General features: G+C 51.3%; 60 protein-coding genes and 1 tRNA gene (2 of these 61 only partly in view). 30 read left to right on the plus strand and 31 right to left on the minus strand.

The window, feature by feature from the left end; translation table 11 throughout:
• From E3E32_RS03980 to E3E32_RS04015, 8 genes are all read left to right on the plus strand, one after another.
• Window positions 1-23, plus strand: partial view of a thiamine-phosphate kinase gene (locus E3E32_RS03980; RefSeq protein WP_167730972.1) — the 3' portion only. The gene continues 913 nt to the left of window position 1, outside the view; the window shows 23 of its 936 coding nt (coding positions 914-936); the start codon falls outside the window, past its left edge; the stop codon is at window positions 21-23.
• A gap of 90 nt (window positions 24-113) precedes the next feature.
• Window positions 114-992, plus strand: coding sequence for a lysylphosphatidylglycerol synthase transmembrane domain-containing protein (locus E3E32_RS03985; RefSeq protein ID WP_167730334.1), 879 nt, complete (start codon window positions 114-116; stop codon window positions 990-992).
• Entirely contained in the window at window positions 968-2,191 is a 1,224-nt protein-coding gene (locus E3E32_RS03990) for a glycosyltransferase family 4 protein (protein ID WP_167730336.1), read from the plus strand. Before E3E32_RS03985 ends, E3E32_RS03990 begins: the two co-directional genes overlap by 25 nt.
• Window positions 2,191-2,913 carry a polysaccharide deacetylase family protein gene (locus E3E32_RS03995; protein WP_167730338.1) on the plus strand — a complete coding sequence of 241 codons (723 nt, stop codon included), beginning with the start codon at window positions 2,191-2,193 and terminating at the stop codon, window positions 2,911-2,913. Before E3E32_RS03990 ends, E3E32_RS03995 begins: the two co-directional genes overlap by 1 nt.
• 25 nt (window positions 2,914-2,938) lie before the next feature.
• Complete coding sequence (gene amrS / locus E3E32_RS04000; protein ID WP_167730340.1) at window positions 2,939-3,985, plus strand: AmmeMemoRadiSam system radical SAM enzyme; 1,047 nt, start codon at window positions 2,939-2,941, stop codon at window positions 3,983-3,985.
• Window positions 3,986-3,987: 2 nt separating this feature from the next.
• Window positions 3,988-4,812, plus strand: coding sequence for a hypothetical protein (locus E3E32_RS04005; RefSeq protein ID WP_167730973.1), 825 nt, complete (start codon window positions 3,988-3,990; stop codon window positions 4,810-4,812).
• 199 nt (window positions 4,813-5,011) lie between these two features.
• The gene (locus tag E3E32_RS04010) at window positions 5,012-6,829 is read left to right on the plus strand and encodes an S-layer protein (protein WP_167730342.1); all 1,818 of its coding nucleotides are present in this window, start codon (window positions 5,012-5,014) and stop codon (window positions 6,827-6,829) included.
• 45 nt (window positions 6,830-6,874) lie between these two features.
• Entirely contained in the window at window positions 6,875-7,654 is a 780-nt protein-coding gene (locus E3E32_RS04015) for a hypothetical protein (protein WP_167730343.1), read from the plus strand.
• Here the strand turns inward: E3E32_RS04015 and E3E32_RS04020 are convergent.
• Window positions 7,644-9,389 (minus strand): radical SAM protein, encoded by a 1,746-nt coding sequence (locus tag E3E32_RS04020; RefSeq protein ID WP_167730345.1) that lies wholly within the window; start codon window positions 9,387-9,389, stop codon window positions 7,644-7,646. The two genes, E3E32_RS04015 and E3E32_RS04020, sit on opposite strands and share 11 nt — an antisense overlap.
• Before the next feature lie 93 nt (window positions 9,390-9,482).
• Between E3E32_RS04020 and E3E32_RS04025 the strand changes: the two genes are divergently transcribed.
• Complete coding sequence (locus E3E32_RS04025) at window positions 9,483-10,037, plus strand: ferritin family protein (RefSeq protein ID WP_167730347.1); 555 nt, start codon at window positions 9,483-9,485, stop codon at window positions 10,035-10,037.
• Window positions 10,038-10,068: 31 nt separating this feature from the next.
• On the opposite strand, the gene rsmA is transcribed toward E3E32_RS04025, so the two are convergent.
• From rsmA to E3E32_RS04050, 5 genes are all read right to left on the minus strand, one after another.
• A complete protein-coding gene (gene rsmA, locus E3E32_RS04030; protein ID WP_167730349.1) occupies window positions 10,069-10,890 on the minus strand; it encodes a 16S rRNA (adenine(1518)-N(6)/adenine(1519)-N(6))-dimethyltransferase RsmA in 822 nt (273 codons plus the stop codon).
• Entirely contained in the window at window positions 10,887-11,507 is a 621-nt protein-coding gene (locus tag E3E32_RS04035) for a DUF655 domain-containing protein (RefSeq protein WP_167730351.1), read from the minus strand. The genes rsmA and E3E32_RS04035 overlap by 4 nt, the downstream gene beginning before the upstream one ends.
• 69 nt (window positions 11,508-11,576) lie before the next feature.
• On the minus strand, window positions 11,577-11,939 hold the full coding sequence (locus E3E32_RS04040) for an RNA polymerase Rpb4 family protein (RefSeq protein WP_167730974.1): 363 nt from the start codon (window positions 11,937-11,939) through the stop codon (window positions 11,577-11,579).
• Window positions 11,940-11,941: 2 nt separating this feature from the next.
• Window positions 11,942-12,238 carry a 50S ribosomal protein L21e gene (locus tag E3E32_RS04045; RefSeq protein ID WP_048055028.1) on the minus strand — a complete coding sequence of 99 codons (297 nt, stop codon included), beginning with the start codon at window positions 12,236-12,238 and terminating at the stop codon, window positions 11,942-11,944.
• A gap of 147 nt (window positions 12,239-12,385) precedes the next feature.
• Entirely contained in the window at window positions 12,386-13,546 is a 1,161-nt protein-coding gene (locus E3E32_RS04050; RefSeq protein ID WP_167730352.1) for a tRNA pseudouridine(54/55) synthase Pus10, read from the minus strand.
• 45 nt (window positions 13,547-13,591) lie between these two features.
• Here E3E32_RS04050 and E3E32_RS04055 point away from each other — a divergent pair, with 45 nt between their 5' ends.
• The 3 genes from E3E32_RS04055 to gatE all read left to right on the plus strand — a co-directional run bounded on the left by E3E32_RS04055 (window position 13,592) and on the right by gatE (window position 17,209).
• Complete coding sequence (locus E3E32_RS04055) at window positions 13,592-13,885, plus strand: transcriptional regulator (protein WP_167730355.1); 294 nt, start codon at window positions 13,592-13,594, stop codon at window positions 13,883-13,885.
• A 106-nt stretch (window positions 13,886-13,991) separates the two neighbouring features.
• Entirely contained in the window at window positions 13,992-15,311 is a 1,320-nt protein-coding gene (gene gatD, locus E3E32_RS04060; protein WP_167730357.1) for a Glu-tRNA(Gln) amidotransferase subunit GatD, read from the plus strand.
• Window positions 15,311-17,209: a Glu-tRNA(Gln) amidotransferase subunit GatE gene (gene gatE, locus E3E32_RS04065; protein WP_167730359.1), complete on the plus strand. Its 1,899-nt coding sequence runs from the start codon at window positions 15,311-15,313 to the stop codon at window positions 17,207-17,209. The genes gatD and gatE overlap by 1 nt, the downstream gene beginning before the upstream one ends.
• A 37-nt stretch (window positions 17,210-17,246) precedes the next feature.
• On the opposite strand, the gene E3E32_RS04070 is transcribed toward gatE, so the two are convergent.
• From E3E32_RS04070 to E3E32_RS04080, 3 genes are all read right to left on the minus strand, one after another.
• Window positions 17,247-17,939 (minus strand): hypothetical protein, encoded by a 693-nt coding sequence (locus E3E32_RS04070; protein ID WP_167730361.1) that lies wholly within the window; start codon window positions 17,937-17,939, stop codon window positions 17,247-17,249.
• 240 nt (window positions 17,940-18,179) lie between these two features.
• Complete coding sequence (gene hmgA, locus E3E32_RS04075; protein ID WP_167730363.1) at window positions 18,180-19,406, minus strand: hydroxymethylglutaryl-CoA reductase (NADPH); 1,227 nt, start codon at window positions 19,404-19,406, stop codon at window positions 18,180-18,182.
• 17 nt (window positions 19,407-19,423) lie between these two features.
• The gene (locus tag E3E32_RS04080; protein WP_012571355.1) at window positions 19,424-20,167 is read right to left on the minus strand and encodes a MinD/ParA family protein; all 744 of its coding nucleotides are present in this window, start codon (window positions 20,165-20,167) and stop codon (window positions 19,424-19,426) included.
• 160 nt (window positions 20,168-20,327) lie between these two features.
• Between E3E32_RS04080 and tdh the strand changes: the two genes are divergently transcribed.
• The 3 genes from tdh (at window position 20,328) to pheT (ending at window position 24,686) form a co-directional block, all read left to right on the plus strand.
• On the plus strand, window positions 20,328-21,380 hold the full coding sequence (gene tdh, locus E3E32_RS04085; protein ID WP_167730365.1) for an L-threonine 3-dehydrogenase: 1,053 nt from the start codon (window positions 20,328-20,330) through the stop codon (window positions 21,378-21,380).
• A 71-nt stretch (window positions 21,381-21,451) separates the two neighbouring features.
• Entirely contained in the window at window positions 21,452-22,954 is a 1,503-nt protein-coding gene (locus tag E3E32_RS04090; RefSeq protein WP_167730367.1) for a phenylalanine--tRNA ligase subunit alpha, read from the plus strand.
• Between the two features lie 13 nt (window positions 22,955-22,967).
• Window positions 22,968-24,686: a phenylalanine--tRNA ligase subunit beta gene (gene pheT / locus E3E32_RS04095; RefSeq protein WP_167730975.1), complete on the plus strand. Its 1,719-nt coding sequence runs from the start codon at window positions 22,968-22,970 to the stop codon at window positions 24,684-24,686.
• Here the strand turns inward: pheT and E3E32_RS04100 are convergent.
• A complete protein-coding gene (locus tag E3E32_RS04100; RefSeq protein WP_167730369.1) occupies window positions 24,665-24,859 on the minus strand; it encodes a hypothetical protein in 195 nt (64 codons plus the stop codon). The genes pheT and E3E32_RS04100 overlap by 22 nt on opposite strands.
• A 180-nt stretch (window positions 24,860-25,039) precedes the next feature.
• On the opposite strand from E3E32_RS04100, the gene truA reads away from it, so the two are divergent.
• On the plus strand, window positions 25,040-25,843 hold the full coding sequence (gene truA, locus E3E32_RS04105; RefSeq protein ID WP_167730371.1) for a tRNA pseudouridine(38-40) synthase TruA: 804 nt from the start codon (window positions 25,040-25,042) through the stop codon (window positions 25,841-25,843).
• Here truA and E3E32_RS04110 read toward each other — a convergent pair.
• On the minus strand, window positions 25,814-27,190 hold the full coding sequence (locus E3E32_RS04110; RefSeq protein ID WP_206205238.1) for a DEAD/DEAH box helicase: 1,377 nt from the start codon (window positions 27,188-27,190) through the stop codon (window positions 25,814-25,816). The two genes, truA and E3E32_RS04110, sit on opposite strands and share 30 nt — an antisense overlap.
• 67 nt (window positions 27,191-27,257) lie before the next feature.
• Between E3E32_RS04110 and E3E32_RS04115 the strand changes: the two genes are divergently transcribed.
• Complete coding sequence (locus E3E32_RS04115; RefSeq protein WP_167730373.1) at window positions 27,258-28,523, plus strand: UbiD family decarboxylase; 1,266 nt, start codon at window positions 27,258-27,260, stop codon at window positions 28,521-28,523.
• A 55-nt stretch (window positions 28,524-28,578) separates the two neighbouring features.
• Here E3E32_RS04115 and E3E32_RS04120 read toward each other — a convergent pair whose 3' ends face one another.
• The 4 genes from E3E32_RS04120 to E3E32_RS04135 all read right to left on the minus strand — a co-directional run bounded on the left by E3E32_RS04120 (window position 28,579) and on the right by E3E32_RS04135 (window position 32,258).
• Window positions 28,579-29,496, minus strand: coding sequence for an ABC transporter ATP-binding protein (locus E3E32_RS04120; protein ID WP_167730977.1), 918 nt, complete (start codon window positions 29,494-29,496; stop codon window positions 28,579-28,581).
• Window positions 29,497-29,501: 5 nt separating this feature from the next.
• Complete coding sequence (locus tag E3E32_RS04125) at window positions 29,502-30,368, minus strand: ABC transporter permease subunit (RefSeq protein WP_167730374.1); 867 nt, start codon at window positions 30,366-30,368, stop codon at window positions 29,502-29,504.
• Window positions 30,369-30,492: 124 nt separating this feature from the next.
• Window positions 30,493-31,284, minus strand: a complete 792-nt coding sequence (locus E3E32_RS04130) for an N-glycosylase/DNA lyase (RefSeq protein ID WP_167730376.1) — start codon at window positions 31,282-31,284, stop codon at window positions 30,493-30,495.
• Window positions 31,281-32,258: a beta-ribofuranosylaminobenzene 5'-phosphate synthase family protein gene (locus E3E32_RS04135; protein ID WP_167730978.1), complete on the minus strand. Its 978-nt coding sequence runs from the start codon at window positions 32,256-32,258 to the stop codon at window positions 31,281-31,283. The genes E3E32_RS04130 and E3E32_RS04135 overlap by 4 nt, the downstream gene beginning before the upstream one ends.
• A 90-nt stretch (window positions 32,259-32,348) precedes the next feature.
• Here E3E32_RS04135 and E3E32_RS04140 point away from each other — a divergent pair, with 90 nt between their 5' ends.
• Window positions 32,349-32,663, plus strand: coding sequence for a hypothetical protein (locus E3E32_RS04140; RefSeq protein ID WP_167710778.1), 315 nt, complete (start codon window positions 32,349-32,351; stop codon window positions 32,661-32,663).
• Window positions 32,660-33,478: a dihydropteroate synthase gene (gene folP / locus E3E32_RS04145; RefSeq protein WP_167730378.1), complete on the plus strand. Its 819-nt coding sequence runs from the start codon at window positions 32,660-32,662 to the stop codon at window positions 33,476-33,478. Before E3E32_RS04140 ends, folP begins: the two co-directional genes overlap by 4 nt.
• Here the strand turns inward: folP and E3E32_RS04150 are convergent.
• From E3E32_RS04150 to sppA, 3 genes are read right to left on the minus strand one after another with little or no spacing between them, the layout of a single operon-like run.
• On the minus strand, window positions 33,456-34,457 hold the full coding sequence (locus tag E3E32_RS04150) for an AI-2E family transporter (RefSeq protein ID WP_167730380.1): 1,002 nt from the start codon (window positions 34,455-34,457) through the stop codon (window positions 33,456-33,458). The genes folP and E3E32_RS04150 overlap by 23 nt on opposite strands.
• Window positions 34,447-34,929: a PH1570 family protein gene (locus E3E32_RS04155; protein ID WP_167730381.1), complete on the minus strand. Its 483-nt coding sequence runs from the start codon at window positions 34,927-34,929 to the stop codon at window positions 34,447-34,449. Before E3E32_RS04155 ends, E3E32_RS04150 begins: the two co-directional genes overlap by 11 nt.
• 12 nt (window positions 34,930-34,941) lie before the next feature.
• Window positions 34,942-35,949 (minus strand): signal peptide peptidase SppA, encoded by a 1,008-nt coding sequence (sppA, locus tag E3E32_RS04160; RefSeq protein ID WP_167730383.1) that lies wholly within the window; start codon window positions 35,947-35,949, stop codon window positions 34,942-34,944.
• A gap of 94 nt (window positions 35,950-36,043) precedes the next feature.
• On the opposite strand from sppA, the gene E3E32_RS04165 reads away from it, so the two are divergent.
• Window positions 36,044-36,850 (plus strand): sugar phosphate isomerase/epimerase, encoded by an 807-nt coding sequence (locus E3E32_RS04165; protein ID WP_012571339.1) that lies wholly within the window; start codon window positions 36,044-36,046, stop codon window positions 36,848-36,850.
• On the opposite strand, the gene E3E32_RS04170 is transcribed toward E3E32_RS04165, so the two are convergent.
• The 5 genes from E3E32_RS04170 to E3E32_RS04190 form a co-directional block, all read right to left on the minus strand.
• Entirely contained in the window at window positions 36,845-37,231 is a 387-nt protein-coding gene (locus E3E32_RS04170) for a ribonuclease III family protein (RefSeq protein ID WP_167730385.1), read from the minus strand. The two genes, E3E32_RS04165 and E3E32_RS04170, sit on opposite strands and share 6 nt — an antisense overlap.
• On the minus strand, window positions 37,228-38,547 hold the full coding sequence (locus E3E32_RS04175; protein WP_167730387.1) for a hypothetical protein: 1,320 nt from the start codon (window positions 38,545-38,547) through the stop codon (window positions 37,228-37,230). Before E3E32_RS04175 ends, E3E32_RS04170 begins: the two co-directional genes overlap by 4 nt.
• Before the next feature lie 103 nt (window positions 38,548-38,650).
• Window positions 38,651-38,938: a DNA-directed RNA polymerase subunit L gene (locus E3E32_RS04180; RefSeq protein WP_167730389.1), complete on the minus strand. Its 288-nt coding sequence runs from the start codon at window positions 38,936-38,938 to the stop codon at window positions 38,651-38,653.
• The gene (locus E3E32_RS04185; RefSeq protein ID WP_167730391.1) at window positions 38,928-39,560 is read right to left on the minus strand and encodes a DUF2067 family protein; all 633 of its coding nucleotides are present in this window, start codon (window positions 39,558-39,560) and stop codon (window positions 38,928-38,930) included. The genes E3E32_RS04180 and E3E32_RS04185 overlap by 11 nt, the downstream gene beginning before the upstream one ends.
• Window positions 39,561-39,562: 2 nt before the next feature.
• Complete coding sequence (locus E3E32_RS04190; protein ID WP_167730393.1) at window positions 39,563-40,150, minus strand: exosome complex RNA-binding protein Csl4; 588 nt, start codon at window positions 40,148-40,150, stop codon at window positions 39,563-39,565.
• A gap of 120 nt (window positions 40,151-40,270) precedes the next feature.
• Between E3E32_RS04190 and E3E32_RS04195 the strand changes: the two genes are divergently transcribed.
• Window positions 40,271-42,151, plus strand: coding sequence for a threonine--tRNA ligase (locus E3E32_RS04195; RefSeq protein ID WP_167730394.1), 1,881 nt, complete (start codon window positions 40,271-40,273; stop codon window positions 42,149-42,151).
• On the opposite strand, the gene E3E32_RS04200 is transcribed toward E3E32_RS04195, so the two are convergent.
• The 4 genes from E3E32_RS04200 to E3E32_RS04215 form a co-directional block, all read right to left on the minus strand.
• Entirely contained in the window at window positions 42,141-42,884 is a 744-nt protein-coding gene (locus E3E32_RS04200; RefSeq protein WP_240910561.1) for a hypothetical protein, read from the minus strand. The genes E3E32_RS04195 and E3E32_RS04200 overlap by 11 nt on opposite strands.
• A gap of 65 nt (window positions 42,885-42,949) precedes the next feature.
• Complete coding sequence (locus E3E32_RS04205) at window positions 42,950-43,630, minus strand: TBP-interacting protein (RefSeq protein ID WP_167730396.1); 681 nt, start codon at window positions 43,628-43,630, stop codon at window positions 42,950-42,952.
• A 100-nt stretch (window positions 43,631-43,730) separates the two neighbouring features.
• Entirely contained in the window at window positions 43,731-44,525 is a 795-nt protein-coding gene (uppS, locus tag E3E32_RS04210; protein WP_167730398.1) for a polyprenyl diphosphate synthase, read from the minus strand.
• 6 nt (window positions 44,526-44,531) lie between these two features.
• Window positions 44,532-45,056, minus strand: coding sequence for a gamma carbonic anhydrase family protein (locus E3E32_RS04215; protein ID WP_167730980.1), 525 nt, complete (start codon window positions 45,054-45,056; stop codon window positions 44,532-44,534).
• A gap of 71 nt (window positions 45,057-45,127) precedes the next feature.
• On the opposite strand from E3E32_RS04215, the gene hjc reads away from it, so the two are divergent.
• The 7 genes from hjc to E3E32_RS04250 all read left to right on the plus strand — a co-directional run bounded on the left by hjc (window position 45,128) and on the right by E3E32_RS04250 (window position 50,620).
• Window positions 45,128-45,529, plus strand: coding sequence for a Holliday junction resolvase Hjc (gene hjc / locus E3E32_RS04220; RefSeq protein WP_167730400.1), 402 nt, complete (start codon window positions 45,128-45,130; stop codon window positions 45,527-45,529).
• Window positions 45,519-47,045: a hypothetical protein gene (locus E3E32_RS04225; protein ID WP_167730402.1), complete on the plus strand. Its 1,527-nt coding sequence runs from the start codon at window positions 45,519-45,521 to the stop codon at window positions 47,043-47,045. The genes hjc and E3E32_RS04225 overlap by 11 nt, the downstream gene beginning before the upstream one ends.
• Window positions 47,046-47,120: 75 nt before the next feature.
• Window positions 47,121-48,158 (plus strand): lysyl aminopeptidase, encoded by a 1,038-nt coding sequence (locus tag E3E32_RS04230; RefSeq protein WP_167730404.1) that lies wholly within the window; start codon window positions 47,121-47,123, stop codon window positions 48,156-48,158.
• A gap of 147 nt (window positions 48,159-48,305) precedes the next feature.
• Entirely contained in the window at window positions 48,306-48,704 is a 399-nt protein-coding gene (locus tag E3E32_RS04235; RefSeq protein ID WP_370456353.1) for a DUF86 domain-containing protein, read from the plus strand.
• Complete coding sequence (locus E3E32_RS04240) at window positions 48,701-49,255, plus strand: archaemetzincin family Zn-dependent metalloprotease (RefSeq protein ID WP_167730406.1); 555 nt, start codon at window positions 48,701-48,703, stop codon at window positions 49,253-49,255. Before E3E32_RS04235 ends, E3E32_RS04240 begins: the two co-directional genes overlap by 4 nt.
• A complete protein-coding gene (gene cyaB, locus E3E32_RS04245) occupies window positions 49,252-49,806 on the plus strand; it encodes a class IV adenylate cyclase (RefSeq protein WP_167730408.1) in 555 nt (184 codons plus the stop codon). Before E3E32_RS04240 ends, cyaB begins: the two co-directional genes overlap by 4 nt.
• Window positions 49,790-50,620: a hypothetical protein gene (locus E3E32_RS04250; protein WP_167730409.1), complete on the plus strand. Its 831-nt coding sequence runs from the start codon at window positions 49,790-49,792 to the stop codon at window positions 50,618-50,620. The genes cyaB and E3E32_RS04250 overlap by 17 nt, the downstream gene beginning before the upstream one ends.
• Here the strand turns inward: E3E32_RS04250 and E3E32_RS04255 are convergent.
• Complete coding sequence (locus E3E32_RS04255; RefSeq protein ID WP_167730411.1) at window positions 50,580-51,434, minus strand: ATP-binding cassette domain-containing protein; 855 nt, start codon at window positions 51,432-51,434, stop codon at window positions 50,580-50,582. The genes E3E32_RS04250 and E3E32_RS04255 overlap by 41 nt on opposite strands.
• Window positions 51,431-52,912 carry a TrkH family potassium uptake protein gene (locus E3E32_RS04260; RefSeq protein WP_167730413.1) on the minus strand — a complete coding sequence of 494 codons (1,482 nt, stop codon included), beginning with the start codon at window positions 52,910-52,912 and terminating at the stop codon, window positions 51,431-51,433. The genes E3E32_RS04255 and E3E32_RS04260 overlap by 4 nt, the downstream gene beginning before the upstream one ends.
• A 98-nt stretch (window positions 52,913-53,010) precedes the next feature.
• Between E3E32_RS04260 and map the strand changes: the two genes are divergently transcribed.
• Window positions 53,011-53,898, plus strand: coding sequence for a type II methionyl aminopeptidase (map, locus tag E3E32_RS04265; protein ID WP_167730415.1), 888 nt, complete (start codon window positions 53,011-53,013; stop codon window positions 53,896-53,898).
• 90 nt (window positions 53,899-53,988) lie between these two features.
• On the opposite strand, the gene E3E32_RS04270 is transcribed toward map, so the two are convergent.
• Window positions 53,989-54,075: transfer RNA gene (locus E3E32_RS04270), tRNA-Ser, on the minus strand.
• A 142-nt stretch (window positions 54,076-54,217) separates the two neighbouring features.
• Between E3E32_RS04270 and E3E32_RS04275 the strand changes: the two genes are divergently transcribed.
• Complete coding sequence (locus E3E32_RS04275; RefSeq protein WP_167730982.1) at window positions 54,218-55,393, plus strand: CBS domain-containing protein; 1,176 nt, start codon at window positions 54,218-54,220, stop codon at window positions 55,391-55,393.
• Between the two features lie 7 nt (window positions 55,394-55,400).
• Here E3E32_RS04275 and E3E32_RS04280 read toward each other — a convergent pair whose 3' ends face one another.
• Window positions 55,401-55,690, minus strand: partial view of a DUF835 domain-containing protein gene (locus E3E32_RS04280; RefSeq protein WP_370456354.1) — the 3' end only. It continues 757 nt past the right edge of the window; only the last 290 of its 1,047 coding nucleotides appear in the window; the start codon falls outside the window, past its right edge — the gene reads right to left on this strand; it ends in the stop codon at window positions 55,401-55,403.

Below are 55,690 nucleotides of genomic sequence, written 5' to 3' on the forward strand. Positions count from 1 at the left end.
GGGAACACCTTGATAGCCGTTGAAGTGGGCATCCTCGCTTTGTTCTTCCCCCTTACCCTCAGAACTCGGATAAGATTTATAAACTGTCATCGTGAGTAAAGGTTGGCGAGAGCATGTTCGAGAACATCGCTGCATCAACTGAGCAGTACCTAACCCTCATCGGAGAAATTCCCCTGCATTACCTAGCCCTAGCACTCTTCACATACTATCTAAGCGTCGTGCTCTACGCCATCCGCTGGAAGCTCATTCTTAAGGGTATGGGGAAAGAGGTTCCGCTCCTCGAGCTGGTAAAAGCCATTCTGGCGTCCATATTTATGAACAACATAACACCCATGAGCCGTAGCGGCGGTGAACTGCTGAGAATTACTTGGATAAGCAGAAAAAGCAAGGTCCCTATGGGGATATCCACGGTGAGTATAATATACGAGCGTATCCTTGAGACGGTGCCTGTCTTTGTCCTGTTCCTGATTGGAATGATGTACTTTTCAACCATGCCGGATGTTCTGCTCCTGATAGGAATTGCCGGCGCTGCAGCAATATGGATTAAATGGGGCTCCTTCGTGAGCTTCTCCCTCAAGATTTTCAAGACTCCCGTGAGTGAGGAGGATATGGAGAAAATTCTCTCCCTTAGGGATTGCCACAACATAACTCTAGCGGGAATCCTTCTCAGCTCCGCCGTCTGGATACTCGACGTCGTAAGGCTCAAGCTCATAACACTAGCCTTTGGATTTGACCTGAGCCTTAGCCTTATCGCGGTTATCTCCATAGCCAACCTGCTCCTGGGCCTTGTGGCCTTTACTCCCGGGGGCATTGGCATCATCGAAGGGGGTCTTGTTGGAACGCTAACCCACTTCGGCATTCCGCTAGGCTTCGCAGTTTCTATAACTCTACTGGAGCGCTTCGTCTCCTACGTGCTCAGCAGCCTCGTGGGATTCATTGTACTGCTAACGTCCGGAGGGCGAGAGGTATGGAAAGCCTTAAAATCGCAATAGCCTCCGACTGGTTTTTTCCCAAAATCGGTGGAATCGAGACCCACATGGATGAGCTCGCCCGTAACCTTCTCAAGGCCGGGCATGAGCCCTACGTCATCACCCATGACTACCGCCATCTAAGACCTTACGGAGATGACTTTCCATATCCTGTCAGGAGGTTTCCAGCGTCCATTTACGTGAAAAGTCATCACATTAGCGTGGGTCTCGGCCAGCTGTGGAAGATAAACGAGTTCTATAAAGAGGTTGGCTTCGATATAACTCACGTCCACAGCATCTACTCACCATTTTCGATAGCCGTCGCTAACCTCTCCAGAGGTATCAGAAGGGTTCCGGTCGTTGCCACGAACCACTCCTTCTACGGGAATCCCCGGATCGGCCCGATTCTGGGTCCTATGCTAAGATATCACCTAAGGAGGATCGATTCCTTCATCGCCGTAAGCACCCCTGTGGCCAATGACACAAAGCATCTGCTCGAAAATAAGCTGAACGGCAGGCCAGTGGTTGTCGTTCCAAACGGTATCGATGTCGAAAAATGGAGGCCTCCTGAGCCAGAGGAGAGAGAGAAGGCCAGAAAAGCCCTTGGACTTTCCGATGAGATAGTCCTCTTTTACATAGGCAGGATGACGGAGAGAAAACAGGCTCACAGGCTGCCCTTCGTCATCTCCTCAGCCATCAAGCTTTCGGGGATCGACAAGAGGAGGATACGGCTGATAGCGGTTGGAAACGGTGTTATGAGGCCCAAACTCGAAGAAAATCTCAATGTAACTGGACTGGCCGAACGCACAACGCTCTTTGACTTCATGCCAAGAGAGAAGGTGATGGAGTTCTACTGGGCGGCAGATATAGTGCTTATGCCTGGAATGCTTGAAGCGTTCCCAATGGTGGGTCTCGAGGCCTCGGCCACAGGGAGAACAATAGTTGGCAGGAACGAGAGCGGGTTGTCGGACCTTATAGTGGACGGCGTCACAGGATTCCTTGGAAACAGTGAGGAAGAGCTTAGCCGGAAGCTTGCGCAGGTTCTCACGAACGAGGACCTCATAGAAAGAATGGGGACAGAGGCCAGGAGACGTGCGGAAAAGGAGTTTTCCTGGGATATCATACTTAAAAAGCTCCTGAGGGTTTACAGGCTCACGATGGAAAGTGCCGATGGAACAGACAAAAGATACCTGCTGTACAAACTCATCAGGAGGAGCAGCTGATGCTGGTTTCGATAACCTTTGACGTTGAGCACGACTGTCCGCCGTACCTAACGACAACGAGGGGAATGAGGGAAGGCCTGCCAAAGCTCCTGGACCTCATGGCCGAGAAAAAAATTAGGGCCACATTCTTCTTCACGGCCGAGATGGCGAAGCGCTTTCCAGAGTTGGTCAGGCGAGTGATTGATGAGGGTCATGAGCTGGGCAGCCATAACTACAACCACGAGAGACTGGATAAGCTATCCAAAGACAAAGGAAAGAAGGCCATAGAGAAATCCATTAAGGTTCTCAGGGAGTTTGGCGAAGTAGTCTCCTTTAGGGCCCCCAACCTGCAGTTCCCAAATTGCTATTATGATATACTGGAAAAGAACGGCATCTTAGTTGACTCCTCCAAGGCAAGGTACAAGGGCTACCAAGATGGGGTTAAGTTCTTTGGAAGCGTACTTGAAGTCCCAGCATCGACTACTTCTTCCGTTATAAGGCTCCCCTGGGGCGTCCAGAAGCTCATACATGCAAAACTAAGCGAACCAAAGATTTACTTTGCCCATCCCTGGGAATTCGTGCCGATGCAGAAGGAAAAGATAAGGCTTGATTGTAAATTCAACACGGGCGATAAAGCTATAGAGCTACTCGGAAAGCTGATCGATTACTACAAGAGCCAGGGCGCCGAATTTTTGACAATGCGTGAGTACTACGATAGATACCAAAAGCTTAAACGGAAGTAAGCATACTTCTCCTTGGTGATGATATATGAGAGAAGCGATGTACTGGGAGCCCCTAGAGGGGGGTAAGGTGAGATGCCGCTTGTGCCCGCTTAACTGCATCATCAATGAGGGCCAGAGGGGCTCCTGCAGGATAAGGAAGAACATAGGAGGAAAGCTCTACACGCTTAACTATGGAAAGGTTTCGTCCATGGCAACAGACCCAGTTGAGAAGAAGCCCCTGTTCCATTTCTGGCCCGGTTCCTGCGCATTCTCGATCGGAACCGTCGGCTGCAACATGCACTGCAAGCACTGCCAGAACTGGGAGATAAGCCAGGCAGATGAGAGCCTCCCCTATATCCGGGACGTTTCTCCTCCCGAAGTAGTTGAATTGGCTAAACGCTACGGCTGTGAGAGCATAGCGTACACATACAATGATCCTGTAATCTGGTACGAGTTTGTGCTAGATACTGCAAAGATAGCGCGGAGGGAAGGCCTGAACAACATCCTCGTCACCAACGGCTACATCAGCGAGGAGCCGTTCAGGGGACTGGCACCCTACATAGACGCCATGAACATCGACATCAAGGCTTTCAGTAATGAGTTCTATATGAAGATAGCGGGCGTACCAAGCAGAGAGCCAAGCAAGAGAACCGCGGAGATAGCTAAGAAGGAGCTTGGAATTCACGTTGAGCTGACCTATCTTATCATTCCAACGCTCAATGACCGGGAAGAGGAGATAAGGGCCTTCGCTCGGTGGGTCGTCGAGAGCCTCGGTGACGATACTCCCGTTCACTTCTCGCGCTTCTTCCCGCACTACAAGCTGACTCACTTTCCGCCAACACCGCTCGAAACCATCGAGATGGCGTATCGCGTGGCAAAGAAAGAGGGATTGAAGTTCGTCTATACTGGCAACGTGCCCGGACACGAAGGGGAGAACACATACTGCCCGAGGTGTGGCAAACCTTTAATAGTCCGCTGGGGATTCAAAATCACCGAGTACCACGTGAAGGGCGGGAAGTGTGAGTACTGCGGTGAACCGATTCCGATAGTTGGTACTTACAAGAAAAAGCGATATGATTGGATGTGGTGGTGAAATTGGCAGAGATTGAGGTTATTTTCTACATAGAAGCCCTTGGCAACGACAAGAAAGTTTTAGAAAGGGCCCTGGAGGAGACCGCCAAGAGCCTCAAAAACGAGAAGGGTGTCAAAATCAAATACGTAAACGTCGAAGACGTGCTGGAAAACGAAGATGAGGAGCCCCTTAAGTATTCTGGAGTTATAGAAGCCGGGATTTCCGGAGATCTAGAAAACGTAATCCGACTAGCCCTTAAATATTCTCCAGCCATCGTTGAGGTTCTCAAACCCGGAAAGATTGAGATAGAGTCTAGGAGACTCATGAAAATTCTCGGAGAGGTCTCACTCTTCATGGGCAAGCTCATGAAAGAATTCGGAGGGCTGGCAGTTTATCCAAAGCTCGACGACCTTCCAGAGCCAAGAATCGGCTATTCAAGGGATGAAATTGAGGACTTTATAGTCGAAGACAGGAGCATCCTCTACCGCTTCGTCATAGAAGTCTTCGGGGAGAACGAGGAGGGTATAAAAACCACGATGGCAAAGGCTCTGACAATTGAGGGGTGCAGGATAAACAAGCTCGCCGTTCAGGGGCAGGAGGAAGATGGCCAGTTTAAGGGTCTTCTGGCGGCAGAGCTTCTTTCCCCCTTCGAAACTCTCGTCCAGCTGACTGCAAAGTACGCTCCAGTAGCAATTTCTATCCTTGAGCCCGAGATCATCGACGTCACAGCCAACGAGCTCCAGAACACGCTAACAGACCTGGGCAGCTTCGTCAATGAACTCGTTACAAGGCCCATAAAGAAACTGATCATGGAGAAAAAGAACACCAAGTTCAAACTCAACCCATGATATTATCGGCAAAAGGCGAATACCTTATAGGCATTTAATTAAGCTCCCTTTCATTTTTACGGCAATTAGCGTGCTCTTTTTAAGCAGAGAAAGGGTCTGAAAGCGAAAAGTATATATACCCTTATCCGGTAGAGAGTGATTGACAACACATGTTAGACCATCCTAGGGCGTAAGCCCAAACTCAAGGAGGTGTTGGGAAATGAAAGTGAAGAAGATCGCGGCCCTTGCAGTTGGTGCCGCAATGGTTGGAGCCACCGTCGGCTTTGCCAGTGCCCAGCCGACCGTTCCGGAGATTCCGAAGGACTTCTTCGTTAACGCCGATGGAACCCCGAACGTTAAAATCGTTGTTGGAAGTAACGCTGCTGCCATGGACGTTGCCAGCGCCGCTGACATAGCCGTTGCCCTTGGAAGCCTGCTCTACACCACCGAGCAGGTGGAGGCCCAGAACGCTTACGTGAAGATCAAGGCCGAGTACCCACCCGCCACCCTCGATGAGTGGACCATCTACGCTTACAACTTTGACACTATGACTGTTGACCACGGACTCAACTACACTGCCGGTGAGCTTGCTGGTTGGGCTACCACTTACGAGGAGCTTCCGGGTGACTACTGGTACAACGGAGTCAACTACACCGGCACTTACACTGACTGGGTAGGCAACTTCATGGTCACTACCACCATCGCCGACAAGGACAAGACCGGTGACGAGCAGCTTATCGACTGGCACATCACCCTCAAGAACGTCCAGCTCAGCTCCAAGGACCCCGCTGAGTGGGACGGTACCATGCCACCCAAGGACGCTGACCTCATCGTCACCCCAGGCAACGTCACCGTCTTCGTTGACTACGTCCTCTACAACTACACCGTCTCATACACCACTGAGGTCAGGCCTGCTTACCCAGAGTGGGGCGTCCCGGCCGAGTATGCAACTGTTACTGACTGGTACATCGGCGACGCCGAGAACATGGCTGCTGCCGGTGGAACCGAAGTTGGCGTCTACAGCCCAGGTGTCGCTGCCGGTGGAACCTTCACCGTCTTCGGCGAGACATACTACGTCCTTAGCGTCGGAAACGACACCTTCACCGCCGGTCTCGACAAGGGTACCGCCTGGTACCAGGTCGGCCAGCCGCAGGCCATCGAGGGCACCGACTGGATCGTCACCGTCCTCGACATAAGCATCATTGACCAGAGGGCCCTTGTCGTCATTAAGAACGCTGTCACCGGCCAGGAGAGCGACCAGATGATCCTTGAGAAGGACACCCCAGTTGACGTCTTCGGAGACGGCGCAGTCATCCTCACCCTTAGGGACACCTTCGTTGGTATCGACGGCCACCTCATAGCCTCCATTGAGGCTCAGGTTGACGTCGACACCTACACCAGCGGTCGCACCATCATCTACGATGGCAAGACCTGGGAGATGACTATAAAGACCGACGGCACCTACATCACCAACATAACCCTTACCAACCTCGACACCCTCGAGGGCAACCCGGTTGACATCTTCGGCACCTACGACCTCAAGTACTGGTTCGAGATGTACACCCTCAACGAGGCTGCTGTCGGCTACGACATCGACGGAAACGGTACCATCGACGACGTTGACCGCGTCGTTGCCTACGCATACATAGCCCTCACCGAGAAGGAGGGTACTGTCAGCGAGATTGAACTCAGCGTTGGCGACAATGTCCTTGACACCGAGTACTACGTTGCTGGCATCTACGCCGACCAGGTAATGGTCAAGCCGGTCGCCAGCCCGATAACCGTCATGGACTACGAGGTCAACCTTGAGGACCCAGGAAGCAACCTCATCCTCGTTGGTGGTCCGGTCGCCAACAGCGTCACCCAGTACCTCGTCGAGCAGGGCATCAGCCAGGTTGACTGGTACAACAGCCCAGGCGACATCGAGTACATCCAGGATGCCCTTGGCGGCTACGACGTTGTCATCGTCGCTGGTGCTACCAGGGACGAAACCAAGGCTGCCGCCGAGGCCCTTATGGAGTACCTCGCTGGCCTCTGAAGGCCTTTCCTTCTCTTTTAATTCTCTCTTCTGGGGGTTTTAGCCTTGAATCAAAAGAGGTTTGCAGTTGTTCTTGTAGTTCTCTTCATAGTCATTGCTCCAATCAGCTATGTAATGTACTCGTATCATAACTTCAACAACGTCATCAGCCCAAAGCCACCCAGAGCATCCACCCAATATGTGATAATATACACGCCATCTGCTCAGTTCTACGCCCTCACCGCTGAACAGTACCAGAAGCTTATCGAGCAGGGAACTGCTCCCCCAGCGGGCTCCAAGATATTCAACATTACCGTGGACAGCTACATTACAGGCAGTCCAGAAGTTGACCTGAATATGACCATCAGAGGCTTTTATGAGTACTTCACGATAGTTATCGGCGACCCCTCCGTGGAGAACTGTAAAGATAACCCCCAGCTGTATCTTGGAGACTGCAAATACAGAACACTCACCGTCTCTGAGATATCCGGGGTGGTGTCCAACATCTTCACAACCAACTACTACATTAAGGGCCTCGAAATGGGCTACGACAACGTAACCGCCAAGCAGTACGCTTTCAACCAGACGTGGCTGAGATACAGGAAGACCTACCTGAACTTCTGGACTAAAATCGATATCGGCCGCGGCAAGATAGGGAATCCGGACCACCTTGTTGTGCTCCTGATCGGTCCAGCAGAAGGAGCAACGGAAAACAGAATATTCACTCCCCGCAAGGGAGTGCTGGTAATAGAGGGAGTCACCGACGAAACTTTGAGGGCTGAGGTTGTGTTCATCGAGAACCTCATAGGCTTCTCATGGCCAGAAAAGAGGAACACTACAGAGTGATTAAATCTTTCAGTATTCTTTTTCCCTCATCTCCAACCACATTAAAGAATTCCTTTTCATCTCTGAAAGGCCTCCTAGACAGAATCTTCACAACCCTCTTCTTACCGATACCAGGAATGTACTGAAGAATCTTTGGACTCTCCTGGTTCACATTTATGGGTATCGGAATGCCTGTTATGCTTCTAAAGCCGTGATCGACTATTAAAACATCGTAGAACCTGTTAAGCTCGACTTCTTTGGGAATGCCAACTATCAGTGGATAGCTCCCTATCTGTCTGCCGTACGTAAGGCCGTTGTCGTAAACCTCAGCTCTAACGTCCCTGAGAACCGTTCCAACAGGCACGACCCTCTTAAGCATTGGAAGGTCAATTTCATGTCTTATCTTGTACTTGTAGTGCTGGATGAGCTTCTTGTGCTTCTCGGTCTTTACTCTATTTCTCATATGCCAGAGAGGGGTTCCGGGGAAGACAACCACCTGACGTATGTTTATGCGCCTGACCATCAGGCCATCGTCGAGGAGCTTTTTGAGGAACTGGAAAGTCAGCTCGTAACTCTTCTTTGTCTCTCCAGGAAGACCAAAGAGTATGTTTATCCCTGGGAGGAGCCATGGCATTCCGTTGTAGCCCCTCTTTCCCCCTACCTCATTGAGCAGCTTAACCGCCTCGTAGGTTTCTTCGGCAGTGGCGTTCAGGTTGTTGAGCTTGGCCACCTTTGGGTCAGCACTCTCAAGTCCGAAGGCAACGACGTTTCCGGGTGTACCGTACTCAATGAGTGCCCTTGCTATCTCCCTGCTCTCCTCAGGATAGTTCGCTATCACCGCAGGATTTGCATTGTCCACGTGGAGGGTTTTTATGTCAGGAGCGACTAAGCGGATTCCGCGGAAGAGTCTTTCAATGGCTTCGGGATTGGGTATGGGAACGCGGCCGTTTGATTTTGCCATATAGGAAAAGATGCAACTCTGCCTACCGACGCGGAAGTGTCTCACGCCAAGGTTGTAGAGAACTTCAACTTCCCTCACAATATCCTCAATGGATCTGTCCTCGACCTTTCTATATCTCACGGGCTCCGTGCAGAAGGAGCAGCCGCCTATGCCCATAGCCTTTGGACAGCCACGCTGGGTCTCAATCTCAACTATGACGAAATCTGGGAAGTCAGGAAATTGCGTCACGACCTCTGCACCCAGGAGGGCGTAATCGCGAAGCTCGTCATAGGTTCGAAACCTGAAGGGGTCGGCTTCTCTGGGATTCCGGAAGAAATCATAAAGAAAAGCCTCCAAGTCCCCGTAAACGATGTGGTCAAAGACCGTCTGAGCCAACATCAGCTCCCGAGAGGTTATCTTTGTCCCACCCTGGTGGGCAGAACCCATGAAAGCCGGTCCTCCAAGTATTTTAACTCCTTTAAAGGGCTTTAGGAACAGGGCAACCTCTTCAACCTGAGAGGGGACAGCTGAGAGGTACTTACCCGGAGTGTGGAGACCCCCGATGTAGATTATAACGTCAGCCCTTTCGAGTATCTCTTTCGTTTTTGGGAAATTTGGTGTCTTGTTTTTAGTGGCAACTCCCCTTTCACCCTCAAACGTTGCCCGAAGGTCATCTATGGTCAAATAGAACACGCTAACATCTTTACGTGCCTTTTTAATGGCACCGTAGGCGTAGCGCGGATATATACCAAGGTATGGGGGAACACCCAATCCAGCCGGCTCATCGGTATAACCATCGATGATAGCAACTATCATGATGGATGAATCTATTGTGCCTCTTAAAAACCAATCGATATCAAATCGAAAAGTATAAACGGTTTGCTTCCTAGGATATATGGGAGGATAATTATGACCAGTCCCCTTTACAAAACGAAAGAAAGAGAAAAAGCCAAATTTAAAAGAATTCTCGAAGCACTTTCCCAGCTCAATACCAAGGAGCTCATGGCTCATTGGATAGATCAGGAAGTGAAGGAATCTGAAATGTACTACAAGCTCTACACAATGAGCAAGGAGGTCAACTGGGACGAGCGGGTTCCAAAGCTTTTCTTCAGTATGTATAAAGACTGCTTGGGACACGCCGAAACACTGCTAAAACTGTACCGTACTATGTATCCAGGCGAGGAAGTTATTAAGGTTAATGTCCCCGCCCTAGAGGTGGAGCTGTCCGAAGATCGCCTCAGAGAGATGGTGTTTAAGGGAAACCTCCGGGGCATTCTCGAGTACTTAATGGGCACCGAGAAAATTGCACATGACGTTTACAGCTACCTGGCGAATCACACTTCCGACGAAAAAGCAAGAGCGACTCTCATCTGGCTAGCGGAGATTGAGAATGGGCATTACGAAAAGCTGAGAAGTCTTTATGTGGCACTCTTCGGAGATGATCCCGAAGAGGAAGAAGAATGAGATAATTCTGTACATTTTCCGCGCTTAATTTTTACCGGATGATGTTGTTAACCTTTAGGTATGCCTCTATTTCCTTAACCTCCTCAGGAGAGAGCTGAAATACTCTTTTTTCTGCATAAGGTGCCGAGGCTATCACATCTTTAACATTCTTGAACTCAGCCTTGCTGAGACCGAGCATGTGGTGGGATTTCTTCAATGCGGCAGTAACCGTGCTCCTCCTGTGCTGAAAGAGAGCCCTAACGAGATCCTCATTCAGTTCTATGGCCTCACTTTTCGGCTTGGGTTCAAGGACAACGACTGCAGAGTCAACCTTTGGCCGGGGATAGAACGCACCTCTTCCAATCCTCTCGACGAGTTCAACGTAGGCCTTGGCCTGAACCATCAGTGAGAGGCGAGAGTAGTTCCTGTCGCCCGGCCTTGCCACCATTCTCTGTGCGAACTCAAGCTGGTAGATAAGAACGGCTCTCTCGAATCCGTATCTGATGAACCTGAAGGTTATCGGGGAGGAAATTTGATAGGGCAGGTTTGAGACTATTTTGTTAAACTCTGGAAAATCAACCTTTAGAGCGTCTCCCTCTATTATCTCGACGTTGGACCAGTTGTACTCCTTTCGCAGTATTTCAACAAGACGTGGGTCCTTTTCTATGGCATAAACCTTCCCGGCACACTTGCTGAGCGCATCCGTGAGAACACCAAGTCCGGGGCCGATTTCAAGAACGACATCTCTTCCGCTAAGTTCAGCCCTCTCAACATTTCTCTCGATGATATCGTCTACTATTAGAAAGTTCTGTCCAAGGTCAGAGTTTGCTCTTAATCCGTATTTAGAAATGAGAGAAAAGAGGCGCTCCCTCATACCCTGAATATCCTCCTGGAACCAACGAAGAGCCTGTAGCGATCCTTCCCTTCAAGCTCATCAACAACGCGCTTGGCTATCATCTTTGCTGGATCAGGAAGACCCTTAACTCTGTGCCTCAGATCTTCAAAGCTCTTGAAGGGCTCCCTCTTACGTTCCTCTATGATTTCCCACATGTGCTTCTTGCCTATTCCCGGAAGAAGCTCGAGGCTGTGGAGCCTGTTGGTTATCGGCGGGGCGATGTTGAAGAACTGGACAAAACGCTCTTCATTGTTCTTGACTATCTCTTCCACAACATAGGGGAGTTCGGCCTTAGCGGTAGCAGTGAGATCATCGTAATGGATCTTCTTGTTGATCATGAGAATCTTATCCCTCTGCCCCTTGCCTATGAATACCCTCTCGTACAGCATCAGATCCTCCCTTGGAGCCACCTCGAGAAGAGTGAATGCCTTTTCACCTATTACCTGTGCCACAGGCTTTCCGGTTCTCCTGCCGGTCTTCAAATCAGTGTATCCTTCCGGCAGATAGTCCAGCACATAGGCGTACTCCTCATACTCAACATTCCGCCTCTTCTTTTCGAGACTCTCCCTGTAAGAATGCCTCCGGTACCTATCCATTTTCTCTCCCCCAGAAATTATACCCATCAGGAGTTTTTATACTTTGTCGAGAAAAGGGAAAGAAGGGAGTCACTCCCTGTAGTCGTCGAGGAGCTTTATTATCTCCTCAGCCTCTTCCCGAGTAGGCATGTAGTCTTCCTTGGTAAAGATAACACGGATGTCGAAGTAGTCCTCTGGCATGAGGTCAACAAGCTTAGCTGCCAGCCTCTCGTCGAGCCATTCAAAGAGAGCCAGGAGCCTCTCTTTGAGTTCCTTCGCCTGCTCCGGCTTGAGCTTGGCAAAGCGCTCGGCATGTTCCAGGCTAACCCTGGCCTCGTAGAACATCGGCTCCTCCGGGTTCTCCTCCACACCCTCGGCCTTACGCCTCTCGAGGAGCTCTTTGGTCTCCGCTATGGTAAGATAACGCTCCTCGAGCTTTTTCCTTCCTATCATGCTCATCCCTTCTGAGCCCTGAGGTGGACTGGGTGGATGAAGAAGGTCTTTATTTTGCCGCCGTCCCTAATCTGGACGATGTAGGCATCGCCACGCTTGCCAACAACGGTTCCGGTCCTTCCGTGGAATCTTGGGTCGGGCATGCCCTTGTGGTAGCTAGGCTCGATGACGATGTGAACCTTCTGCCCGACCTCAAACTCCTGGAGGAACCTAGTGAGCGGCGGGAGACCTCTCCTCCTCGGCTTCTTGCTGAGCTTCCCCCTGGTCTTCCTCCTAAAGCTGTGGGCCTTCTGAACCATACCAATCACCTCACAGATTTTTACCCATCCCGCAAAGGGTATATAGACATCCATTAGGGCTTTTTCAGACTTTCAAACCTTTTCGGCGTATGGACTAAGCCTATTATGGCTTCGTTACCCAATCGGCGAAAAGCGTTTATAAAGTTTTCACTCATCGAGGATGTTCAGAACATCCAGCCTTTCGCACCAGGCTGGCTTCCCGAGGAGGTCGCTAACGGAAGGCTTGGTTCTTCCTTTATCACCCGAGATGAGCTCTTTGATGTAGAGGCCGCCATCGGTGATTAGCCTCAACTCAAAGTGCTTCTCGTCTATCCATCTTGCCTCCGCTTCATGAATCCTCTTGACCCTTACTTTGTCGGCTCTCGCCTTCCTCACGCGCCAGGGCGTTCTTTGGTGTATCTCAAGCCCTCTAAGCTCTCTCGCCACTTCCTTGGCTTCCTCTGGAGTTGCACCGTCTTCAACGAGAACCAGGGCGAGGTATTCCTTCCGGTGGTTCTTTGTGAGAACTTCCTCAGCCTCCTTAGTGGTCACAAAACGAAGGTCAAGAACCTCCACCTTTCCGCTCGCATTTATCTCCTTTGCTATAGCTCCGAGATCGAGCTTCCTTTTCTTTGGCCCTTTTATCTCAAGGATGAAGGGCCTGCCATTGCCGAGCATCCTAACGTCAACATCCTCCCTGCCGGCGCCCTTAAAGACGCACTTCCCCCCCGCAGCCCTGGAAAATGGACGGCAAATTATAGACGCAACGCTCTCCTCGAATTCCGGAAGGGGCGTCTGCGGAATGCCCCTAACAAGCTTTCTATAGCGACCATAAATGTAGAGGGGATTTATCTGAAGCTCGATCTTCCCCGAATATGGCTCGACTATGAAAACAACATCCGGAGTTTTTGAGGTATCCTTTCCAGTTGCGAGGCCAAAGGCCTTGCCAAGCTCGCGGTTGAATTCTCTGTTTATGGGCTCGCCAGTGTCTATACCGAACTCCTCCCAGAGGGCTTTTTCTCTCTCCTTTATCTCCTCGGAGAAGCGGGAACCGACTAAAAAAGTGTCGAACTCTATCCCTTTGCTCACCTTTTTCATGAGTTCAATGAGTTCGGGAATCCTCTCAAAAACGTTCCCGCAGAGCTCACACTTCTCAGCCTCTTCTATTGGCTCTAATCCTTTCGCTGAGCGCTCCATGTTGAGGACGAACCTTATTGCCTTCCCGCGTTCCTCGTTAGTACCTCTTCCAAGCCGGGCAAAGAGCCTGCCGAGGCAGTGGTCACAGAGGCTATTTGCTTCAAGAACCTTTTCAGCCTTCTCGACTATCATGTTCCCACCCTAAGCTTTATATCTCACCTTTCCGACAATCTCGCGATGATGACTCGTAGGCAGCGCATAATAAAGCTTTTGGAGGAGCGCGATTACTCACCGGGTGAGCTGGCAGTAGCATTGGAACTCCGCGGCAGAGGGGCGAAAAAGGTAATACTCGAAGACCTGAAGGCCATACAAAAGACCCTTAAGCGTGAGGGAAAGGTTCTTCTCATAAAGCCCGCCGAGTGCAGGAAGTGTGGCTTTATCTTCAGGCCGGAGATAAACATACCCTCCCGCTGTCCGAAGTGCAAGTCAGAGTGGGTAGAGGAGCCTAGATTTAAGATAGCACCTAAGTAATTGTCATTATGACAGAATTCATCCAAATTTTTGGGAGATTCTTGTCATTCATCCAGCCCGAAGGTTTATATTAACCTCTCACCAGTATAAGGCGGAGGGAAAGGCTATGCGCAAAGTTGAGCGGTTTATGCAGGAAAAGGGCCTCAGTGTTGGGGATTACGTCAGAATAATCGAAAAGGATAACGGAAACAAGAGCATCTATGAAGGAATAGTCATGAACCCCTACGAGCTCTCCACCGGCGAGACGCTTACGCTCAAGCTTGACAATGGCTACAACATTGGAATCCTCGTTGACCAGATAGTTTCAGTTGAAATCATCGAGAAGGCTAAGCCAAGAGAGGAAGTAGAGTTCGAGGAAGTGTTTCCGAAAAGGCCAGAGCTTCCAAACGTTGCTATCCTTGGAACGGGCGGGACCATAGCAAGCAGGATAGACTACAAGACTGGAGCCGTCCATCCGGCTTTCACTGCGGAGGAACTTGCCAAGGCAGTTCCGGAGATTTTTGAAATAGCCAACATAACGCCGAAGCTCCTTATGAACATCCTCAGTGAGGACATGCGCCCGACGTACTGGGTCAGGATAGCCCACGAAGTTGCGGGCATACTGAACAACGGCGAGGACGGCGTCATCATAGCCCACGGAACGGATACGATGGCATACACCGCATCGGCTTTGAGCTTCATGCTCAGGGATTTAGGCAAGCCGGTCATACTCGTCGGCGCTCAAAGAAGCTCGGACAGGCCGAGCAGCGACGCGGCGATGAACCTCATATGCTCTGTCAGGATGGCAAGGGCTGATTTCGGCGAGGTTGCCGTTGTAATGCATGGGGAGACGGGTGACACATACTGCCTCGCTCACAGGGGAACCAAGGTCAGGAAGATGCACACCAGCAGGAGGGACGCCTTCAGGAGCATAAACGATATACCGATAGCCAGAATATGGCCGGGTGGTGAGATTGAGTTCCTCAGAAAGGACTACCGCAGAAGGACTGAAAGCGAGGTCTGGGTCGACGATGAGATGGAGGAGAAGGTCGCTTTGGTAAAGGCCTTCCCCGGAATGAGCACCGAGATAATAGACTTCTTCGTGGACAAGGGGTACAAGGGCATAGTCATAGAGGGAACCGGTCTCGGCCACGTGCCGACCTACGTCATAGACTCAATACAACGCGCTACTGAGGAAGGCGTTGCCGTCTGCATGACGAGTCAGTGTCTCTACGGCAGGGTAAATCTCAATGTTTACTCCACTGGAAGAAGGCTCCTCAAGGCGGGCGTTATTCCGTGCGAAGACATGCTTCCAGAGACGGCTTACGTCAAGCTTATGTGGGTGCTCGGCCACACTGATGATCCAAAAGAGGTCAGGGAAATGATGCTCACGAACTACGCGGGCGAGATAACGCCCTACACGAGGTTTGACACGTTCCTGAGGTGATGACAATGGCGTACGATTACGAGAAGCTCGGTCTTAAGGTCGGTCTTGAAATCCACAGGCAACTCGACACCAAAAAGCTATTCTCACCCGTTCCAAGCGAGCTGAGCGACGAGGTGGAGTTCATCTTCCAGCGTCGTTTAAGGCCAACTATAAGCGAGCTCGGCGAGATTGATCCGGCCGCTCTGGAGGAGTTCAAGAAGGGGAGGACTTACATCTACGAGGGCAGTTACGAACTGGCAGACCTCGTTTACATTGACGAAGAGCCGCCACACATGCCGGATGAAGAAGCCCTCAAGGTCGCCCTTCAGATTTCCTACCTTCTCAACGCCACTCCCATTGACGAGGTTCACTTCATGCGTAAAATCGTCATAGATGGCTCCAACGTCTCAGGCTTCCAGAGGACGGCAATAATAGCCATGAACGGAAAGGTGGACACACCGTGGGGAAGTGTTGGAATCCCAACGATCTGCCTTGAAGAGGACGCCTGTAGAATAGTCGAGAGGAAAGACAAGGAGGTAATCTACCGCCTCGACAGGCTGGGTATTCCTCTCGTTGAGATAAGCACGACTCCGGACATACACCACCCGGAGCAGGCAAAGGTGGTCGCCAAATACATAGGCGACGCTCTGAGAGCGACGAGGAAAGTCAAGCGCGGTCTTGGAACCATCAGGCAGGACCTTAACATTTCGATAAAGGGCGGTGCCAGAGTAGAGATCAAGGGAGTCCAGGAGCTAGACATGATACCAATCATCATTGAGAGAGAAATCGAAAGGCAGCTCAAGCTCCTCGAGATACGAGACGAGCTGAGGAGGCGCGGAGTCAAGCCAGAGGACATCAAAGAGGAATTCTACGACGTCACTGAGATATTCGAGAACACTGGCTCTAAGATAATAGCGCGCACGATAAATAACGGTGGAAAGGTCCTTGCCGTTAAGCTCCCCAAGTTCCGCGGGCTCATCGGGAAAGAGATTCAGCCCGGCAGGAGGCTCGGAACTGAGATGGCTGACAGAGCCAAGAAATACGTGAAAGGTATCTTCCACATTGATGAATTGCCGAATTATGGAATTACAGAATTAGAGGTTAATGCTGTTATCGAAAAACTCGGTCTCGACGAGGATGACGCCTTCGTCCTCATCGCTGCAGAGGAGGGAACTGCCAAGAAAGCACTCCGTGAGGTTCTCCAGAGGGCGAGGGAGGCTATAGACGGCGTGCCGGAGGAAACAAGGAGAGCTCTACCCGATGGAAACACCCAGTACATGCGCCCGCTTCCCGGCAAGGCAAGGATGTATCCCGAAACGGACATACCGCCGATACTCATCACGGAGGATATGAAAGAGGAGATACTCGCCAACCTGCCAGAGCTCCCGCAGGAGAGGGCCGAACGCTACGTAAAGGAGTACAAGATCGACAGGAGCCTTGCTGAAACCCTTGTAAACGACGAACGCGACGAGCTCTTCGAAGAGCTAATAGCGAAGGGCGTCAAGCCGTCCCTCGCTGCATCAATACTCGTCGTCGTACTCAAGGGTCTCAAGAAGGAGGTTCCCATCGAAAACATCACCGATGAGCACATCAGGGAGACTTTCGAACTCTATCTCAACGGCAAGATAGCCAAGGAGGCCTTCGATGAGATATTCAAGGAACTCGCGCTTCACCCGGAGAAGACGGCCCAGCAGGTTGCTGAAGAAAAGAGCCTGACACTACTCAGCGAGGAGGAAGTTGAGCGCATCATAGACGAAGTCATCCAGCAGAACATCGAAGTCATAAAGGCTAAGGGTATGGGAGCGATGGGCATGATAATGGGCCGCGCTATGGCGAAGCTCCGCGGAAGGGCTGACGGAAAGCTCGTGAGCCAGCTCGTAAAGAAAAAGCTGAAGGAAGTCCAAGGATCCGCACCTTGAAGTTTCCTTTTAAGTTCCATTTTATTCTTTGAATTCATCAAATGCCAAGGAATTTGCGTATTTTGAATTTGAGATGACCAAAAAACACACTGTTCAGATAAAAATCAGTTGTGTGGGTAAACAGCGTCTTTGCAGTCTTATAGTCGTCGAAATACAAGAACGCCAGCTCACGTAAGTCACGCTTATTGAAAATCAGGATCGTGTTTCCAATGGTTTTCCCACCAAAGATGTCCAATGGGTCATATCGTATCTTTGTCAGCTTTCGAACGTTTCCTAGCCCAACTTTTCCGTAGTTTTGAGCAATTAACTCGTCGATTAGTGTAAAGGAGCCCTTCCTAAACCCAGCGGGATGATCCTTGATCTCAATTTTTACAGGTTGCACGAACTTATCGACGACATAATACTGAAGAACGACCTTCTCTTTGATCTTGGCTAAGTCAAGCACGTTGAAGAGAGTCCTCAGGTACGTCTCGAGAAATACCTGGGGAGCAATTTCACTACGATGAAGCTCATGCAGAAGGGCTTTCTTTCCCTCAGGACATTCCAGTCTTAAAAGTTTCGTCCCGTGGGTTTCTACAATGTACACACCTTTATCTGCGAGAAAGGTCCTGTAATGAAGGGACTGTATTGGCATATTCTCAAATAAAAACTCAAACAACTTTGAGTGACTGCTCATTGATACAACACTGCAGGCATCCCCATCTATTTCAACTGTAACCATCATAGACATCCCAACATTTTTTGGGAAACATCCTAATTAATTTTTCTTTTGCTTTATGTTATCCGGGAATATAATAGAGAGACTAAGGATAAATTTGGGCGTTCTCACCAGCTTAGATTACAATAAGTACAGGGATATCCGGGTCAGAGCATCGGCTCCTCATCACTCTTCAGAGTGAGGGAAATGGTCATCATCCCCAAATACGTCTCTTCTAGGATTTTTAAGCGTTGGGTAAGAGAGGAAAGAAGCTCAACGCCCAAGCTCCTTGTGAGCCTTGGCGAGGTGCTTCGCCGCTATTGCAGCTAGCAGTGAAAGCTCGCCCGCGAGAACTGCACCAGCGATTATCTCCGCGAACTTCTTGGCGTTCGTTCCCGGAGGGTCACCGCCGCCGGCGACTCCCATGATGCTCAAGGCTTCCCTCTGGGTCGGGACCCTAGTTCCACCACCGACGGTTCCTATCTCTAAGCTTGGCATTGTTATGCTGATGTAGAGGTCCCCTTCTGGGGTAACCTCCGCAAGAGTTATGCCGTGGGCCCCTTCCGTAATCTGCGCCTCGTCCTGGCCCGTTGCAAGGAATATCGCACCCACAATGTTGGCGAAGTGGGCGTTGAAGCCGTAGGAGCCAGCCTGGGCTGAACCCACAAGGTTCTTGCGATAGTTGACTTCGGCGATAAGCTCTGGAGTGGTCTTCAGCTTTTTCTCGACGATCTCGCGTGGGATTATCGCCTCGGCTATGACCGTCTTTCCGCGCCCATTGATGAAGTTCATTGCGTTGGGCTTTTTGTCAACACAGAGGTTTCCTGAGAGGGCAAGGTACTTAACGTCCGGAAACTCCTCTTCGATGACCTTCATTATCTCCTCGCTCGAGATGGTGACCATGTTCATACCCATGGCGTCGCCGGTCTCAAACTCAAACCTCAGATAGAGGTTATTGCCGACGATGAAGGGCTTAACGTCGCGGAGCTTTCCATGCCGCGTAACTTTAGAGACAGCCTTCTCCTGGAGGTAGCCAATGTTTGCCTTGACCCACTCCGCAACCTCTCTTGCCCTTCTCGCGTCCGGACACTTTAGGAGCGGCGCACGGGTCATTTTATCACTTATGATTGTTGTCTTGACCCCACCGGCCGCCGTCAATGCAGAACAACCGCGGTTGACTGAAGCTACTAGTGCACCCTCCGTCGTCGCGAGCGGAATGTAGAACTCCCCCTTGGCGTATTCGCCGTTAATTTTGAGCGGTCCGGCAACGCCCATCGGTATCTGGACGACGCCTATCATGTTCTCGATGTTCCTTCCGATGACTTGGTTGGGGTCTATGGAGTAATGTCCAATGTTCTCGAGGCTTATCCCAAACTTTTTCTCAAGGGCTTTCCTTCTTATTTCAGTGGCGAGCTTCTTGTCGCCGTTTGTATATTTTTCAACCTGATGGAACTTTATTTCTCCGCTAGCTACCTTCTCCACGAGCTCTTCCATGTTCATTTCAACACCCCCAGAAATCAACCGAATATCCATTCTTCGAGGACTTCTCCAGTTTCCCGAAAGGCTATGGCGGCATCACTGTTAGGATAGTACTTAATGACAGGGACACCCAAATTGATGGACTCAGGAACTTTGTTATCAAAGGGTATCCACCCAAGAACTGGAACATTGAGGTCTTCCTCAACGGCCTCTATAATCTTGTCAACTATGTCCTCTGACTCCCTGACCTTGTTCAGTATCACACCAATGTTGAGATTATATCTCTCACCTAGGGCTTTCAGCTTTTCTATCTCGTTCTTAACCATTACCTCGAAAGAGTATATCGGAGAGCGCTCTATTTCAACCACTATAAGTTGATAGTTGGCAAGCTCAAAGGTAGGAAGCGTGTCAAATGGAATTCCAGTGGGCGAGTCAACGAAAACAACCCCGAACCGATATTTGACTCTTTCCAGAATATCCACTAATCTCTTTGGAGAGATGCCCAGAACATCCTGAAGCTGCGTGCTTCCTGGCATCACATGAACTCCCGTCTGGGGATGTTTGTAGATGGCCCATTCAGGATCAAGTTCGGGATTTTTGAGAAGCGAGTGGAGAGTGTACTTTACAGTATCAAGTGCAAAGTGGAAACCAAGGTTAGGCAGGTATAAGTCACCATCGACAGCAAGGACACGATATTCCCTCATGGCTAAGAAAGTGCTGAGGTTAGCAGTGGTGGTAGTTTTTCCCGCACCTCCCCGCCCGGTCACGACTATCAGCGCCATCTTTAGACCCCCTTTACTTAGTTGGAAAATACTCAAAGGAGAATATAAGGTTTCCGATAATCCATCAGGAAAACTATTGTTTACATCATTGAACCTTCACAAAAGGTTTATATCGCCCCGCCATTTAGATAAGCATGTAAACATTAAGGAGATGGTTGCTATGGCCGAAAAGATGCCGGCGATCGTTAAGACGAAGCCCGCCTACGGTGCGGAGCTCGTTGAAGTTGATATCCCCAAGCCCGGTCCTGGAGAGGTTCTCATCAAGGTTCTTGCCACCAGTATCTGTGGAACTGACCTGCACATCTATGAATGGAACGAATGGGCGCAGAGCAGGATCAAACCGCCCCAGATAATGGGTCACGAAGTCGCCGGGGAGGTCATCGAGGTTGGCCCCGGCGTTGATACAATCCAGGTTGGTGATTACATTTCAGCTGAGACTCACATAGTCTGTGGAAAATGTTACGCCTGCAAGCACAATCGCTACCACGTCTGCCAGAACACAAAGATATTCGGCGTTGACATGGACGGTGTCTTTGCCGAATACGCTATAGTTCCCGCCCAGAACGCCTGGAAGAATCCGAAGGACATGCCTCCCGAGTATGCAACCCTCCAAGAGCCCCTTGGAAACGCCGTTGATACAGTTCTTGCTGGTCCAATAGCCGGAAGGAGCACGCTCATCACAGGCGCAGGTCCGCTCGGTCTCCTCGGTATAGCCGTTGCTAAGGCCAGCGGTGCTTATCCTGTCATCGTCAGCGAGCCGAGCGAGTTTAGACGCGAGCTAGCAAAGAAGGTTGGTGCTGACTACGTTGTCAACCCCTTCGAAGAGGATCCAGTTAAGTTCGTTATGGATATAACTGATGGAGCCGGTGTTGAAGTCTTTCTCGAGTTCAGCGGTGCTCCTAAGGCCCTTGAACAGGGCCTCCAAGCGGTAACACCGGGAGGAAGGGTCTCGCTGCTCGGCCTCTTCCCGAGAGAGGTCACCTTTGACATCAACAACCTCGTAATCTTCAAGGCCCTTGAAGTACACGGAATAACCGGAAGGCACCTCTGGGAGACCTGGTACACCGTTTCGAGCCTTATTCAGAGTGGCAAGCTCAACCTCGATCCAATAATAACCCACAAGTACAAAGGCTTCGACAAGTTCGAGGAAGCCTTTGAGCTCATGCGCGCCGGCAAGACTGGAAAGGTCGTCTTCTTCCCCCACAAGAAGTGAGTTTTCCTTATTTTTCTTTCACCGCAATTCTTAAGTAACTCTTCTCAAACTCAACCCAAGGAGGTGGCCCTATGGAGCTTAGCTACCAAGAGAAGCTGACGCTCATAAAACTTAACGAGTTGAAGAAGGCTAAATTCGACGAGCTCGTTGAAAAAACCGGTCTCGACCAGGTCGCGGCCATGAGAGCCGTTCTCTGGCTTCAGAGCAAAGGTCTGGCGAGGCTCCACGAGAAGAGCGAGAGGATAGCAAAGCTAACCGAGACCGGTAAGAAATATGCCCAAATTGGACTGCCAGAATGGAGGGCTCTGAAAGTCCTCAGGAAAAAGGGCAAGGTTACACTCGATGACCTCAAAGAAGTCCTCAGCGAGGACGAGCTGAAGCCGATAGTCGGCCTCCTCAGGAAGGAGGGCTGGGCGAGCATTAGGAAGGAGGATGGAAAGCTCGTCCTCGAGATAACGGAGAATGGCCTTAAAGCCGAGGAGAGGGCGATTGACAGGGCACTAAAGCTCCTCGCCGAGAAAGAAGCTATTCCCGTCAGTGAGATTGAGGACATCATCAAGGTGAACGACCTCAAGAGAAGGAAGATAGCCGAAGAAGACATCGTAACCGAAAGAACCGTCGAGATAACGCCCGAAGGAGAGGAGCTCGTAAATAAAGGCCTTGAGCTCAAGGAGGAAGTCTCAACCCTCACGCCGGAGCTCATAAAGTCCGGAAAGTGGCGTGAGGTCGAGTTCAAGCGCTTCAACATCCAGGCGCCGGTGAGAAGGATTTATCCCGGCAAGAAGCAGCCCTACAGGGCATTCCTCGACAAGATAAGGAGAAGGCTCATAGAGATGGGCTTCATCGAAATGACTGTTGACAGCCTCATAGAGACGCAGTTCTGGAACTTCGACGCTCTCTTCCAGCCCCAGAACCATCCGGCGAGAGAATGGACAGACACTTATCAGCTTAAATATCCGAAAAGCGGCTACCTACCTAATGAAGAACTCGTCGAGAGGGTTAAGACCGCCCACGAGAGAGGCATAGCTGGCTCACGCGGCTGGGGCTATGTCTGGAGTCCGGAGAGAGCCATGCTGCTGATGCCGAGAGCCCACGGTACCGCCCTAAGCGGCAGGCAGCTTGCTAAAGGTGTCGAGATTCCGGGCAAATACTTCACGATACAGCGCGTTTTCAGGCCCGACGTCCTAGACAGGACGCACCTCATAGAATTCAACCAGGTGGACGGTTTCGTGGTTGGTGAAGACCTCAACTTCAGGCATCTCTTAGGTATACTCAAGCGCTTCGCCGTTGAGATCGCCGGAGCCAAGAAAGTCAAGTTCCTGCCGGACTATTATCCGTTCACCGAGCCGAGCGTACAGATGAGCGCCTACCATCCCGAGCTCGGCTGGGTCGAGTTCGGCGGCGCTGGAATATTCAGAGAGGAAATGACGAGGGCCTTGGGCATAGACGTTCCTGTAATAGCGTGGGGAATCGGAATTGACAGACTTGCCATGTTCAAACTCGGAATCGACGACATAAGGTATCTCTTCAGCTACGACCTGAGGTGGCTGAGGGAGGCGAGGCTGGTCTGGTAAAGGGGTGATGCTCATGCCAAAGTTCGATGTTTCGAAAGCGGATTTAGAGAGGCTCGTCGGAAAGAGCTTCACCGTTGAGGAATGGGAAGACCTTTTCCTCTACGCGAAATGCGAGCTCGACGACGTCTGGGAGGAGAACGGTCAGATTTACTTCAAGGCAGACTCAAAGGACACCAACAGGCCAGACCTCTGGAGCGCCGAGGGAATAGCGAGGCAGATCCGCTGGGCACTTGGGATGGCGAAGGGCCTGCCGAGGTATGAGGTCGAAAAGAGCGACGTCGTTGTTTACGTTGATGAAAAGCTGAAAGATATCAGGCCCTACGGTGTCTACGCCATCGTTGAGGGCCTCAGCCTCGACGATGAGGCTCTCAAGCAGATGATCAACCTCCAGGAGAAGGTAGCGCTAACGTTCGGAAGGCGCAGGAGGGAAGTTGCAATAGGCATCTTCGACTTCGACAAGGTCAAGCCACCAATTTATTACCGCGCCGCTGAGAAGACTGAGAAGTTCGTTCCGCTGGGCTTTGAGGAAAAGATGAGTCTCGAAGAAATCCTCGAGAAGCACGAGAAGGGCAAGGAATACGGCCATCTGATAAAGGACAAGCCATATTACCCGCTCCTCGTTGACAGCGAGGGCAATGTCCTTTCCATGCCCCCTATTATCAACTCCGAGCTGACCGGAAGAGTGACGACTGAGACCAGAAACGTCTTCGTCGACGTCACTGGCTGGGACTTAAACAAGATTATGCTCGCCCTTAACGTTGTTGTCACTGCTCTGGCCGAGCGCGGCGGGAAGATAAAGAGTGTAAAGGTCGTTTACGGAGACTTCGAGATAGAGACACCCAACCTAACTCCGAAAGAGTTCGAGGTTGGGCTCGAGTACATCAGGAGGCTCGCAGGGATAGATCTCAGCGACGAAGAAATCAAGGAGCTCCTCGAGAGGATGTTTTACGAGGTGGAACTCGAAAATGGAAAGGCCAAGCTCAAGTATCCGGCATTCCGCGATGACATAATGCACGCCCGTGATGTGCTCGAGGACGTCCTCATAGCTTACGGCTACAACGAGATCAAACCGGAGGAGCCGAAGCTTGCCGTCCAGGGCAGGGGAGATAAGTTCGTTGAGTTTGAAGATGCCGTGAGGGAGCTCATGGTTGGCTACGGCCTTCAGGAGGTTATGACTTTCAACCTGACCAACAGGGAGGCTCAGTACACCAAGATGAACCTCCACTTCGGAGAGCATCCCTCTGGGGAGTACGGTCATCACCCGCCGGCGAGACTCGTGGAAATAGAGAATCCCATAAGCCCCAAGTGGTCCGCTTTGAGGGCATGGCTGATTCCCAGCTTAATGGAGTTCCTGAGCCAGAACACCCACGAGGAGTACCCGCAGAGAATATTCGAGGTCGGAAAGACAACGCTCATAAACGAGAACAGGGAGACCAAGACCGTAAGCGAGAGCAAGCTTGCAGTTGCCATAGCCCATCCACGCGTAACTTTCACGGAAGTCAAAGAGATTCTCGACAGCGTTATGCACCACCTCGGCCTCGAGTATGAGTTGAAAGAGATCGATCACAGCAGCTTCATCCCGGGAAGGGTCGGAAAAATCATCGTGAACGGTCAGGAAGTAGGAATAATTGGGGAGATACACCCGAAGGTGCTGGAAAACTGGGGAATAGAAATGCCGGTGGCGGCCTTTGAGGTCTTTCTGAGGCCGCTCTACAGGGAGCCGTATCTCTGACCTTTCTCATTATCTATCTTTTCGTTTTGAATAGAAAAGTGTGATGAAAATATCGGGTTGGCGTCTTTTCCGACATTTTTCGAGTCCCCACCAAAGTTCTTAAGAACGAACTGCCACATAATATCAAAGTTCACGATGTTTATGAAGACTTCAGGTTCAATTGCTGACTCCACTTGGTGATCACCTCCTTCAGCTCTTTCTAAGTTGATGATCCTAAGGCAATTTTATTAAACATTTCGAAAAGTTTTGAAGATATCTGTCAAAATCTGCCCAATTTTTACATATATCATTGTCATAATGCCAACAGATTAAACACCAAAAAGGCTTTAACTTTCACTTAACAACTTCCCATCATGAGGCTTGCCCTTCGTATAGCTTACGACGGAACTGCCTTCTATGGCTTTCAGAGGCAACCAGGCCTTAGAACCGTCGAGGGAGAAATCATTAGGGCTCTCACTAAGCTGGGTATAATAGAGGACGTTGAGAGCTCCAACTTCAAGGGTGCATCAAGAACTGATCGGGGCGTTTCTGCGTTCTTCAACGTTGTGGCCTTTGACGTTGCTTCGAGGCCGGATCTAGTCAGGCCTGAGGTGCTCAACTTTCACCTGAAGGATGTCTGGGTTCTCGGAACTGCCGAGGTTCCGGAGGATTTCCATCCCCGCTTCTGGGCCAAGTCAAAGACCTACCGCTATTACCTCATTGATGCGGGGTTTGATGAAAAGGCTATGAGGGAGTGCGCAAAGCTCTTCATCGGAACTCACGACTTCTCAGCCTTTGCAAGGCTTGAGCCCCACAAAAACCCCGTGAGAGAACTGATTAGAGTCGATATCATCAAACGCCAGGGATACTACATAATTGAGCTCGAAGGCAAAAGCTTCCTGTGGGAGATGGCCAGAAGAATAGTAAATGCACTCCGCTTCTGTGGACTGGGCATCCTGACGGGGGAAGAAGTGGAGAGGATGCTCAACGGCGAGTACTTCAGGAAAATCCCACCAGCAAGACCAGAGGGGTTGGTGCTGTGGAGGATAGAATATAAGGGTATCGAGTTCAGAGGAGACGAGAAAGGAATCAGAAAAGCAAAACACGACCTCTTCGAACGCTATTCAGAGGCATTAACCAGAGCTGCATTATTTGGCGACCTTCTTCTTGGTCTTTAGGTTCATCTCCCTGTCATAATAGCGGCCATAGTATTGCTTCAAAGCCTTCTGTCTCTCGAGGAAGTGCGTGAAGAGTAATGGATCGTCGTCTTGGACGTCAACTATAACGGCCTTCATGCCCTTCTTGGGCCTCAAAGCCCTGCCTATAGTCTGGATGGTCATTATGTCACTCTTACCACCGCCAGCGAGGATTATAGCAGAGATTTCCGGTATGTCAACGCCCTCCTTGAGCAACGTGGACACGAGGACGGGAATCCTCCCTTCCTTGAAGTCCTCGAGTATCTCCCACCTGTTCGGGCTCTTTGAGCTGAGGAACTCGGCCTTTACCCCTTCCTTCTCAAGCATCTCCTTCAATATCTTGCCGTGTTCTATCCTCTTAACGTCGATGAGAACACGGTGGCCTCTCCTAGCAAGCTCAACGGCCTTTCTAATTATCGCCCTGTTCCTCTCATCGTTGTTCATTATCATATCCTCGTAGAGCTCCTTGTAGCGCTCACTGAAGGACGGCATGCTGGACTCGTAAGTTACTATCTCAAAGCGGGGCTTTGCAAGGAAGCCTTCCCTGATCAGGTCTTCGGCGCGGACTTCGAATATAGTCGGACCCACAACGGCCTCTATCTTTATCTCTTCTCCCCTGATCCGCCTCCAGGGAGTGGCAGAGAGACCGAAGCGGTACACCTGAGGTAGGGAAAGGCCCAGCTGATAGAACTTCTCGGCCGCAGATGTCCTGTGGCATTCATCGAACATGACTATCGCATAGTCGTTCTGCAACTTATCGGCACCTCTGGAGAGGAGTGTCTGTATCATCGCTATGGTCACAGCCCTTTCTTCCCACTTGTTGTCACCCACTATTCCGGGCTCAACACCGAGGACTTCCCTTACTTTGTCGGCCCACTGATAGAGAAGCTCCTTCGTGTGAACCACTATCAATGCGGATAGGTCAAGCTCATGGATTATCCTCAGTCCAACGACCGTCTTTCCGCTTCCAACGGGAAGGGAGAGAACTCCCATCTTCTCCTTCAGAGCTTTCTTTACGGCTCTTTGCTGGTATTTGCGCATAATGTAGTTCTCGTTCCAGGTGGAGTTGAGCCTAACTCCCCTAACCTGGCGCTCATCCTTTACCCTGACCCGATAACCCTTGGAGTTGAGGAATTTCTTGACTCTGGGGAGAACCCCTACCGGAAATGTCCTCTCGTATGGGTCGTAGAGGCTTTCTGGCTTTTCCCATTTGCCAAAGTCCTTTTTGTAGGTCAGTAGTTCATATATTCTGAAGTACACCTGAGGATCAGCTTTCTCGATGTACACCAGTGCAGAGCCGTCTGGAATACGAAGTACCACCACGGGCATGGCCAATCGCTGGGAGTTTGGAAAAAGGCTTTATAGACCTTTTGGAACAGTAGTCTAAGGTGATAAAATGCTGAGGGAAATCATCGAGCACTTTAATGATACGGTCGTCATTGATGAGCCCGTTAGCAAGGAGCTTGAGATAACGCGCTATTTACTGAAATACAAGGACAGGCCCGTTCTCTTCAGAAACGTGGACGGCTGGGAAGTTGCAGGAAACATCTGGTCAACGAGGGAGAGAATAGCAGGATATCTTGGGATCAGGAAGGAAGAAATTCTTCACCTCATAGCAGATGCCATGGAGAACCCCCTGCCGTACCAGATGGTCAAGAACGCCCCGTTCATGGAGAGTTCTACCAGAGATTTCTCTCTTAAGGAGCTCCCGATTCCAAAGTACTACCCGAAGGACGGCGGTCAGTACTTCACCTCGGCCATGGTCATCGCCAAGGACGAGAATGGCTTTGTTAACATGTCCTTTCACAGAATGATGGTTATCGGCGAGAAGCGCGTCGCGATAAGGCTTGTGCCAAGGCACCTTTATTCGATGTGGAAGGATAGAGCGGAGCGCGGGGAGGAGCTCGACGTCAGGATAGTCGTCGGCAATCCCATACACCTTCTCCTCGCCGGAGCAACGAGCGTAGCCTACGGCGTGAGCGAACTCGAGATAGCGTCGGCTATAAGCCGGAGGGCCTTTGGAAAGCCCTTAGAAGTCACTGAGATTGGTGACATTCCCGTTCCAGTTGAGAGCGAGTTCGTCTTCGAGGCCAAGATACTTCCGGAGCTCACCGATGAGGGTCCCTTCGTGGACATAACCGGGACCTATGACTACGTAAGGAAGCAGCCCGTAGTGGTCTTCGAAAGGATGCACCACATGGAGAATCCAGTATTCCACGCCCTCCTGCCCGGCGGCTACGAGCACTACATGCTCATGGGCCTCCCGAAGGAGCCCCAGATATACGCGAGCGTGAAGAGGGCCGTCCCCAAGGTTCACGGTGTCCGCCTAACGGAGGGTGGGGCAATGTGGCTCCACGCGGTCGTCAGCATAACCAAGCAACACGATGGCGACGGCAAGAACGCGATTTTAGCGGCATTTGCAGGGCACCCGAGCCTGAAACACGTCGTCGTTGTGGACGAGGACATCAACATATACGATGACAGGGAAGTTGAGTGGGCGATAGCGACGCGCTTCCAGGCCGATAGAGATCTTGTGGTAGTGCCCAACGCCCGCGGAAGCTCCCTCGATCCCTCGGCTGAAAAGAGCCTCACCGCAAAGTGGGGAATCGACGCCACAAAGCCGCTTGATAAAAAGGAAGAGTTCGAGAGGGCAAAACTCTGATTCTCTATTTTATTTCTGAAGACGGCCAGAATCCCCCTCAAAAAGGAAAAGAAAGTTATTCAATCATCTTGAGAAAGATCTCCTCGAGGCTGGGCTCCTTGACCTGCATCGTAAGTATCTTAGCACCCTGTGATGCTACGAAGTCATGGATTTCTTCCCTGATGTCTCCCGGAGCCACGATGCGGTACTTCTTCTCTCCCAGAGGCGTGACGGCCCACTCAGCTCCACTGAAGTCAATGGGCTTGTTTGTCTCGAGGACTATCGTGTAGCCGGCCCTCATGAGGAACTCGCGCTTGATGTTGTCGAGGTTGTTCTCAACACGGAGCTTGCCTTTGACTATGACGCCAACGGTGTCACATATCTCCTCCACGTGGGCAAGGATGTGGGACGAGAAGAACACAGTCTTTCCAGCCTTTTTCTGCTCCCTGATGATTTCCTTGAACTCCGCTATTCCCGTTGGGTCAAGGCCCGTCATAGGTTCATCGAGGATCAAAAGCTCAGGATCATTGATGAGCGCCTGGGCAAGAAGCAGACGCTGGCGCATTCCCTTGGAGAACTTGCCCACCTTTTTGTCCCTGACCTCCCACAAGTTGACGAGCTGGAGGAGCTCCTTCGCGCGCTTTTCCCTCTCGGTCTTTGGAATTCCGAAGGCCTCACCGATTATGTCAAGCGTCTGCATTGGAGTAAGGAATTCCCAGAGGGTAGCGTGCTCGGGCATATAGCCTATTCTCCTCTTAGCCTCGACGAGCTTGTTCTCGTCGTACTTTCCGTCCCTGAAAACCTCCTCACCGAATAGCTCTATCCTTCCCTCCTGGGGAAAGATTAGGCCAAGGACGCTCAGGATGGTAGTGCTCTTTCCGGCACCGTTCGGCCCGAGGAAACCGTATATCTGACCGTGCTTCACCTCAAGGTTGAGGCCGTCCAAAGCTCTAACGTCCTTGTACACCTTGACCAGGTTCTCAATCCTCAGCATGAGCATCACCTCAGGTCCATCCTGCTGAACCTGTAAAATCCGACGATCAAATAGAGGAGGGTCATCCCGACTATTATCCCGAAGTTCACGAGGTTGTGGCTTATGGCGTATGCCATACCTCTGTATTCAGGATTTTCAGCACCTTCGTCGATGGTTGTCCCAACGTCTCCGGTGATTACCCCTACCTGGGAAGTGGGCACGTAGAAGAGATATTTGGTGGTGTAATCTTTCTGCAGCTGCTTGACGTCACTCATGCTCATATCTGGGTTGCCCATCATCTCCTTAAACACCAGGTAACCTACAATGTTGGGCATGATGAGGAACAGCACGAAGACCAGAACCAGAGCCACTCCGAGGGCAGAGCTCGAGGACTTTATGAGAGTCGAGAGTATGTATCCGAGGGCAACGAGCTGAAGCATTGCCAGGAGAAGCAGCATGTTCAGGAGCAGAACATCCGTCACGAGCTGGCCGCTCAGCGGAACGCCAAGGTAGACAACCCCCAGAACGCCGATTAGCGTTGAGAGGAGCAGGGCGATGAAGAGAACCACTGCATGGGCAAGGAATTTGCCGCCTATGTAGCTCAGCCTCTTTATGGGCTTGCTCATTGCAACGCGGAGGGTCCCCTTCTCTATCTCACTGTTTATCGCCGTAGCGCCCATGAGAAGGGCGAGTATTCCAATGAAGAAGCCCGCCATGCCCGTGACGAACTGTATCAGAAACGTCATGGCGGCCTCAACGGTGAAATCCTGCGCCCCCATGCTCTTCATGATGTAGAACACAGGAATGTAAAGAAGCGCCATTATGCCGAGTATTACCCAGAGCTTCTTAGTTCGAAGGCTCTGCTTAAACTCAAGCTGAAATCCCCACCACATACAATTCACCTCCGATTATTAGCGTCACCGTGAAAGAGCTTCCAATCATGTTACAACTAATATTAGAAGTATAAAAATTTTGTCTTTTAAGTGGGATTAATAAAAACGAAGGGGCTAAGAAAGGCTACAGAACAGTAAGCTCCAGAACCTTTTCGGCCTTGTTACAGTGCTTTTTTAGCCTCTCTTTAACCTCCTCATTCCCACCGAGAACCGGCCATAAAATCGAGTCAATATGAAGCGGCGGGATTGAAACTTCCTCGGCTATCTTTTGCCAGAAGCTAACCGGCGGCTCATTTGTAAATCGCTTGGTGTAGGCGTTTATCCTCACATCGTCAGGGATTTCTATGGCCATTGGATAAGGGACGAACTCCCCAAAGGCTATCCTCCCGGCATAGCCGAACATCTTGACAGCAAAGACAATTGTCTTAGCGTTCTTCTTTGAACCAAGCACCATAGCCAGGTCGTCTCTGAGCGCCCCCATGTCGTCGAAGTAGTATCTTCTGAGGTCGTCAAGGGTTAGTTCCTTGAGAAAAGGTTCGAGCTTCTCAAGCCGCTTTATCTTCCCAGCGACGAGACGCCTGTTAGTTCTCGAAACCGGAAGAAACTCAGCGTAGGCCTCGGCTATGCCCTCAGTTGGGGGGTTATCAGAGAAATATTGCGAGAACTCCCACCACCACCGCTCGCCTTTGGCGGTCAGCTGGTAGCTGACTATCGAGTTAGCAATAACGAGCTTTATGAAGAGCTCATCGTCATCCAGGTTCTCGTGCAGGTTCCTGAGAGCATCAAACTGAAGGTCAACCTTTTCCTCAATTGTCCTCGCACACTCCAGGCCAAGCTCTCTTAAGATTCCCTTTAGACGGGCAACTTTTGCTTCATCGACTTTGTACTTTACCCTGATGAAGCGATCGAGGGTCAACTTTCCCCACCCATCACATTCTTTAAGAGCCTTTCAAGAAAGACGTTCTCCCCGGCTATCTCGGCACCTTTGTTCCTCGGAAGGCCCAGCTCAACCCTCGCTCTAATTCCGTGTTCCCGAAGGTAATCGTGGGCTTCAGCACTCAGTCTTGCGAACTCACTCTTGAGTATCAGCCCATAAACCGTCGGTCCCCAGGAGCTCTGGCCATACCCGTAGGTTTTCTGAGCCAAAAAGTCGAGTATCAGTTTAACGTCCTCCCTGAACTCTCCTCCCTGATAGGCCTCGAAGTGTTTGCCAACGAGCCGCTGAATGGCACTTAGATGTTCTCCGAAGGTCTTCACGTCCCTCTCTTTGAGCGCGGGTAGGAGACCGAGCAGTATTCTATGGGATATCTCCATCGCGACGTCCACCCTTCCAACAACTCCTGCCATGACGGGCTTTTCTTCCTCTTCATCGAGGCCGGGCTCCAGCTCAGGGATTATGAGGAGAAATGCCCAGCTATCGGGGAAATCCTCGCGGAAGATGAGCGGAGGTATGCCACCCTTAACACCGCCGTCTATCACAAAACCTCCGTATTTAAAGGAGTAGATGCCTGCTCCACCGTTCTTACCTCTGCCGAGAACCCTTGCAAGCTCCTCAACGGAAACGTTTAGATTCCTGAGCCTTGCTATCCCGCTCGCCACCGCGAGGCTCAGCTGGGTTGTTGAGCCAAGACCAACGTGTCTCGGAATGGCCTTTCTAACCTCTACGAGATAGTTAACGCCCGTTTCATAGTAGGAGTTCATCCTCTTTATCGCGAACTCTATCGTCTCCCTGTCCTCGCCCTCCGCGATTATCCTCATGGCATCACTCTCAACTATTTTAACCTCGTAGCCACCCTCTAGGGCAACTCCAAGGCTTCCAAAGCGTCTTCCAAAGGTAGCGGAAGGGTCAATGAGCCCGAGGTGGAGCCTCCTGGGAGTACGGATTATCATGAACACCACCGGAGAAAGTTGATGCATATGTTTTTTAACCATTGGCAAAAACTTTTTAGGATGAATTTAATTACATTCTGCGGTGATAACATGCAGAGGAGTGAAAATCTGGGCCTCGAGGAGCTGATGGTGTGGATGCTTTACCTGGTGGCGTTCCTGCCGTTTTTTGTATCAGTTACTGCCGGGGGTGCCCTCCTCGTGCTTGCCGAGGTGTACTTTGTTCTTGTGCTGGCCAAGAACGGCAGGGACGTAATCCAGCTTCCTGTGCCGGGGGGATTTATTCTCCTGAACGCCGTCCTCATATGGAGCGACATGAGCTGGGAAATACGGCACGTGCTCACAGCCCTCGCGACCCTAACATTTATACTCTGGGGCATCAAGCTCAGTACCGAGGTGAAACCATGAAGTTTGCAAGGGTTGATTTGGACGAGCCGAGGATAATGGGGGTCATCAACGTCTCACCCGAAAGCTTCTACAAAGGAAGCGTCAAAAATGACGAAGAAAAGCTGATAGAAACTGCGGTGAAGATGGTGGAGGAGGGAGCCGCTTTTATTGATATCGGGGCGAAATCAACTGCTCCCTACCTTGAGACTCAAATTCCGCTTGAGGAGGAGATAAGAAGGGCAGTGTGGGCGATAAAGACCATCAGAGAGCATGTTGACGTTCCGATAAGTATAGACACCACCAGTGCGAAGGTCGCGGAGGAAGCCCTCAAAGCTGGTGCTGACATCATAAACGACGTTACCGGCCTCAAAGGCGATGAAAAAATGGCAGAAGTGGCTAGAGAATACGGCGCCCCGGTGATAGTCTGCGCCCACGGAGAAGTACGGAACTTCAGCGACCCGGTTCACACCGTCATAGATTTCCTCGAGGAGAGCATAACCATAGCCGAAAAGTACGGCATCGAGGAGATTGCTGTTGATCCAGCCATCGGATTCCTCCGCCCGGAGTGGCCGCCTTGGTACGAGTGGGACTCCAAGGTCATAGCAAACCTCAACGCCCTCAAGATATTTGGCAGACCGATACTTATTGGCGTTTCGAGAAAGTCGTTCATCGGAGCAATAACCGGCAGAAAAGACCCCTCGGAAAGGCTTCCGGGAAGTTTGGCGGCCACAGCAATAGCCGTCCTCAAGGGTGCTAACATAGTGAGAACACACGATGTGAAAGAAACGCTCGATGCGGTTAAGATAGCAGACTTCATAAGGCGGTTCGCGCCTTAGCTTTCACTTCTTTCCACTCCTCCACGAGGGTGACCAGAAGGGACAGCGCGACAGGGCCGATTATAATGCCGACGAATCCGAAGGCCAGAAAACCTCCAAAAATACCGACAAGGGAAACCAGTGCGTTTACACCTCTCTCCCTAACCGCTATTCTCGGCCTGAGCAGAAAATCTGGGAGCGGCGAGATAAAAACGATGCCGTAGAAAGCGAAGAGAATGCCCCAAAGGACGTTACCCTCATTGATGAGGTACACAGTTCCCGCAAGCCAGACCACCCATCCGCCAAATACCGGGAGGAGCTCGAATATAACTGTGAAAATTCCCGCAGCGATCGCACCACCCGTTTCGGCCATTCCAAAGAGCAAAAAGCCAGCAGCAGCAAATAGTCCCTTGAGAACGCTAAGGGAGAGCCAGCCACGCAGGAGGTTGTGGAGGGTTTCGCCAGCCCTTTCGAGAAGCTTTATCGCCAGCTCTCGGTTCTCCGAAGGCAGGAGGGAGTAGACCTCGCGCTTTATCGCCCTGGCGTTGACGAGGATGCCGTAGAAGGCGAAGACCATCACTATTGCCTGGAGAGAGAGCTTGGGAAGGGAGTAGGTGTAGCCGAGGATGTACTCCTCGAAGCGCTTCGGTATGTCCTCGGCGAGCTTCTGAACGAGCTCGTAGAGCGAGGGCGGGAGGTTGAATGTGAGGAGCCACGTGAAGAAGCCGTCTATGTAGTGAGCGAGCGAGTGCTTGACGTCGTTCATCCACAAAGCAAAGCCTATTATGAAGAGAAACGTCAGGATTGTCAGGAGTATGGTCATCGTAAATGCAGAAAGCCGGTTGCCCATCCTTCTGGCAAGCCTTTCATGGAATGGGTAAAGTATGTAGGCAAGGGTCACGGCTATGATGATGGGGGAAAGGATAGGGCTAACCGTCTCCCATACAAGGTAAAGGACTATGAGGGAAATCGCTATCCATATGGCAGCTTCAAGCTCCATCCAGCATCCCCAGGTACTTGAGTATCAACTCTCTCGCGCTTGGCTTGTTAAAGACGAAGAGCACTCCCCTGCCCTCGTCAAGGATGAAGTTCTTCCCAAGGACTAATAAACCTTTCTTGAGCTTGTGGATCTCGGCTTTCTCAAAGTCGATGGCATCTTTAACCTCTTCCGGAGCATTTATCCCCGCGAGGACCTTCTCAAGCCTGTTGAGGACACTTTGGTTGAGGAACTTTATTGGGCTTGGTCTGAATTCTTCGGCCGTTATCTCGCCAGCGTCCATATAGATGCCCCAGAACTCCTTGGCGCACTCGAAGGGGTAGACGTAGTCCTCGCCGTAGTCCGGCAGGTAGAGCTCCCTTATGATGGCCAGCAGAACCCTTCTGGCATCGCTCCCATAGAACTCTATCCTGAGGTTGAACTTCCAATCCTCGAAGCCGTTCTCAAACACCTCGAGCTTCTCCTCGCACAGCAAGCTCCCACCCCCTCAGCCCGTTTTCAGGTAGGGACCAACATAGCGGGGGTCAAGAAGGAGAGCCGTGCTTCCGAATATGGCAAAGTTCGAAGATGAGCGACCGCTGTAAATCACTATTCTCGGGTTGGTTACATTAAGCATCTCCTCAAGCACCTTGACAGCGTAGTCCAGGTCGCCGGTCTCATCTACGAGGCTTCCGGTGACGTTCATGGCAAACCACGTCCTTCCGGTAGCGTACTCCCTCGTCTCGTTGAGACTCATGCCCCTGCCACTGCTCACGGCCTGGAGGAAGGCCTGGAAGTAAGTGTCAACACTCTCGGTTATCATAGCCTTCTCTTCTTCGGTCAATCCCCTCCACTCGGCGCCCATGTCTTTGTAGGGGCCTGTTTTGAAGACCTCCACCTTTATCCCGTTCATCTCGTAGTTCTGCTGAAGGTTATAGTGGACGTAGATGACCCCTATGCTCCCAACCTCAGCAAGCGGGTCGGCGATTATCTCCTCCGCCCCAACCGCTATGTAGTAGCCTCCCGAAGCCGCTATCCCACCGGTATAAGCTACGACAGGCTTTATGAAGTTGAGCTTCTTAACAGTGGCGTATATCTCCCTCACCGGACCGACATAGCCGCCGGGACTCTCTATCCACAGCACGACGCCTCCGATGGAATCATTCTCGGCGATGTCTCTAAGAACCGGGATAATGCTAAGGGCGGTGTACTCGTCGATAAGCCCGAAGATGGGAACAATGGCTATGGTAGTGTTGCCTTCGGGGAGGTTCTGTTCCCTCAGCTGAGCTTTGAGGAAGTCAAGTTGCCTCTGGAGCTCGTCTAACTGGAGCTTGTAGGCTGTAACGTTGCAGCTTGCATTGAGGGATCCTTCAATTATAACAGTGCTTGTGACGTTTGAAGGTATGTAGTTCTGGAGCTCGGAGCTCTGCATGTAGAGCAGAACAACCGCTATGCTGGATGCCGCGAGGAGAAGAATGAGAATTGCCGAGACGTATTTCCAGATGTTTTCCCTCATTCACTCACCCACGTATAGTCTGGACTGAAACTTTTAAACTCTGCCCCTCGCTAAGCTTTTATATCCAGCGCTCTACTCTTGTGTAGGTGGTAGCATGGAGATAGGCGTAACGATTTATCCGCATTTCGTCACGAAGGACAAGACGCTCGCCTCGATTCTGGCCGACGTTAAGATAAAGAACTACGACTTCGTCTCGATATTCCCGCACACCCTTGGACTTATCAAGAACGGTGTCGTCGTCGAAAAGAAGCTCAGGAACGTAGAAACTACCCTCCGCGGCGTTGGCATCGACTACATAGTGAGGATGCCAACCTCGGTCAATCTGCGCGACCACATCTACTATACCCGGCACTTCAGGGTCGCGAGAGCTATAGCAGACGTCGCCATAAAGCTCGGTGCTAAGGTCATCGTCATGCAGAGCGGCAGAACCGGAAGGCTCGACCTCGAGATAGAGGCCATCCAGCAGTTGGCGGATATGGTCGCCCCGTTCGGTATAAAGATAGCCCTCGAGAACACTTTCAGCGTCAAGGACACCCTCTACGTCGTCGACAACGTTGATCGGGAGAACGTTGGCTTTGCACTCGACGTCGCCCATGCCTTCCTGAGCGCCCAGGGAGACGCTGACAAGCTCCTCGAGGACGTCAAGCTCGGAACCGACAAGACGGTCATCCTCATGATACACGACAACTTCGGAAAGTTCTTCCCGCAGGTTGAACCCGAGGATGCCCTAGCTTATGGTGTCGGCGACCTACACCTTATGCCCGGTGAAGGAAACATACCCTTCGGGAAGGTGCTCAGGCTCTTCGGCGAAGTCCCGCTTCTGCTGAAGGTCAAAGATCCCGAGAAGTTCGCCAAGGTGCCGACGAAGCAGGGACTTATAGAGTTACTGACGAGCCTATAAGTCCAGCCTTCCCTTTATAACTTTGAAAACCTCAGCAAAAGCCTTCCCTATCGCCTCTTTTCTCCTTGAGAAGTGAGTAACATCCTCGGTGAAGTTTTCCTTCAAAATCTCCACGGCTTCCTCAACCGTTATCTTCCCCTCAAGCCAGGCGTAGGCAAAGATGGCTTCCGCTATGTCCCCCTTGCCGTGTTTATCTGTCCTCGGCGGAACCACGTGCCTCAGACCGGAGAGCTCGAGGGCGATGCTCAGGGAAGCGTTCGGAACCCTCTCCCCGGTTGGCCTTTCAAGGTACTCGCTTAAGGCCAGCGAGAATACGAAGTTGATCAGTGAATCGCCAAACTTTGACAGTCCCTTGTCCGTGAAGTTCCTCTCGTACTTCAAGCTCTCACCCACCCCTTCTCGGAGAGCCAGGCTTTAAGGTTTTTGAGGTATGGGACCGTTGAAGTCAGGATTATAGTGTAGAGAAGGACCGTCAGACCGAGGCTATAGGCGACGTAGGCCTCGTCGCTGAAAATTCTAAGCGTTAGACGGTCTATCAGAGCCACTATCCCCCAGTTGGGATTTCGCAGGTGCACGTGGAACCAGAAGGAAGTGGGATGCATTATGGGCCAGAAACCGGTATAGATTGCAGTTTCCAAAGCTACAGCCGAAGAGAAACCCCTTACCCGAAAAGCAATAATAATAAGGAAAGCCACGAGAGGGGCTAGGTACTGGGGATTAACCCTCCAGAAAGTGGCAACGAAAACGAGGTAGGCGAGAGAAGTCGAGACGAACAAATCCTTCTCAAATGCATGTCTCAGGAAGACGAGTGCAAATAGAAGGGCCGCGGGAATGTACCAGCGCTCGAGAAAAACCAGCGTATCAATTCCTCTCGTCTGATGGAGGTATGTGGCGAGGCTCGAAACTCCGTTCAAGCTGTAAGAAATCGGTAGCGTGTAGCCAACTCGCATTCCCCCTAGAAGCTCGGGAAGAGAACAGAGGCTTGAAGGACAGAGGAGTAACATCGGAAGGAAAGGAATCAAAGCACCGAAGAAAAAGAGGGCAAGCCTCTTAACGCCCGACTTCCCATCAAGAAGGGCATCCCAGAGGGAAACGAGGGCCGGAAAAAGGAGGGTGTGCTTGACGGTTAGGGTAAAGCCATAGAGCGCGTAGGGGAGCTTTTCTCTCCTGGTCGATAGGTAAAGACCGAACAGGAAGAAAAGGAGAGCTAACTGGTCGAACATGCCGTAGACTGCTGAAACGTAAATAGTTACCGGATTCAGATAGTATAGAACTGTTCCGAGGACGGCAACTTTTTCGCCCCGTCCCCTGAGAAGGAGGTAAAGGGTAATGGCCGCGAAAGTGTCCGCAGCTATGAAAACCAGTTTGACGGAGAAAGCCCAAGTTGGGTCAACGTAAACGTAGTATGTTTCCCCGCTCCAAAAGGCCTCGACAGAACCCCCAACAATTGAGCGGATCAGCGCGAGAAGGTACGCCAGAACCGGACCGTAGACGTAGGGCCAAGGATAGGGCCAGCCCTCCCCAATGTGGCCAATTGAATCGGCATAGACATAGAAACAGGCCTTATACTCCAGCATCGTTCCTGCAAAGCCGTAGAACTGGGCCAGGTCGCTGCCGGCCGAATAAGGGGCAAGTACGAGCCTCACCACAAGCCCCAGGAGGATTACCACAATCAGCGCTGCCGGAGGATGCTTCAATCATTCCACCTCACGAAGGGTCGAAATGTTTCAACTTAAAGTTAGAACAGTCCAGGATTTAAGGGTTTTGGATGTAGACTAGAAATTGGAAAAAGAGTGGGGCTCACTCGCCCAGGACCTCTTTCCAGGCCTCGAGAACTGCCCTAGCCCTGTCGAATATCTTCTGCGCTGCCTCCTCGAGAGCCTGCTCAGGGGTTATCTTGCCGTCGGTGACAATTCTGAACTTCGGCTTCCTCGCCATCAGCACCGGGTGTTCAATGGTGTAGCCCGCGAAGGTGACGTGCTTGTTCTCGTGAAGCACCTCGTTGAGCAGGTTGGCGAAGGTGTGGTCCTCTCCCTCAAGGTAGAACTCAAGGACGTTTTCCTCACGCTTGATGACCTCAATCCTCATTTTCCTCACCCTTCAGATGGTTAAGCAGTATCTCCAGCGCCTGCTCCTTGTTCTTCACCAGTTCGTATTTAAACTTATCCTCTTTCCACTCCGCCAAGCCTAGCTCCAAAAGCAGGTCTGTAACCTCAGAGGGATCCATGTCGTAGGCCACCGCAGCCGGCAGGATGACCTCCCTTATCTGTCTGGTCGTCTGGAGGGATATATCCGAGAGGTACTCGCCAAGGGTCTCAACGAGTTCCACGATTTCCTCCCAGGGCATCGACGTTACCAGCTCCCCATCCTTGACTTCCACAGTCTCTCCGAGGAGCTCGAGGGTTTTGAGGAGTATCGGCGTCGAGACACTGGCCCCAGCTTCTCTGAACAGGTCATCTATAGTGTAGCGGTAGAGTCCGCGCCTGTCGGGATAGAGCTTGGCCCTAACGCGGTTGTGTATCTCTCTAATCTTGTGGATGGCATCTCGTATCTCCTCCTTCGTGCCCTGGATGTTTATTTTTAGGTCGTTGAGCTTCCCGTGGACGTAGATGAAAGCCGGCAGGCGGAGTCTCTGGAGTTCCCTGAGGAACTCCTCCTTCTCTCTATCGTCGCGAACGTGAATGGTTATTACCTTCTTCGCCCTCGCCATGTTCACACCTTCAGCTTTCTGTACAGGGATGAGAGCTTCCTCGTCTCAACGTGGCCACACCTTGGGCAGACGAGCTGGTTGCCCCTCCTCACGAGCGGTGCTCTGCATCTGGAACAGAGGGCGTATATAACACCAAGGTCGTAGCCCTTTGTGGAGAGCTGTATGGGGCTCTTCTCGTTAGCGATGACTTTAGCGCGAACTATGTCCCCTATCTTGAACTCATTGGTCATGCTCTCTACGTAGCCGTCTCTGACCTGAGAGACGTGTATCCCGGCGAGCTTCGAGGTAGCTATCTCCCTATCATTTCTGCCTTCAATTTTAACGAGCTGGACTATCGCAGCCTGGGGCTTGACCTCTATGACCTTGGCGATAACGACGTCGCCTATCTGTGGGAGAGGGGGCGTATCGGTGACAGGTTCAATACTGATTTCCATCCTGTCCGGGTCTATCCTTACCTTTCCGGCCCTGATGGCGTAGAGCTCTCCGTTTTCCTCCTTGACACCTTCACCAGGGAAATATTCCTCGATGACACCGAGGTAATCTCCGGGAAGAACGAGGTCGCCGTTTTTTACGCCTTTCTTTTCATCCATTCTCCCACCTCCATGGAAGTTCCCGTCAGGATTTTTTAAGTCTTTGCCACGCGGGAGAATTTATAAAGCCAAGGGGAAAAGTTTTAGTAATTCCAATTGAGCCTATGGTGGTGGTTAAGGATGAGAATGCTTCTAATACACAGCGACTATTTGGAGTACGAGGTCAAAGACAAGGCCTTGAAAAACCCAGAGCCAATAAGCGAGGAGCAGAAGAAAGGCCGCCTGGAGGAGGTTCTGGCGGTTTTCATAAGCGTTGAAAAAGTCGATGAGACCAATCCCGATGAGGTTGTCGAGAAGGCCGTTAACGAAATCAAAGATGTTGCCTCCCAGGTTAAAGCCGAGAATGTCTTCGTCTACCCCTTTGCCCACCTCAGCAGTGAGCTGGCCAAGCCAGACGTCGCCCTGGAGGTTCTCAGGAAGGTCGAAGAGAAGCTCAGGGAGGAGGGCTTCAACGTCAAGCGCGCCCCCTTCGGCTACTACAAGGCCTTCAAGCTGAGCTGCAAGGGCCACCCTCTGGCCGAACTCAGCAGGACGATAGTCCCGAGCGGCGAGGCCAAGGCTGAAGAAGAGGTTCCAGAAGCACTCAAGAAAGAGGAGGAGCTCGTCAGCTACTGGTACATCCTAACCCCCGAAGGTGAGCTCATAGAGGTTGACAAGTTCGACTTCACCGGCCACGAGAACCTCAGAAAGTTCGCCAACTATGAAATAAGCAAGAGCAGAATAGCCGACAAAGAACCACCTCACGTTAGGATAATGCTCGAGCAGGAGCTCGTTGACTACGAACCGGGAAGCGACCCCGGAAACCTACGCTACTACCCGAAGGGCAGGCTCATCAAGGGACTGCTGGAGCAGTACGTCACGGAAAAGGTCGTTGAGTACGGGGCGATGGAAGTCGAGACCCCGATTATGTACGACTTCGAGCACCCAGCGCTTGAAAAGTACCTCAACCGCTTCCCGGCGAGGCAGTACATCGTTAAGAGCGGCGACAAGAAGTTCTTCCTCCGCTTTGCTGCCTGTTTCGGCCAGTTCCTCATCAAGAAGGATGCCATTATAAGCTACCGCAACCTGCCGTTGAGGATGTATGAACTGACTAGATACTCTTTCAGGCGCGAGAAGAGCGGTGAGCTTTCCGGCCTCAGAAGACTTAGGGCCTTTACGATGCCCGATATGCACACCGTCGCAAGGGATCTCAAGCAAGCCATGGCCGAGTTCAAGAAGCAGTACAAGCTCAGTATGGAGGTTCTTAAGGGCGTTGGACTAACTCCAGAGGACTACGAGGTGGCCATAAGGTTCACCGAAGACTTCTGGAACGAGAACAGAGATTTCATCGTCGAGCTGGCAAAGATAATAGGCAAGCCCGTCCTGATAGAGATGTGGAAGCAGAGGTTCTTCTACTTCATACTCAAGTTTGAGTTCAACTTCGTGGACAACCTCGACAAGGCTGCCGCCCTTAGCACCGTCCAGATAGACGTCGAGAACGCCGAAAGGTTCGGCATAACTTACTACGACGAGGACGGCAAGGAGAAGTACCCGCTCATCCTCCACTGCTCGCCAAGCGGCGCCATCGAGAGGGTTATGTACGCAATCCTCGAGAAGCAGGCCAAGCTCCAGTCCAAGGGCATCAAACCGATGTTCCCGCTCTGGCTCAGCCCAATACAGGTCCGTGTCATTCCTGTTAGCGAAGAAGTTCTCGACTACGCACTCTACGTTGCAGGAAAGCTCGAAGGTGCCAAGATTCGCGTCGACGTTGATGACACCTCCGACAGGCTCAACAAGAAGATAAGAAAGGCCGAGAAGGAGTGGATTCCCTACGTTATCGTCGTCGGCAGAAACGAGAAGGAGCAGAACACGATAACCGTCAGAAGAAGGAGCGACGGAAAGCAGGTTGAGATGCAGCTCGAGGACCTCATAAGGGAGATAAGGAGCCAGACTGAGGGCTTCCCCTACAAGCCGAGGCCGCTGCCGCTTCTCCTCTCGAAGAGGCCCAAGTTCAGGGGCTAATCTTTCGTACCTTTAGCTTTTCTATTCCTTTGTCTTTTGTGACTCTGAAGGAATAGGCCGTTGGCTCAAACTCTTCGTATGGAGCTGTTATCAGATAAAGGAACTCTCTTGGACCATCTTCGTCAAGCCGAGACCTTGCAAGAATAACGTAATCACTTATGCTCGCTACCCACGCAACAAAGCGCCGGGAGACTACGTCCTGATTGATGGCAAGAACCAGCGTGGAGTTGGGAAGCTCAATGCTCCTTGAAGCGAGGGTCTGGTTCAAAAGCTTTAGGGTGTTATCTTCACCCAGCATGAGGGATGCACCATCGAGAGTGTATATCAGGCGAAGTGCTGGCTTCTCCGAGAGATATTCCTTCAAATTGGTGGTATATATGCGTTCGATCTTCGGATTCAGAGTTTCTGGCTCGACCTTATCGAGGTAGAAGACGTTTGGAATGTCCTCCTTTGAGAGGTACCTTGAACCAAAGAGGTCTATTATTGCCATCTCTCCATTCTTCAGCGCTTCTATGACATTGAGGCCAACAGTCCCTGCCTTTCTCATAAACGCATTCAGTGGGATAGTGTAGTTTGAGACGATTCCAAAGTATCCGTTTTCCAGACCATAGCGCAAGAGCAACAAAGAAATTTGCCAGGCGGAAGAGTAGGCGTCATAAATTATGCTAACTGTTGAACCGGAAAAGTCCTCCTTGCGGAAGATGTCAATGACGTTCATCTCCATCACTGCCATCACCTCCACGAACGCTGTATACTGGATTCCAGCCCGCTGATTGCATCAACAGAAAAAAGAAGGAATCACTCAATGGGACCCGTCATGCCAGCCATTATTTCATTGAGGAAGTCTCTGGCCTCTTCACTGAATTTTTCCATGGGCACTTCCTTGCCGTACTTGTCGTAGACCTTTCCTTCCCGGAAGTTTATCTCAAAGACCTCGTACTTCTCCTCGCCCTTCTCGTGGTGCTTTATTCCATGTCCCTTGAGGTGACTCTCAAGGCTTTCGACGTCCACGTACTTGCCACACTGCTCGCACTTATAGAACTGCCAGAAAACGTAGTCTTGGCCGGTGAGCATGTTGTTCTTTATGTGCTGGACAAGCACTCCCCCGAGGTACTCGTAGAAGTCTTCCTGAATAAGGCCGCCCTCTCCTTCGACGACCTTAAAGCCGCTCCAGACTATGTGGTCGTTTATGTCTGCAAGAGTGGCCTTTAGGTAGCGGTAGGTGAGAATGAAAGCCCCGTTGTGAATGTAGAACACGTTCTTGTCAGGAATTGCGATTATCCTGATTCCATCGGCTTTCTTCTCTGAGAGCTTCTCGGCGTGTTCCTTGTTGTCAGCGACGTCTATGGTGATTCTAACGTTGCTCTTCTTGTGAATTCCGATTATCCTGTCACCCTCGATCTTCCAGTGATAGTCATCAAGGTATCTCACTTGCGCATAAACTTTTTTGATCCTCGGGCTGAGCTCCTCGTAGTTCATTAATCACCACCGTGGAAAAATCTCGTCCAATGTTAATAAGCTTTAGCGGAAAATTTTAAAAAGGGTGGTTCTGCCAGAAGAAGGTCCCGATTAAAGAACGCTACCTTCCGAAGCGCCTCTGCCGCTTCTGGTACTCGCGGATTATCCTAAGGAAGTCTATCTTCCTGAACTCGGGGAAGTACACATCAACAAAGAAGAGCTCGCTGTAGGCTATCTGATAGAGCAGGAAGTTGCTTATCCTCACTTCACCACCCGTCCTTATCACGATGTCCGGGTCAGGCATGTTGGGGTAGTAGAGGTACTTCTTAATGAGATCCTCGTCGATGTCTTTCCGGCTTATCTTTCCGGCCAGAACGTCGTCCACTATCTCCTTCACTGCATCTGCTATCTCGCTCCTTCCACCGTAGGCCAAAGCTATGTTGAGGGTGTAGTTGTTGTACTTCCTAGTGACCCTCTCGGCTTCTTCAGCAGCTTCTCTCACATTCTCGGGGAGAAGCTCCTTCCTGCCTATAACGTTTACACGGATGCCGTACTTGTGGATCCTCTCATCATTCACGAGCTCACGGAACTTCTCCTCGAAGAGGTTCATGAGGGCGTTTACCTCCTCCGGGGAACGCCTGAAGTTTTCCGTGGAGAAGGCGTAAACGGTAAGGGTTCTTATTCCAAGCTCGCGGCACCACTCCAAAATCTCCTCGAGCTTTCGGGAACCAAAAAGGTGACCATACCAGGGGGGCTTTTCGAGCTTTCTGGCCCATCTCCTGTTGCCGTCCATTATTATAGCTACGTGCTTCGGAATGCGACCTCCCTTAACCTTGTCGAGGAGGTAGCTTTCATAGAGGTCGTAGGCGGGCTTGAATAAAATGTGAGGGATATGTGAAACCAAACGGGATATCATCAGGCATCACTCAATCTTCTTCCTGCTTCCCAGGTGCTTTTCGGCGAGCTCTATATAAATCTCAGCGTTCTTCTTGGTCCACTCAATCTCTTCCTCGCTGAGCTGCCTGACGACCTTTCCCGGAACGCCTACAACGAGGCTGTAGTCTGATATCTCCTTGCCCGGAGGGACGAGGGCACCTGCACCTATGACGACGTGCTTGCCTATCTTGGCGCCGTCAAGGATAATCGCGCCCATGCCTATGATGGTGTAGTCGCCTATCTCCGCCCCGTGGACAACGGCGTTGTGTCCGATGGTAACGTATTTTCCTATGATCGTCGGCTGGCCGTGGGAGGTGTGTATGCTCACGTTGTCCTGTATGTTGGAGCCCTCTCCAACGTAAATCTGCTCTATGTCTCCCCTCAGGACTGCAGACGGCCAGACGCTCGTCTTCGCCTCAAGGACAACGTCTCCTATGACCGAGGCAGTCTCATCGATGAAAGCGGTCTCGTGAATTTTAGGCTTCTTTCCCTCGAACTCGTAAATCGCCATATTCATCACCGCCCTTAACTCCTCGACATAACTTATAAACCTAACCGGACAAGATAGTCCGAGGGAGTGCAATGCGATACAGAAGAGGCGCAAGCGCCGAGAGGGAGCTCATAAAGATGCTCGAGAAGGCCGGCTTCGCGGTTGTTCGCTCGGCTGGAAGCAAGAAGGTTGATATCATAGCCGGCAACGGAAAGCTCTACCTCTGCATAGAGGTGAAGAGCACCCACGACGAGAAGCTCTACTTCAGCAGGGAAGACTACGAGAAGCTCATTTCCTTTGCGGAGAGGTTTGGAGGAAAACCTATAATTGCGGTCAAGTTCATAAACAACGGTTGGCGCTTCTTCTACCCGGAGAACTTGGAGAGCGGCGGCAAAAACTATAAGGTTAGCCTGCAAACACCAAACTATCTAACCTTTGATGAAGTTGTTGGAAAGCAGAAGTCCCTCGAAGGGGTGATAAAGGGTGAAGCTTAGAGGCCTGCTCCTGGTAATCCTGATGATTCCGGTTTTTCTTCCGGCGATAAGTGCCCAGTCGCCGCTCGCCATAATCCCGCTCAACGACGAATTCTCAGGTGTTCCTGGGGACATCATAATAATCCCCTTCAAGCTCATAAATCTTGGAAACCAGACACTCTCAAACGTCACGGTTTACATCACCGGCCCAACGGAGGGCTTCCTCTACCAGAGCAAGGTGATTCGAGACCCAATTGAACCGAACGAGACGATTCAGGACACGCTTTCCGTCAAGATACTCAACGTCGATCCCGGAAAATACACACTCACCCTCGTCGCGAGGGCCGGCTCCAGCTATTCAGAGGCCCAAATAACTGTCAGTGTGAAGACCTTTGTCGACTACGCCCTCAGGATCGACGTAGGCGACGAGTACACTTACGGGGGCAACATCACGGCTGTCCTCAGGATAACATCCCAGGCGAACGGTGTCATCATAGGAAGAATAGGATATACCCTCTCCCGCGATGGTGATGTTCTCGAGACGTTCTCGACCACAATCTACCTGAAGCCAGGTGAGAGCTGGATAAAGAACCTCACCCTCATCACGCCGAAGGTCGGGAACTACATAATCTACTTCTGGGCCAACTTCAGCGGCAGATTCAAGAGCGCAACGGCAACCTTCCGCGTTTACCAGAGGAACCTGAGATACGATGCCTACTTCAGGGACGGAGCAATCTACGTCCACGTGTACGATGAGGACGGAAAGGGCGTTTCCGACATCTCCGTCAGGATAAATGGTGTACCCTTCAAAACCGACGACGATGGAACCGTCTCTTACCTCGTGAACCAGCCGGGGACTTACGAGATAGTTCTCAATCTCGACGGAAAGATCGTTACGACCTTCGTAGAGGTGAAAAAGCTCTTTCTGAGCTATTTTCAGAAAAACGAGACACTTCTAGTGAAGGTGGTAGATTCCACCGGGGAGCCCGTTCCAAACATAACAGTTACCGCATCAGGACCGCTCGGCAAGGACTACGCTGTCACGAACTCTTCGGGAATAGCGGTTGTAGACCTTGAGAAAACGGGCTATGGAACCATTATGCTCAAGGCCGAGAGCAGCAGGTACGTGGGAGCCGAGGCCAGTGCCAAGGTCGTCCCACCGGTAACGCCCACACCAACGCCAACCACCACTACCAGCTCGCCCTCGAACACGACCACCACCCCCGTGCAGCCGCCAAAGGATTATGGTCCTCTCGCGGCAATACTCATCATAGCCGGCGTCCTGCTCGCCGGAACGTCCTACGCAGCGTTCTTCATGCCCATTATCCAGGAGGAGAGGCTCGACCGCTACTACTTCGTTAAAGTTAAGGCTCCCAGACTGAGGAGCATTGACAACTTCCGCTTCGAGAAGGGAGTTACTGCCCTAGGTGCCAGGGCCACGAAGGGAAGCGCGAAAGTGGAGGACAACAGGGTTGTGTGGGAGATAGAGCACCTCGAGCCCGGCGAGGAGGCCTACCTTCAGGTCATCCTCGGCTGACTTCTCTTTTCTCTTCGTAAACCTTATTAAGGAGGCCGAATACCTTCAGAGGGAAATCTAAAGGAGGCGAAAGCCATGGTGAACATTGAACTTTTGAAGAAGGTCGTCGAAGCTCCAGGTGTTTCCGGTTACGAATTTCTCGGAATAAGAGATGTTGTTATTGAGGCTCTGAAGGACTACGTCGATGAAATCTACGTCGACAAGCTCGGCAACGTTATAGCCCACAAGAAGGGTAATGGACCAAAGATAATGATCGCCGCCCACATGGACAAGATAGGCGTCATGGTAAACCACATCGACAAGGAAGGCTACCTCCACGTCGTCCCCGTTGGCGGTGTTGACCCGAGGACTCTGGTTGCCCAGAGGATTCGCTTCTTTACCGAGAAGGGCGAGCGCTTTGGAGTGGTCGGCCACATACCGCCGCATCTCCAGAAGCCCGAAGACAGGAAGAAGGCGGCGAACTGGGACACCATTGTTGTTGACGTCGGTGCCGAGGGCAAAGAAGAGGCCGAAGAGATGGGCTTCAAGGTTGGAACCATCGGCGAGTTTGCCCCAGCTTTCACCCAGCTCAACGAGAACAGAATTGCAACGCCCTACCTCGACGACCGTGTCTGCCTTTACGCGATGATTGAGACTGCCAGAGCCATCGAGAATCATGAGGCTGACATATACTTCGTGGCCAGCGTTCAGGAAGAGGTCGGCCTCAGGGGTGCGAGGGTTGCCAGCTACGCCATCGACCCGGAGATAGGTATCGCCATGGACGTCACCTTCGCCAAGCAGGTCGGCGACAAGGGCAGGATAGTTCCCAAGCTCGGCGGTGGTCCGGTTATGGACGTTGGGCCAAACATCAACCCCAAGATAAGGACCTTTGCCGATGAGATTGCTAAGAAGTACGAGATACCACTCCAGGTCGAAGCCTCCCCAAGGCCAACCGGAACGGACGCCAACATAATGCAGATAAACCGCCAGGGCGTCGCAACTGCCGTTCTGAGCATACCGATAAGGTACATGCACAGCCAGGTCGAGACCGCTGACCTTAGGGACATCGACCTCACGGTAAAGCTCGCCAAGTACATGCTTGAGGAGCTCAGACCAATGGACCTCACTCCGTGAGCAATCTCACTCCATGATACCACGTTCGTGGCGCAACTTCCTCTGGGATAGAACCCGGCATCCAGCCCTTTCCTTTGATTATTTCAGCTCTCTTCTCCATCCCACGCTGGGAAAAGTTTATTTCATCGTCTCCCCAACCTATTATAGGTGTGGGAAGTGGACGTTGAATACATCGTTGAGAGCATCGAGCTGATAAAGGGAGCAATGCCGGATTCCCTTGAGGAGTTCAAGTTGATGGGCCTAGCAAAGGATGGAATATATAAGAGGCTTGAGTTCGCCATACAGGCCCTCCTTGACGGCCTCTCGGAGCTTGGACGAGAAAAGAAAATAATAGCCCTTTCGTACTCCGATCTTATCAAGTTCCTCAAAGAGAAGGGCACCCTGCCAAAAGAGACTGCCGAAAAAGCGGAATTCCTCGCCCAGCTGAGGGAGGTACTCATCTACGATTACGACCTCATGAACGATGAGATAGCCTTCAGGAACATGAAGGAATACATCGAATACGTTGAGGAGCTCCTCAGCTTCCTCAGGGGTGTTGAGGGGTGATACTCATCGTGCCCATAGGAACCGTTGATGGGGCCGCAACCGAGGAGATAGCGAAGTTCATAGGTTCGTATTATTCACGTTTCGGCCTCACTGTTGAGATATCCGACGCTATCCCTCCAGAACCGTTTTTGGAGGCATACAATTCCTCAAGGAGGCAGTTCCTTGGGAGAGCTTTTCTGATAACACTCTCGGAGCTTGGGAGGATGAGGAATGCAAGAGCAGTCCTCGGGATTACATCGCTCGACCTCTATGAGGAGGGATTGAACTTCATCTTCGGTCTGGCCAATTCGAGGCTTGGGGCGGCGGTTATTTCCACCTTCCGTCTCAGGCCGGAGTTCTATGAGGAGCTACCTAACAGGAGGCTCTTCGTTGAACGGGCGATCAAAGAGGCCATGCACGAGCTCGGGCACGTCTTTGGTCTTTCCCACTGTCCGAACAGAGAATGCGTCATGCATTTCTCAAACTCGATTATTGATACAGACGTTAAGGGGCCGCTCTACTGTCCCACCTGCCTGAGGAAGCTTGAGAGGAACTTGGGGGTTGGAAGATGATAGAGATAGAGGTTAAGGGCTATGCAGACGACGAAGTGTTTGAGAGGGTGAGAGAGAACTTCAAGCTGATAAGAAGGGAGTACCACGAGGACACCTACTTTCAGCATCCCTGTCGGGACTTTGCCAAGACGGACGAAGCTTTAAGGATCAGGATAAGACGCTTCAACGGGCACTTCGAGGCCCTTATGACCTATAAAGGGCCGAAAATCGATCCCAATTCGAAGACGAGAAAGGAGATAGAGATCCTCTTGAGCGATCCGGACAAGCATACAGAAATCCTTGAGAGTCTAGGCTTCAAAGAGGTGCTGACCGTCGAGAAAACCAGGGAGAAGTACTACGTCGATAAGGGCATCGTCATAGCACTCGACGAGGTTGAGGGTCTCGGAAAGTTCATCGAGATAGAAGCGCTGGCTGAGAGCGAGGAGGTCGTGGAGGAGACCGTTAGAGTACTGAGGGAGATACTGGCCTCCCTCGGGGTCAAGAAGTTCGAGAGGCGTTCCTACCTTGAGCTGATGCTTGAGAAGGAGGTGGATCATGGGGAAGCTGGATGATTTTTTCAAATCCATCATAGGCGAGAAGGAAAAGAAGTCCGAGCTCGAAATCCTAGAGGAAATTGAGGAATGCCTCAAAATGAAGGAGATAGACAAGGCTCTAGAACAGATAAAGAACCTTGAGAAGGAGCACAACATCTTCCTGGCCCTGAGAATGGTAATACGCTCCATCGTGGAGCAACTGGACGAGGGGGAGCAAACCGGCACACTAAACGAGGAAGATGTCAGCAGAACGCGGGAGAGAATAAAGGAGACGATACCCGTAGTCAACGCCCTCTTCAATCCTCGGTATCGGGCACTGCTGATGGCTGATCTGGCAATTCTATTCTACCGGCTCGATGACGAACTCAACGGAGACATAGCCCTTCGCACGGCCATTAACTTGGCAGAAAACCACGATGATATAATCAGGGAGATACTGATGAACCTGATAAGACTAGGCCTCCTGGACAAGGCAGGCTATGCCATGAAGATGGTCCGCGAGCCTGAGAAGCTCGATGTTGTCCTTGTACATCTGGCGGAGATGTTCTACCGCACAGGAGAGGAAGAGAAGGCAAAGCTGATAATTAAACACATTGCCAGCCCCTTCCACAAGGCCATGGCGCTCTACTACATAGCCTCCATAGAGGGAACACAGAACAGAGAGGAAGCTCTCAGAATACTTGAGGAGGCCTTTAAAATGGCGGAGAAAGTAGAAGACCCCGATGCTAGGTTCGAGCTCATGCTCAAGCTATACGATCTGAAGCACTCACTCCTTGGTGAGGCCTTAAACCTCAGAGAGATCTTATCCCGGAGAGAAGTTCCTCCTCAGTGAGAGCCAGCCGGCTTATTAAACCCCTCTTTTTAAGTTCGTAAGATATCTCAAGGCTTGGGGGAAGATTTATACCGAGTCTCCTAAGAGTTTCGGCTTCCCCCGCTATCTCCCGGGGCTTCCCCTCGAGTACTATCGATCCTTTATCCATGACGATTATCCTGTCTGCGAAGCGGAGTATGTAATCCGTATGATGCTCCACCAAGACGACTGTGATTCCATGCTCCTTCCTGAGGAGTAAAACGAGTCCCAAAACCTCATTTCTCCCCACGGGATCGAGCTGGGAGGTTGGCTCATCGAGAACCAAGACTGAAGGCTTCATTGCTAGGACAGCCGCTATCGCCAAGCGCTGCTTCTGGCCGCCGCTCAGGTTGGGGGGGAACTCCTTCTCAAGACCTTTAAGACCAGAAACCTCAAGCACCCAGCGAAGGCGCCTCATTATCTCGTTCCGGTCCAGGCCGAGATTTTCCAGGCCAAATGCTATCTCCTCCTCGACTGTCATGCTGAAGAGCTGGCTCTCGGGGTTCTGGAGAACTAGTCCGACAACGGCTGAAAGCTTCGCAACTGGGGTTTCTATGGTGTTATACTCCTCTCCCGTTCCAGGATCTCGGACGATGACTTCCCCAGAAAAGTCACCCCTTATCGAGTGGGGAATTATACCGTTAAGCGTCAGACAGAGCGTCGACTTCCCGCTCCCGCTCGGGCCGATTATTCCAAGGAGCTCACCTCTCTTGACTTCAAAGCTAACATCCCTCAGGGAATACTCCTTTGCCCTTCTGTACCTGAAGCTAAGGTTCTCAACGGTTATCACGTTCATCTTTTGCCCACCACCCTGGGGGCGAGGAAGAAGACGCTTATTATGAACACCAGCGTTGAGAATATCTCCAGCCTGCCTATCCACATGTGGAGGATGAGGAGAATCTTCATGTCAACGGGAAGACTTGGAGACGTGATGCCCACACTGAGACCGACGTTTCCTTGGGCAGAAGCCACCTCAAAGAAGGAATCAACGAGACTCGTCCCAAGGCGAACCATAGTGTAGACAGTTCCGATGAGAAGGAATGCAAAGTACGTCATGGTGAAGCTCATGACCTCCTGAACATCTTCGTCGCTGAATAGGTAGTTCCCAACCTTCCTCTTGATTATCGCACCCCTAGGCAGTATCGCACCTTGAATCGTCCATTTGAGGCTTTCGTACATCAGTGTAACTCGGATGAGCTTTATACCGCCTGCAGTGCTTCCAGCACCGCCTCCTATGACCATGAGTATTCCTATCATGAACTTGGCCAGTTCGGGATATTTGCTGAGATCCGCTATCCCGAATCCAGTACAGGTTATAGCAGAAACCGCATGGAAGACCGCCTGTCTGAGGGCATCGCCAATGGCATCGCCGATCTGGGCAAGGCTGAAGGCCATTACCGCTATTGTCGGGAGGAGGAACACGAACATGTAGCGAACCTGGACGTCCTCAAAGAAGGGCTTCAGGTGTCTGTCCCGGAAGACCCTGTAGTGAACTGTGAAGTTAACGGCACCCATTATCATGAGGAAAATCGTGACTGCCTCTATTGCGGTGCTGTTGAAGTAGCCTATGCTCAGGTCGTGGCTGCTCATACCACCCGTGCCAAGGCCAGTCATAGCGTGTATGATGGCATCAAAAAGTGGCATGCCATTGAGATAGTAGAGGTAGACACCTACCAGGGTGAGAACGAAGTAAATCTCGAAAATAACCTTCGATGTGTTGACGAGGTTCGGCAGGATTCTCTCGCTCCTAGCTTCGGCTCTGTAAAGCCTCGCCGCTGCGACCCCCGGACGGATGAGTATAGTAAGGGCGACAAGGACGATACCAATTCCACCCAGCCACTGCATCCAAGAGCGCCAGAAGAGGAGAATGTGGGGATAGCTCTCGAGGTTGCTCATCATGGTGAGTCCAGTCCCAGTCCAAGCAGACATGCTCTCGAAGTAAGAATCAACGAACGACATTCCTCCAATAGCCATAAAGGGGACGACGCTTATAAAAGACGCAAAGAGCCATGTAAAAGCTGCTGAGACCATCGCCTGTCTCAAATTGACGTCCTCAATCTTCCCCATGTGTCTCGCGAGCCATGCGCCAAAGAGGATACTAAATATCCCAGGGATTGCAAAGTAGATTACGTAGTCGATTTCATCGGGATAAAACCAGGCCAGCAGTATCGGGAAGAGATAGGCAAGACCGACGCCCTGGAGGATTGCACCTATCAGGTTTTTGACTACGAAGAGATCGTCTGATACATTGATGTACTTGCCAAGCTCGAGCATGGGCCCACCGTAGAGGTAGGGTCTGCACCAAATAAAAGGTTTTTCCTGGGTGGAAAGGTTTAAGGGCGGGGACTGCTTTCTTATCCTGGTGATAGAACGTGGATGAAAGGGAGGCCCTCATAAAAGCTGGAGAGATAGCCAGACAGGTCAAGAAAGAAGTAATTAGCCTAATAAAGCCAGGGACAAAGCTTTATGATATAGCCGAGTTCGTGGAGAGAAGAATAATCGAGCTCGGCGGAAAGCCTGCCTTTCCGTGCAACCTTTCGATAAACGAGATAGCGGCACACTACACGCCCTACAAGGGCGACGAGACCGTTCTAAAGGAGGGCGACTACCTAAAGGTTGACATTGGGGTTCACGTTGATGGTTATATAGCCGACACCGCCCTGACCTTCCGGGTCGGAATGGAAGAGGACGACCTGATGATAGCTGCGAGAGAGGCTCTCGAGAACGCTATAAACATCATCCGCGCCGGAATCAAGATAAACGAGATTGGAAAGGCCATAGAAGAAACCATTAGAGGATACGGCTTCAACCCGATAGTGAACCTCAGCGGTCACAAGATAGAGAGATATAAACTCCACGCCGGTATCTCAATCCCCAACATCTACCGTCCAGCGGACAGCTACGTGCTGAAGGAGGGCGACGTGATAGCAATAGAGCCCTTTGCCACAACTGGGGCAGGACAGGTCATTGAGGTTCCGCCGGCACTGATTTTTATGTATCTCAGAGACAGGCCAGTGAGGATGGCCCAGGCAAGAAGAGTGCTCATGCACATAAAGAGGGAGTACAACGGCCTTCCCTTCGCATACCGGTGGCTCCAGGGGTTTATGCCCGAAGGCCAGCTTAAGTTAGCCCTAGCCCAGCTCGATAGAGTTGGGGCGATATACAGCTACCCGATACTGAGGGAAGTCCGCGGCGGTCTCGTTGCTCAGTTCGAGCACACTGTCATAGTCGAGAAGGAGGGGGCTTACATAACCACCTGACTGAAAGCCTCTTTTCTACCCTTTAATTTCCCCAAGAATAGCTTTGGAAGGAAGTGTAAGGAAGGAAAAGACCCCAACGGGCTCGGCAGATGGCGCCGGGGCAGGGATTTGAACCCTGGTGGGCGGACGCCCACGGGATCTCGAGTCCCGCGCCTTCCCAGGCTAGGCTACCCCGGCGCGGTTTGGAGTTCTCGTGCGAGTTTTATAAACCTTTCCGCGAAAAATTTATTAACTTAACTTAACTAAAACCTATCGGGTCGGGATTGCAAAGGTTTAAATTATTGGGCGCCCTAATAATAAAATGAAGGAGGTGGCAGAAATGGTCGGTATTCTTGTGCAGGAGGTTATGACCGACAAGTTCCAGAAGATAGACATCAACGCCCCGCTTTCTGAGGCGATTGGCATCTTTGAGAAGGAAGACCCCGACCTTATTCTGGTCTTCGACGGAGACGTATACAAGGGTGTCCTGACTCAAGACCTTATTATACACTCCCACCTCAAGTGGGATCCCACCAAGGCTAAGGTTAAGGATGTTTATAAGACCGCTCCAGTTATCAAACCGGATGAGGATCTAAGCAAGGCCGCCAAACTTATGATTGAGGTTGACCTGCGTTCCCTTCCGGTTGGGGAGAGCAAAGCTGAAATAATTGGAGTCATAAGCGATTTAATGCTCCTGGACAGGATCGCTAAGGAAGAGTTCGGAAAGAGAAAGGTAGAGGAGTTCATGACGAAGGACGTCATCACTCTCAAGCCAGACGACACGGTTGCCAAAGCCTTAGCGGCGATGCGCGACCACTCTATATCAAGGATACCCATCGTAAACGAAGAGGGTAAGCTTGATGGCCTCGTTACGCTCCACGACCTCATAGTCAGGTTTATAAAGCCGCGCTTCAGGGCTCAGACTGGTGAACTCGTCGGCGAGAAGATACCGCCCTTCTCGACCCAGCTCAGGGAGGTCATGATAAGGGGCGTCATTACCATACTGCCCGATGCCACTGTCCAAGAAGCCGTTGCAATAATGATAGACAACAACATCGATGGCCTTATCATTGTAGATGAGAACGAGAAAGTTAAAGGCATCCTTACCATCAAGGATTTGCTCCTGCCGATTTCAAGGATGGTCGAGAAGGAAGCAAGATTCTACCTCCAGCTCGGAGGAGACGCCGCCCTACTGAGCGACTTCACCAGAGAGAGAATTATAGAGGACATCAAACGCTTCGTGGATGGCTATGAAGACCTGCTAGGCAATGAGGGTATAATATACCTCCACATCCGGCGCTTCAGCGAGAAGTTCAGGGGAGTCTACCTCTATCAGGCAAGGATGAGAGTAGTTACCGACAGAGGCATCTTCATCGCGACCGGAGAAACCTGGGGAGCAATACAGGCTGTTCACGATGCCCTGAGGGCAATAGAGAGGCAGCTCCTCCAGAAGGCCGAGCTCGAGAAGGACACTCACTACTACAAGCGCTTCCTTGAAAAGATGGGACTGGATTGAAAGGGGCTCAATCCCCTGAAAATTCTCTTTCCAGCATTTTTCTGTGGAACGTTTCCAGGGCATTGGGATCCACTACCAGTATCATTGTCCCCCCTCTAGTCAGCACTCTGTCTTTTATGTTTAGAAGGAACTTAAAGACGTTCTCAAAGCCATTCTCTAGAATGAGGTACTCAATGGCGTCTATATAGACGATACTGTAGCCTCCTTGCAATGCTTTGGCTATAAAATCCATAAGTATGTCTATCTTAGTTGGGCTTATGGCATAGATCGCAGGAGAGTCATGCAGCCTGCCTTCCT

Source organism: Thermococcus sp. GR6 (genome assembly GCF_012027415.1).
Taxonomy (GTDB): Archaea; Methanobacteriota_B; Thermococci; order Thermococcales; family Thermococcaceae; genus Thermococcus; species Thermococcus onnurineus.

What these genes read in the sequence shown, in the direction of transcription:
- E3E32_RS03985 (WP_167730334.1), top strand. Translation starts at nt 114, where the DNA reads ATGTTCGAGAACATCGCTGCATCAACTGAGCAGTACCTAACCCTCATC.
- E3E32_RS03990 (WP_167730336.1), top strand. Translation starts at nt 968, where the DNA reads ATGGAAAGCCTTAAAATCGCAATAGCCTCCGACTGGTTTTTTCCCAAA.
- E3E32_RS03995 (WP_167730338.1), top strand. Translation starts at nt 2,191, where the DNA reads ATGCTGGTTTCGATAACCTTTGACGTTGAGCACGACTGTCCGCCGTAC.
- amrS (WP_167730340.1), top strand. Translation starts at nt 2,939, where the DNA reads ATGAGAGAAGCGATGTACTGGGAGCCCCTAGAGGGGGGTAAGGTGAGA.
- E3E32_RS04010 (WP_167730342.1), top strand. Translation starts at nt 5,012, where the DNA reads ATGAAAGTGAAGAAGATCGCGGCCCTTGCAGTTGGTGCCGCAATGGTT.
- E3E32_RS04020 (WP_167730345.1), bottom strand. Translation starts at nt 9,389, where the DNA reads ATGATAGTTGCTATCATCGATGGTTATACCGATGAGCCGGCTGGATTG.
- E3E32_RS04025 (WP_167730347.1), top strand. Translation starts at nt 9,483, where the DNA reads ATGACCAGTCCCCTTTACAAAACGAAAGAAAGAGAAAAAGCCAAATTT.
- rsmA (WP_167730349.1), bottom strand. Translation starts at nt 10,890, where the DNA reads ATGAGGGAGCGCCTCTTTTCTCTCATTTCTAAATACGGATTAAGAGCA.
- E3E32_RS04035 (WP_167730351.1), bottom strand. Translation starts at nt 11,507, where the DNA reads ATGGATAGGTACCGGAGGCATTCTTACAGGGAGAGTCTCGAAAAGAAG.
- E3E32_RS04040 (WP_167730974.1), bottom strand. Translation starts at nt 11,939, where the DNA reads ATGATAGGAAGGAAAAAGCTCGAGGAGCGTTATCTTACCATAGCGGAG.
- E3E32_RS04045 (WP_048055028.1), bottom strand. Translation starts at nt 12,238, where the DNA reads ATGGTTCAGAAGGCCCACAGCTTTAGGAGGAAGACCAGGGGGAAGCTC.
- E3E32_RS04050 (WP_167730352.1), bottom strand. Translation starts at nt 13,546, where the DNA reads ATGATAGTCGAGAAGGCTGAAAAGGTTCTTGAAGCAAATAGCCTCTGT.
- E3E32_RS04055 (WP_167730355.1), top strand. Translation starts at nt 13,592, where the DNA reads ATGATGACTCGTAGGCAGCGCATAATAAAGCTTTTGGAGGAGCGCGAT.
- gatD (WP_167730357.1), top strand. Translation starts at nt 13,992, where the DNA reads ATGCGCAAAGTTGAGCGGTTTATGCAGGAAAAGGGCCTCAGTGTTGGG.
- gatE (WP_167730359.1), top strand. Translation starts at nt 15,311, where the DNA reads ATGACAATGGCGTACGATTACGAGAAGCTCGGTCTTAAGGTCGGTCTT.
- E3E32_RS04070 (WP_167730361.1), bottom strand. Translation starts at nt 17,939, where the DNA reads ATGTCTATGATGGTTACAGTTGAAATAGATGGGGATGCCTGCAGTGTT.
- hmgA (WP_167730363.1), bottom strand. Translation starts at nt 19,406, where the DNA reads ATGAACATGGAAGAGCTCGTGGAGAAGGTAGCTAGCGGAGAAATAAAG.
- E3E32_RS04080 (WP_012571355.1), bottom strand. Translation starts at nt 20,167, where the DNA reads ATGGCGCTGATAGTCGTGACCGGGCGGGGAGGTGCGGGAAAAACTACC.
- tdh (WP_167730365.1), top strand. Translation starts at nt 20,328, where the DNA reads ATGGCCGAAAAGATGCCGGCGATCGTTAAGACGAAGCCCGCCTACGGT.
- E3E32_RS04090 (WP_167730367.1), top strand. Translation starts at nt 21,452, where the DNA reads ATGGAGCTTAGCTACCAAGAGAAGCTGACGCTCATAAAACTTAACGAG.
- pheT (WP_167730975.1), top strand. Translation starts at nt 22,968, where the DNA reads ATGCCAAAGTTCGATGTTTCGAAAGCGGATTTAGAGAGGCTCGTCGGA.
- truA (WP_167730371.1), top strand. Translation starts at nt 25,040, where the DNA reads ATGAGGCTTGCCCTTCGTATAGCTTACGACGGAACTGCCTTCTATGGC.
- E3E32_RS04110 (WP_206205238.1), bottom strand. Translation starts at nt 27,190, where the DNA reads ATGCCCGTGGTGGTACTTCGTATTCCAGACGGCTCTGCACTGGTGTAC.
- E3E32_RS04115 (WP_167730373.1), top strand. Translation starts at nt 27,258, where the DNA reads ATGCTGAGGGAAATCATCGAGCACTTTAATGATACGGTCGTCATTGAT.
- E3E32_RS04120 (WP_167730977.1), bottom strand. Translation starts at nt 29,496, where the DNA reads ATGCTGAGGATTGAGAACCTGGTCAAGGTGTACAAGGACGTTAGAGCT.
- E3E32_RS04125 (WP_167730374.1), bottom strand. Translation starts at nt 30,368, where the DNA reads ATGTGGTGGGGATTTCAGCTTGAGTTTAAGCAGAGCCTTCGAACTAAG.
- E3E32_RS04135 (WP_167730978.1), bottom strand. Translation starts at nt 32,258, where the DNA reads ATGATAATCCGTACTCCCAGGAGGCTCCACCTCGGGCTCATTGACCCT.
- E3E32_RS04140 (WP_167710778.1), top strand. Translation starts at nt 32,349, where the DNA reads ATGCAGAGGAGTGAAAATCTGGGCCTCGAGGAGCTGATGGTGTGGATG.
- folP (WP_167730378.1), top strand. Translation starts at nt 32,660, where the DNA reads ATGAAGTTTGCAAGGGTTGATTTGGACGAGCCGAGGATAATGGGGGTC.
- E3E32_RS04150 (WP_167730380.1), bottom strand. Translation starts at nt 34,457, where the DNA reads ATGGAGCTTGAAGCTGCCATATGGATAGCGATTTCCCTCATAGTCCTT.
- sppA (WP_167730383.1), bottom strand. Translation starts at nt 35,949, where the DNA reads ATGAGGGAAAACATCTGGAAATACGTCTCGGCAATTCTCATTCTTCTC.
- E3E32_RS04165 (WP_012571339.1), top strand. Translation starts at nt 36,044, where the DNA reads ATGGAGATAGGCGTAACGATTTATCCGCATTTCGTCACGAAGGACAAG.
- E3E32_RS04180 (WP_167730389.1), bottom strand. Translation starts at nt 38,938, where the DNA reads ATGAGGATTGAGGTCATCAAGCGTGAGGAAAACGTCCTTGAGTTCTAC.
- E3E32_RS04185 (WP_167730391.1), bottom strand. Translation starts at nt 39,560, where the DNA reads ATGGCGAGGGCGAAGAAGGTAATAACCATTCACGTTCGCGACGATAGA.
- E3E32_RS04190 (WP_167730393.1), bottom strand. Translation starts at nt 40,150, where the DNA reads ATGGATGAAAAGAAAGGCGTAAAAAACGGCGACCTCGTTCTTCCCGGA.
- E3E32_RS04195 (WP_167730394.1), top strand. Translation starts at nt 40,271, where the DNA reads ATGAGAATGCTTCTAATACACAGCGACTATTTGGAGTACGAGGTCAAA.
- E3E32_RS04200 (WP_240910561.1), bottom strand. Translation starts at nt 42,884, where the DNA reads ATGGCAGTGATGGAGATGAACGTCATTGACATCTTCCGCAAGGAGGAC.
- E3E32_RS04205 (WP_167730396.1), bottom strand. Translation starts at nt 43,630, where the DNA reads ATGAACTACGAGGAGCTCAGCCCGAGGATCAAAAAAGTTTATGCGCAA.
- uppS (WP_167730398.1), bottom strand. Translation starts at nt 44,525, where the DNA reads ATGATATCCCGTTTGGTTTCACATATCCCTCACATTTTATTCAAGCCC.
- E3E32_RS04215 (WP_167730980.1), bottom strand. Translation starts at nt 45,056, where the DNA reads ATGGCGATTTACGAGTTCGAGGGAAAGAAGCCTAAAATTCACGAGACC.
- hjc (WP_167730400.1), top strand. Translation starts at nt 45,128, where the DNA reads ATGCGATACAGAAGAGGCGCAAGCGCCGAGAGGGAGCTCATAAAGATG.
- E3E32_RS04230 (WP_167730404.1), top strand. Translation starts at nt 47,121, where the DNA reads ATGGTGAACATTGAACTTTTGAAGAAGGTCGTCGAAGCTCCAGGTGTT.
- cyaB (WP_167730408.1), top strand. Translation starts at nt 49,252, where the DNA reads ATGATAGAGATAGAGGTTAAGGGCTATGCAGACGACGAAGTGTTTGAG.
- E3E32_RS04250 (WP_167730409.1), top strand. Translation starts at nt 49,790, where the DNA reads ATGGGGAAGCTGGATGATTTTTTCAAATCCATCATAGGCGAGAAGGAA.
- E3E32_RS04255 (WP_167730411.1), bottom strand. Translation starts at nt 51,434, where the DNA reads ATGAACGTGATAACCGTTGAGAACCTTAGCTTCAGGTACAGAAGGGCA.
- E3E32_RS04260 (WP_167730413.1), bottom strand. Translation starts at nt 52,912, where the DNA reads ATGCTCGAGCTTGGCAAGTACATCAATGTATCAGACGATCTCTTCGTA.
- E3E32_RS04275 (WP_167730982.1), top strand. Translation starts at nt 54,218, where the DNA reads ATGGTCGGTATTCTTGTGCAGGAGGTTATGACCGACAAGTTCCAGAAG.